At 62.6% G+C, this 55,851-nt stretch carries 58 protein-coding genes (2 of these 58 cut by a window edge); 32 read left to right on the top strand and 26 right to left on the bottom strand.

Annotated features, from left to right (window positions below; genetic code table 11):
- Positions 1-265, top strand: partial view of a 4-(cytidine 5'-diphospho)-2-C-methyl-D-erythritol kinase gene (locus DQW91_RS08950; protein ID WP_112663342.1) — the 3' portion only. Its footprint begins 608 nt before the window's first position; 265 of the gene's 873 nt are visible here — the last part of the coding sequence; its start codon lies off the left edge, out of view; its stop codon occupies positions 263-265.
- Between the two features lie 75 nt (positions 266-340).
- Here the strand turns inward: DQW91_RS08950 and DQW91_RS08945 are convergent, their stop codons facing one another.
- From DQW91_RS08945 to DQW91_RS08930, 4 genes are all read right to left on the bottom strand, one after another.
- Entirely contained in the window at positions 341-1,144 is an 804-nt protein-coding gene (locus tag DQW91_RS08945; protein ID WP_112663244.1) for a MetQ/NlpA family ABC transporter substrate-binding protein, read from the bottom strand.
- 541 nt (positions 1,145-1,685) lie between these two features.
- Positions 1,686-2,451, bottom strand: a protein-coding gene (locus DQW91_RS08940; RefSeq protein WP_112663341.1) for an IS5 family transposase whose coding sequence is annotated in 2 segments (ribosomal slippage) — positions 1,686-2,084 and positions 2,086-2,451 — 765 coding nt in all. Because the reading frame shifts where the segments join, the coding sequence is not laid out codon by codon here.
- A 213-nt stretch (positions 2,452-2,664) separates the two neighbouring features.
- On the bottom strand, positions 2,665-3,300 hold the full coding sequence (locus DQW91_RS08935; protein WP_112663243.1) for a LysE family translocator: 636 nt from the start codon (positions 3,298-3,300) through the stop codon (positions 2,665-2,667).
- Positions 3,301-3,321: 21 nt separating this feature from the next.
- Positions 3,322-3,765 carry a MarR family winged helix-turn-helix transcriptional regulator gene (locus DQW91_RS08930; RefSeq protein WP_245410962.1) on the bottom strand — a complete coding sequence of 148 codons (444 nt, stop codon included), beginning with the start codon at positions 3,763-3,765 and terminating at the stop codon, positions 3,322-3,324.
- 83 nt (positions 3,766-3,848) lie between these two features.
- Between DQW91_RS08930 and DQW91_RS08925 the strand changes: the two genes are divergently transcribed.
- Complete coding sequence (locus DQW91_RS08925; protein ID WP_112663340.1) at positions 3,849-4,721, top strand: PhzF family phenazine biosynthesis protein; 873 nt, start codon at positions 3,849-3,851, stop codon at positions 4,719-4,721.
- Between the two features lie 148 nt (positions 4,722-4,869).
- On the opposite strand, the gene DQW91_RS08920 is transcribed toward DQW91_RS08925, so the two are convergent.
- Positions 4,870-5,889: a polyprenyl synthetase family protein gene (locus tag DQW91_RS08920; RefSeq protein ID WP_112663241.1), complete on the bottom strand. Its 1,020-nt coding sequence runs from the start codon at positions 5,887-5,889 to the stop codon at positions 4,870-4,872.
- A 115-nt stretch (positions 5,890-6,004) separates the two neighbouring features.
- On the opposite strand from DQW91_RS08920, the gene DQW91_RS08915 reads away from it, so the two are divergent.
- Complete coding sequence (locus tag DQW91_RS08915; protein ID WP_112663240.1) at positions 6,005-6,229, top strand: putative signal transducing protein; 225 nt, start codon at positions 6,005-6,007, stop codon at positions 6,227-6,229.
- Positions 6,222-6,962 carry a tRNA1(Val) (adenine(37)-N6)-methyltransferase gene (locus DQW91_RS08910; RefSeq protein WP_112663239.1) on the top strand — a complete coding sequence of 247 codons (741 nt, stop codon included), beginning with the start codon at positions 6,222-6,224 and terminating at the stop codon, positions 6,960-6,962. The genes DQW91_RS08915 and DQW91_RS08910 overlap by 8 nt, the downstream gene beginning before the upstream one ends.
- A gap of 38 nt (positions 6,963-7,000) precedes the next feature.
- On the opposite strand, the gene DQW91_RS08905 is transcribed toward DQW91_RS08910, so the two are convergent.
- Entirely contained in the window at positions 7,001-7,261 is a 261-nt protein-coding gene (locus tag DQW91_RS08905; RefSeq protein ID WP_112663238.1) for a hypothetical protein, read from the bottom strand.
- 228 nt (positions 7,262-7,489) lie between these two features.
- Here DQW91_RS08905 and DQW91_RS08900 point away from each other — a divergent pair, with 228 nt between their 5' ends.
- From DQW91_RS08900 to DQW91_RS08850, 11 genes are all read left to right on the top strand, one after another.
- Complete coding sequence (locus tag DQW91_RS08900) at positions 7,490-8,383, top strand: S49 family peptidase (protein WP_112663237.1); 894 nt, start codon at positions 7,490-7,492, stop codon at positions 8,381-8,383.
- 264 nt (positions 8,384-8,647) lie between these two features.
- Entirely contained in the window at positions 8,648-9,574 is a 927-nt protein-coding gene (locus DQW91_RS08895; protein ID WP_112663339.1) for a glycine--tRNA ligase subunit alpha, read from the top strand.
- A gap of 53 nt (positions 9,575-9,627) precedes the next feature.
- The gene (gene glyS, locus DQW91_RS08890; RefSeq protein ID WP_112663236.1) at positions 9,628-11,865 is read left to right on the top strand and encodes a glycine--tRNA ligase subunit beta; all 2,238 of its coding nucleotides are present in this window, start codon (positions 9,628-9,630) and stop codon (positions 11,863-11,865) included.
- Positions 11,866-11,966: 101 nt separating this feature from the next.
- A complete protein-coding gene (locus tag DQW91_RS08885; RefSeq protein WP_112663235.1) occupies positions 11,967-12,626 on the top strand; it encodes a L,D-transpeptidase in 660 nt (219 codons plus the stop codon).
- A 15-nt stretch (positions 12,627-12,641) separates the two neighbouring features.
- Positions 12,642-12,971 carry a hypothetical protein gene (locus DQW91_RS08880; protein ID WP_112663234.1) on the top strand — a complete coding sequence of 110 codons (330 nt, stop codon included), beginning with the start codon at positions 12,642-12,644 and terminating at the stop codon, positions 12,969-12,971.
- Between the two features lie 15 nt (positions 12,972-12,986).
- Positions 12,987-13,301, top strand: coding sequence for a hypothetical protein (locus DQW91_RS08875; RefSeq protein WP_112663233.1), 315 nt, complete (start codon positions 12,987-12,989; stop codon positions 13,299-13,301).
- Positions 13,302-13,451: 150 nt separating this feature from the next.
- Positions 13,452-16,130 carry a pyruvate, phosphate dikinase gene (gene ppdK / locus DQW91_RS08870; RefSeq protein WP_112663232.1) on the top strand — a complete coding sequence of 893 codons (2,679 nt, stop codon included), beginning with the start codon at positions 13,452-13,454 and terminating at the stop codon, positions 16,128-16,130.
- Between the two features lie 5 nt (positions 16,131-16,135).
- The gene (locus tag DQW91_RS08865) at positions 16,136-16,396 is read left to right on the top strand and encodes a hypothetical protein (protein WP_112663231.1); all 261 of its coding nucleotides are present in this window, start codon (positions 16,136-16,138) and stop codon (positions 16,394-16,396) included.
- An 11-nt stretch (positions 16,397-16,407) separates the two neighbouring features.
- Positions 16,408-16,752: a GFA family protein gene (locus tag DQW91_RS08860; protein WP_112663230.1), complete on the top strand. Its 345-nt coding sequence runs from the start codon at positions 16,408-16,410 to the stop codon at positions 16,750-16,752.
- A 164-nt stretch (positions 16,753-16,916) separates the two neighbouring features.
- Positions 16,917-18,110 (top strand): cell wall hydrolase, encoded by a 1,194-nt coding sequence (locus DQW91_RS08855; RefSeq protein ID WP_112663229.1) that lies wholly within the window; start codon positions 16,917-16,919, stop codon positions 18,108-18,110.
- A 126-nt stretch (positions 18,111-18,236) separates the two neighbouring features.
- Entirely contained in the window at positions 18,237-19,469 is a 1,233-nt protein-coding gene (locus DQW91_RS08850) for an MFS transporter (RefSeq protein WP_112663228.1), read from the top strand.
- Between the two features lie 18 nt (positions 19,470-19,487).
- On the opposite strand, the gene DQW91_RS08845 is transcribed toward DQW91_RS08850, so the two are convergent.
- Positions 19,488-20,396 (bottom strand): LysR family transcriptional regulator, encoded by a 909-nt coding sequence (locus tag DQW91_RS08845; protein WP_112663227.1) that lies wholly within the window; start codon positions 20,394-20,396, stop codon positions 19,488-19,490.
- A gap of 136 nt (positions 20,397-20,532) precedes the next feature.
- Between DQW91_RS08845 and wrbA the strand changes: the two genes are divergently transcribed.
- Positions 20,533-21,132, top strand: coding sequence for an NAD(P)H:quinone oxidoreductase (gene wrbA / locus DQW91_RS08840; protein ID WP_112663226.1), 600 nt, complete (start codon positions 20,533-20,535; stop codon positions 21,130-21,132).
- Between the two features lie 151 nt (positions 21,133-21,283).
- Here wrbA and DQW91_RS08835 read toward each other — a convergent pair whose 3' ends face one another.
- Positions 21,284-22,273, bottom strand: coding sequence for an L-threonylcarbamoyladenylate synthase (locus tag DQW91_RS08835; RefSeq protein ID WP_112663225.1), 990 nt, complete (start codon positions 22,271-22,273; stop codon positions 21,284-21,286).
- A gap of 106 nt (positions 22,274-22,379) precedes the next feature.
- On the opposite strand from DQW91_RS08835, the gene DQW91_RS08830 reads away from it, so the two are divergent.
- Genes DQW91_RS08830 through DQW91_RS08815 form a run of 4 tightly spaced genes read left to right on the top strand, consistent with a single transcriptional unit; the run spans position 22,380 to position 26,798 of the window.
- Complete coding sequence (locus tag DQW91_RS08830) at positions 22,380-24,155, top strand: acyl-CoA dehydrogenase (RefSeq protein ID WP_112663224.1); 1,776 nt, start codon at positions 22,380-22,382, stop codon at positions 24,153-24,155.
- Positions 24,156-24,159: 4 nt separating this feature from the next.
- Positions 24,160-25,011 (top strand): SDR family oxidoreductase, encoded by an 852-nt coding sequence (locus DQW91_RS08825; RefSeq protein ID WP_112663223.1) that lies wholly within the window; start codon positions 24,160-24,162, stop codon positions 25,009-25,011.
- A 40-nt stretch (positions 25,012-25,051) separates the two neighbouring features.
- Positions 25,052-26,047 carry a magnesium transporter CorA family protein gene (locus DQW91_RS08820; RefSeq protein ID WP_112663222.1) on the top strand — a complete coding sequence of 332 codons (996 nt, stop codon included), beginning with the start codon at positions 25,052-25,054 and terminating at the stop codon, positions 26,045-26,047.
- Positions 26,048-26,051: 4 nt separating this feature from the next.
- Positions 26,052-26,798: an SOS response-associated peptidase gene (locus DQW91_RS08815; RefSeq protein ID WP_112663221.1), complete on the top strand. Its 747-nt coding sequence runs from the start codon at positions 26,052-26,054 to the stop codon at positions 26,796-26,798.
- 5 nt (positions 26,799-26,803) lie between these two features.
- Here the strand turns inward: DQW91_RS08815 and DQW91_RS08810 are convergent, their stop codons facing one another.
- The gene (locus DQW91_RS08810; RefSeq protein ID WP_112663220.1) at positions 26,804-28,057 is read right to left on the bottom strand and encodes a class I SAM-dependent RNA methyltransferase; all 1,254 of its coding nucleotides are present in this window, start codon (positions 28,055-28,057) and stop codon (positions 26,804-26,806) included.
- Positions 28,047-28,778, bottom strand: a complete 732-nt coding sequence (locus DQW91_RS08805) for a TlyA family RNA methyltransferase (RefSeq protein WP_112663219.1) — start codon at positions 28,776-28,778, stop codon at positions 28,047-28,049. Before DQW91_RS08805 ends, DQW91_RS08810 begins: the two co-directional genes overlap by 11 nt.
- Positions 28,779-28,865: 87 nt before the next feature.
- Here DQW91_RS08805 and DQW91_RS08800 point away from each other — a divergent pair, with 87 nt between their 5' ends.
- On the top strand, positions 28,866-29,585 hold the full coding sequence (locus DQW91_RS08800; protein WP_112663218.1) for a superoxide dismutase: 720 nt from the start codon (positions 28,866-28,868) through the stop codon (positions 29,583-29,585).
- Between the two features lie 207 nt (positions 29,586-29,792).
- Here the strand turns inward: DQW91_RS08800 and dxs are convergent, their stop codons facing one another.
- From dxs to ygfZ, 8 genes are all read right to left on the bottom strand, one after another.
- Positions 29,793-31,700, bottom strand: a complete 1,908-nt coding sequence (gene dxs / locus DQW91_RS08795; RefSeq protein WP_112663217.1) for a 1-deoxy-D-xylulose-5-phosphate synthase — start codon at positions 31,698-31,700, stop codon at positions 29,793-29,795.
- A gap of 167 nt (positions 31,701-31,867) precedes the next feature.
- Positions 31,868-32,116: an exodeoxyribonuclease VII small subunit gene (locus tag DQW91_RS08790; protein WP_112663216.1), complete on the bottom strand. Its 249-nt coding sequence runs from the start codon at positions 32,114-32,116 to the stop codon at positions 31,868-31,870.
- Positions 32,117-32,214: 98 nt separating this feature from the next.
- Positions 32,215-34,884 carry a DUF2339 domain-containing protein gene (locus DQW91_RS08785; RefSeq protein WP_245410971.1) on the bottom strand — a complete coding sequence of 890 codons (2,670 nt, stop codon included), beginning with the start codon at positions 34,882-34,884 and terminating at the stop codon, positions 32,215-32,217.
- 48 nt (positions 34,885-34,932) lie between these two features.
- Positions 34,933-35,466: a tyrosine phosphatase family protein gene (locus DQW91_RS08780; protein ID WP_112663214.1), complete on the bottom strand. Its 534-nt coding sequence runs from the start codon at positions 35,464-35,466 to the stop codon at positions 34,933-34,935.
- Between the two features lie 34 nt (positions 35,467-35,500).
- Complete coding sequence (locus DQW91_RS08775; RefSeq protein WP_245410961.1) at positions 35,501-36,115, bottom strand: YfbR-like 5'-deoxynucleotidase; 615 nt, start codon at positions 36,113-36,115, stop codon at positions 35,501-35,503.
- Positions 36,115-36,723 (bottom strand): DNA-3-methyladenine glycosylase I, encoded by a 609-nt coding sequence (locus DQW91_RS08770; protein WP_112663213.1) that lies wholly within the window; start codon positions 36,721-36,723, stop codon positions 36,115-36,117. The genes DQW91_RS08775 and DQW91_RS08770 overlap by 1 nt, the downstream gene beginning before the upstream one ends.
- A 40-nt stretch (positions 36,724-36,763) precedes the next feature.
- Complete coding sequence (locus tag DQW91_RS08765; protein ID WP_112663212.1) at positions 36,764-37,405, bottom strand: FMN-binding negative transcriptional regulator; 642 nt, start codon at positions 37,403-37,405, stop codon at positions 36,764-36,766.
- 77 nt (positions 37,406-37,482) lie between these two features.
- Positions 37,483-38,361 (bottom strand): CAF17-like 4Fe-4S cluster assembly/insertion protein YgfZ, encoded by an 879-nt coding sequence (ygfZ, locus tag DQW91_RS08760; protein WP_112663211.1) that lies wholly within the window; start codon positions 38,359-38,361, stop codon positions 37,483-37,485.
- A gap of 75 nt (positions 38,362-38,436) precedes the next feature.
- On the opposite strand from ygfZ, the gene DQW91_RS08755 reads away from it, so the two are divergent.
- The gene (locus DQW91_RS08755) at positions 38,437-39,771 is read left to right on the top strand and encodes a dihydroorotase (RefSeq protein ID WP_112663210.1); all 1,335 of its coding nucleotides are present in this window, start codon (positions 38,437-38,439) and stop codon (positions 39,769-39,771) included.
- A 10-nt stretch (positions 39,772-39,781) separates the two neighbouring features.
- Here DQW91_RS08755 and DQW91_RS08750 read toward each other — a convergent pair whose 3' ends face one another.
- From DQW91_RS08750 to DQW91_RS08730, 5 genes are all read right to left on the bottom strand, one after another.
- Positions 39,782-41,746, bottom strand: a complete 1,965-nt coding sequence (locus DQW91_RS08750) for a PD40 domain-containing protein (protein ID WP_112663209.1) — start codon at positions 41,744-41,746, stop codon at positions 39,782-39,784.
- 390 nt (positions 41,747-42,136) lie between these two features.
- Entirely contained in the window at positions 42,137-42,394 is a 258-nt protein-coding gene (locus DQW91_RS08745; protein WP_112663208.1) for a hypothetical protein, read from the bottom strand.
- A gap of 184 nt (positions 42,395-42,578) precedes the next feature.
- Positions 42,579-43,103: a TIGR02301 family protein gene (locus DQW91_RS08740; protein WP_112663207.1), complete on the bottom strand. Its 525-nt coding sequence runs from the start codon at positions 43,101-43,103 to the stop codon at positions 42,579-42,581.
- The gene (locus tag DQW91_RS08735) at positions 43,100-43,558 is read right to left on the bottom strand and encodes an NUDIX hydrolase (protein WP_112663206.1); all 459 of its coding nucleotides are present in this window, start codon (positions 43,556-43,558) and stop codon (positions 43,100-43,102) included. The genes DQW91_RS08740 and DQW91_RS08735 overlap by 4 nt, the downstream gene beginning before the upstream one ends.
- Positions 43,555-44,685 (bottom strand): citrate synthase, encoded by a 1,131-nt coding sequence (locus tag DQW91_RS08730; RefSeq protein WP_112663205.1) that lies wholly within the window; start codon positions 44,683-44,685, stop codon positions 43,555-43,557. The genes DQW91_RS08735 and DQW91_RS08730 overlap by 4 nt, the downstream gene beginning before the upstream one ends.
- Positions 44,686-44,756: 71 nt before the next feature.
- On the opposite strand from DQW91_RS08730, the gene DQW91_RS08725 reads away from it, so the two are divergent.
- From DQW91_RS08725 to DQW91_RS08715, 3 genes are all read left to right on the top strand, one after another.
- Positions 44,757-45,821: a citrate synthase/methylcitrate synthase gene (locus DQW91_RS08725; protein WP_112663204.1), complete on the top strand. Its 1,065-nt coding sequence runs from the start codon at positions 44,757-44,759 to the stop codon at positions 45,819-45,821.
- A 103-nt stretch (positions 45,822-45,924) separates the two neighbouring features.
- Entirely contained in the window at positions 45,925-47,232 is a 1,308-nt protein-coding gene (locus DQW91_RS08720; RefSeq protein ID WP_112663203.1) for a calcium-binding protein, read from the top strand.
- 175 nt (positions 47,233-47,407) lie between these two features.
- Positions 47,408-48,154, top strand: a complete 747-nt coding sequence (locus tag DQW91_RS08715; RefSeq protein WP_112663202.1) for a DUF5131 family protein — start codon at positions 47,408-47,410, stop codon at positions 48,152-48,154.
- Here DQW91_RS08715 and DQW91_RS08710 read toward each other — a convergent pair.
- From DQW91_RS08710 to pdxH, 3 genes are all read right to left on the bottom strand, one after another.
- Positions 48,109-49,020, bottom strand: a complete 912-nt coding sequence (locus tag DQW91_RS08710; RefSeq protein ID WP_245410960.1) for a three-Cys-motif partner protein TcmP — start codon at positions 49,018-49,020, stop codon at positions 48,109-48,111. The genes DQW91_RS08715 and DQW91_RS08710 overlap by 46 nt on opposite strands.
- A 286-nt stretch (positions 49,021-49,306) precedes the next feature.
- Positions 49,307-50,059, bottom strand: a complete 753-nt coding sequence (locus tag DQW91_RS08705) for an SDR family NAD(P)-dependent oxidoreductase (protein ID WP_245410959.1) — start codon at positions 50,057-50,059, stop codon at positions 49,307-49,309.
- A 37-nt stretch (positions 50,060-50,096) separates the two neighbouring features.
- Entirely contained in the window at positions 50,097-50,738 is a 642-nt protein-coding gene (gene pdxH, locus DQW91_RS08700) for a pyridoxamine 5'-phosphate oxidase (RefSeq protein ID WP_112663200.1), read from the bottom strand.
- Here pdxH and DQW91_RS08695 point away from each other — a divergent pair.
- The 7 genes from DQW91_RS08695 to ribB all read left to right on the top strand — a co-directional run.
- Positions 50,737-51,222 carry an RT0821/Lpp0805 family surface protein gene (locus DQW91_RS08695; protein WP_245410958.1) on the top strand — a complete coding sequence of 162 codons (486 nt, stop codon included), beginning with the start codon at positions 50,737-50,739 and terminating at the stop codon, positions 51,220-51,222. The two genes, pdxH and DQW91_RS08695, sit on opposite strands and share 2 nt — an antisense overlap.
- Before the next feature lie 117 nt (positions 51,223-51,339).
- Entirely contained in the window at positions 51,340-52,263 is a 924-nt protein-coding gene (locus DQW91_RS08690; protein ID WP_112663199.1) for a DnaJ C-terminal domain-containing protein, read from the top strand.
- A gap of 117 nt (positions 52,264-52,380) precedes the next feature.
- Positions 52,381-53,211: an enoyl-ACP reductase FabI gene (gene fabI, locus DQW91_RS08685; RefSeq protein WP_112663198.1), complete on the top strand. Its 831-nt coding sequence runs from the start codon at positions 52,381-52,383 to the stop codon at positions 53,209-53,211.
- Complete coding sequence (locus DQW91_RS08680) at positions 53,208-53,801, top strand: histidine phosphatase family protein (protein ID WP_112663197.1); 594 nt, start codon at positions 53,208-53,210, stop codon at positions 53,799-53,801. Before fabI ends, DQW91_RS08680 begins: the two co-directional genes overlap by 4 nt.
- Before the next feature lie 83 nt (positions 53,802-53,884).
- Complete coding sequence (locus DQW91_RS08675) at positions 53,885-54,286, top strand: hypothetical protein (protein WP_157961383.1); 402 nt, start codon at positions 53,885-53,887, stop codon at positions 54,284-54,286.
- A 105-nt stretch (positions 54,287-54,391) separates the two neighbouring features.
- The gene (gene aroC / locus DQW91_RS08670; RefSeq protein WP_112663195.1) at positions 54,392-55,522 is read left to right on the top strand and encodes a chorismate synthase; all 1,131 of its coding nucleotides are present in this window, start codon (positions 54,392-54,394) and stop codon (positions 55,520-55,522) included.
- A gap of 100 nt (positions 55,523-55,622) precedes the next feature.
- Positions 55,623-55,851, top strand: partial view of a 3,4-dihydroxy-2-butanone-4-phosphate synthase gene (gene ribB / locus DQW91_RS08665; protein WP_112663335.1) — the 5' end (the start) only. 854 nt of this gene lie beyond the right edge of the window; the window shows 229 of its 1,083 coding nt (coding positions 1-229); the start codon lies at positions 55,623-55,625; its stop codon lies beyond the right edge, outside the window.

Genomic DNA, 55,851 nt, shown 5'->3' with positions numbered 1-55,851 from the left:
CGGGAAAACCTCGACAGCATCGCTCGTCGAACGGCTGAAGCAGGCGCGCAACGATCTCGAAGAGGCAGCGTTGCGCGTTCAGCCAGTCATCGCCGATGTGTTGAATCTTGTCGCGGAAACGAAGGACTGCGTGCTGGCGCGCATGTCGGGCTCCGGCGCGACGGTGTTCGGGCTCTATGCGGATCGCGATGCATCGGTTGGTGCAGAAGCGGTACTCAAGAAAGCGCGCCCCGATTGGTGGGTGCAGGCGACAAGCCTTCGCTGATCACTACGCTCGCGTTGAAACGAAAATCCCCGGAGCAAGCTCCGGGGATGATGTGATGCAATTGATCTTGCGATCTTACCACGCGGGAATGATCGCGCCCTTGAAGCGGGTTTCGAGATAGGCCGCGACTTCCGGCGATTCATACGACTGCACGAACGTCTTGATCTCCGCGCGGTTCTCGTCGCCCTGACGGGCGGCGATGAAGTTGGCGTAAGGATTGCCCTCGCGCGCTTCTACCGCAATCGTATCCTTGCGGATGTCGAGCCCCGCATTGATGGCGTGGTCGGTGTTGATGACAGCCGCATCGAGATCAGGCAGGGCGCGCGGCAATTGTGCGGCGTCGAGTTCGGAGAACTTGAAGCCCTTCGGGTTCTCGGCGATGTCGAGCACGCTCGGCGAAAGCGCCTTGCCCGGCGCGATCTTGATGAGGCCTTGCGCGGCGAGAAGATTGAGCGCGCGACCGCTATTGCTCGGATCGTTCGGGATGCCGATCTTGGCGCCCTTCGGCAGATCGGAGATCGCCTTCACTTTTTTCGAATAGAGCCCGATGGGCTGCACGAAGGTGAAACCGACGGGAGCGATCTTGTAGCCGCGCGCCTTGATCTGCGCATCGAGATACGGCTTGTGCTGGAACGCATTGGCGTCGAGATCGCCGCGCGCCAGCGCTTCGTTGACGAGGGCGTAATCGGAGAAGGGAACAAGCGTGACCTCCAGGCCTTTGCCCGCGGCGACCTTTTGCGCGACCTTCGCCACTTCTTCTTCCGCGCCGGCCATGACGCCGACCTTGATGGACTGCTCCGCGTAGGACGGAAGCGTGGCGAAGGCGGTTCCAAGCGCCAGGGTGGCCGAGAACAGGGCGCGACGTGTGAACTTGCTCATGGTGAGACCTCTTTCAGACAAAACTGTACCGTCGGCTGCGAAAGCCGTGCGCGACGGTCGATGATGGGAAGGTGGAAACCGGTTTTAAGCGAAGCGGCGACAACAGCCCGCCATCGCGGCGGCATGTGTCGAAACGGGGATGATGATGCTCGTTTTCATCATGGCCTTTTTTCCTCGTGTTGAACCACGAGGCTTTCGCTCCGTGGCGCTTTAGCTGTTGGTGACGCGGGGCAAGCTGCTCGTCTCAAATCACCGCGGCTTGGGAGAAGGCGAACGCCGTCCGAAGCACTGACAACCTCGCATTGAAGGATCGCGGCGTCAATCAAAATGTTCTTTTAAAAGAACGACACTTGAGGCCCAGTTGTTCTCCGAATGGCCTTGAATGGGGAATTTTGATCCTGGAGCGGAGGAATTGTGCCGCGAATAGAGGGGGGATTGAGGAATTTCACCGGGAATCGATTGAGAGCGCTCTTCGCGTGTTCTGAATACCGGATAAGGCCCCGGGCATGCCGGGCGACTGCGCAAAAGGGCGGCGCGAGAACTAGGTCGTAGACTCATAAGCGCGCAGCCACAGTCGCGTTGACGCGAGCTGGACCATGGCAAGGAAGTTCGCGGCCAGCTTCTCATAGCGGGTGGCGACGCGGCGGAAGTGCTTCAGCTTGGAGAAGAACCGCTCGATTAGGTTACGCTCACGGTACAGCCGCTTGCTGAAGCAAGGCTTCCAGTGCCGGTTGCGCTTGGGCGGGATGTTGGGCGTGGCGCCCTGGGTCTGTATCATCTCGCGGATGCGATCTGCGTCATAAGCTCTGTCCGCCAATACGATGGTGCGCGGACCAAGATGGTTGAGCAACTCGTCGACGATCTGCCCGTCGTGCGCTTGCCCGGCTGTCAGTCCGATTCGGATAGGCAATCCCTGCGCGTTGGCGACGACGTGGATTTTTGGTCGTGAGCCCGCCACGAGAACGGCCGAGGCCGTGATCTATGCCCCCGCCTTTTGTCGTCGCGGCTTGCTGGTGTGCGCGAACGGAGGTGCTATCGATCATCTGGATGCTGCCCTCGCGCGCAGTGATCGCACTCATAAGGCGATCCCACACGCCCGCTCTCTGCCATCGTACAAAGCGATTGTAGCAGGTGGTGCGCGGCCCATAGCGCTCCGGCAGGTCGCGCCACGGCGCACCGGATCGCAGCACCCAAAGGATGCCGTTCAGTACTCGCCGATCATCTACGCGCGGCATGCCCCGAGGCTTGTTCGGTAGAAGAGGCTGGATGATCCGCCATTCGAAGTCAGTCAGGTCATATCGGCTCATGCCCAAACTCCCAATCGGGCGCGGCCAGATATGAAAGCCCCATGCCTTCATCCGACTTTCAGCGGAAGTTCCGAAGATCCCGGATGGGGGCAGACTACAGGCCGTACGCGCAGCCAAAGCCGAATAACAAGGCATTACGCGCTACACGCGCAAGCCAGTACACTGGCGCGCCCAGCGTATCTAAGGGCGAGTGGCGCCTTCGCTAGGCTCGCCTCAGCACCGCTCTTCGAACACCAGGCGCAACGCGAGCCCGAAAAATGTCAGGGCAGCGAGCTTGTTGGCCAGCGTGAGAAACGTCGTGTTCGACTGGACGACCGTTCGGAAACGACCCACAGCGAAAACGATCAGGCCGATCCACAAAACGGCCATGACCCCGAGCGTGACCCCCAAGCCTAGGCTCTGGAGAGCGACCGATCCGGCCTCGGGGTGAACGAACTGCGGGAACAGCGCCAGGAAGAACGCGATCATCTTCGGGTTGGCGAGATTGTTGAACAGACCCTGCATGAAGTAGCGACCCGCGTGTCCCCGACCTCCCGCCATGGAGTGGTCGAGTTCAAGCGTCGGCGTCGCCTTCCACGCCATGACCGCCAGATAGAGCAGATAGAGAATACCGACCCACTTCAATGCGGTGAAAGCGACCGGGAAAAGCAGCACGACAGTCGAGACGCCGACGCCCGCGAGCACCGCATGCACGACGTTTCCAACCTGAGTTCCGACGAGCGTCATCAGCCCCGCGACCGTCCCAGATGCGATCGTACGCGACAGGATCAGCACCGTGTCGGGCCCGGGTGTCACCACTAAGACCGCAGCCGTCGCAAGAAAGAGAGAGTAGGTTTGAAGGTCGAACATCGGGCGATCGCTTGTTGCTGATTAAAGTTCGAGGTTGGTGATACGCGCCATGAGGTGGCGCAACTGGAGGGCGTCTTCGGCGCCGTAGGTTTCCTCGAACCGCTTCTGCGCCGCCTCCCAAAGCGGGTGCGCAACCGCATGTCGCTCCCTCCCATAGTCGGTGAGGGAAACCAGCTTCGCACGTCCATCCTTGAGATCGGCGGATACGACGACGAGACCTTCGCGCTCAAGCAGCTTCATGTTCTGCGAGAGCGCCGATCGATCGATGAGCAACTCGTCGGCGAGCTTTCCCATCGAGATCGGACCAGCCCGATCGATGGTCGCCAGGATCGCCTTTTGCGTACCCCGAAGCCCGCTCGGGGCGATCGCGGCATCGTAGAACTGCGATAGGTAGCGGCTTGCTTTCCGCAAAGCTGTTCCATTGCAGCGCTCGACGGGGCGCTCGTTGTGCTTTCGGGTTTTCACGATGCTTCCCGTTGACAGAGCTGACAGCGACGTTCTACCACAAAATAGTGGCATATGCCACTATTTTTGAAATGGAGCCCTCAATGACCCGTGCCTACAAGGTCGTAGACGCCTTCTCTTCCGACCCGTTCAAAGGGAATCCGGTTGCGGTTGTGCTCGACGGCACGGGGCTCAGCGATTCACAGATGCAGGCCATCGCGGGCTGGACCAATCTCTCGGAGACGACGTTCGTTCTGCCGCCGACGAAGCCGCAAGCGAGCTATCTGCTCCGCATCTTCACTCCCCTCCACGAGCTACCGTTCGCCGGTCATCCGACGCTCGGCAGCGCCCATGCTGTCCTCGAAGCCGGCATCGTGGAGCCGAAGAATGGCAAACTGGTGCAAGAGTGCGGGGCAGGTCTAGTCGACATCGACGTGGAAGGGGCTGGGGCAAATCGATTGCTCACACTCTCGCTGCCCAAAGCGAAGGTTGCGACGTTGCCGGGCCAAGACGTTCGAGAACTGGAGGGCATACTAGGCACTCAGATCGTCTGGGAGGCACAGCCCGCGACCGTAGATGTCGGCCCGCACTGGTTGATCGCCCAAATACCGAGCGTTGAAGGATTGCTCGATCTGAGACCCGATATGGGCCGCCTCTCCGAGTTCAGTCGGCGCCTTTCCATCACGGGTGTGACAGCGTTCGCGTTCGAAAGCGGTGAAAGCCCAAACATCGAAGTCAGGACCTTTGCTCCCGTCGTGACTGTGCCGGAAGACCCCGTTTGCGGGAGCGGCAATGGCAGTGTTGCGGTGTTCCGGGCGCTGCGCGGGCTGATGCCAGAGGGTGGTATAGAATATCAGGCTTCGCAGGGCCGCTGTGTCGGTCGAGACGGGAAAATCGCGGTGAGAATCGATGCCTCTGAAGCGGTTTTCGTTGGTGGCCACTGCGTCACCACAGTCGATGGACAGGTCAAGGTCTGAGACGGGCCTGAAGCGTTTCGCCTGTATTACGCCGATTATGGAAATCGCTGAGCCTCGGCAAGAAGGGCCGGCCGCTTCCGGGCATCAATTGGGCGTCGGCCGTTTATGGGTTCACGACCTAGTTTAGGCTATGAAGAGCGCGCAGCCCTCAATGGGCGCGGGCGATGCAGAACTCGACCGTGTCGAGGAGGGCCTGCTTCATCGGGCTGTTGGGGAACAAAGCCAGCGCGTCCCGCGCCATCGCGCCGTAGTGGCGCGCGCGCTCGATGGTGTCCTCGAGCGCGTTGTGGCGGCGCATGATCGCGACGGCGTGCTCGAGATCGTTGTCCTCGATTTCGCTCTTTTCGAGAACGCGCTTCCAGAACGCGCGCTCTTCCTCGTTGCCGCGCCGGAAGGAGAGCACCACGGGCAGCGTGATCTTTCCTTCGCGCAGATCGTCGCCCACGTTCTTGCCGAGGCTCGCGGCGGTGCCGCCGTAATCGAGCGCGTCGTCAACGAGCTGGAAGGCGATGCCGAGATTCATACCGTAGGAGCGGCAGGCCGCCTGTTCGGCCTTGGGCCGTTCTGCGATCACCGGGCCGACTTCGCAGGCGGCGGCGAAGAGTTCCGCCGTCTTGCCGCGAATGACGGCGAGATATTCGTCTTCCGTCGTCTCGGTGTTCTTGGCGGCAGCGAGCTGCATCACCTCGCCTTCCGCGATCACCGAGGCGGCGGTGGAGAGAATGTCGAGGGCGCGCAAGGAGCCGACCTCGACCATCATCTTGAAGGCCTGGCCGAGCAGAAAATCGCCGACGAGCACGCTCGCCTCGTTGCCCCACTTGATGCGGGCGGCGATCTTGCCGCGCCGCATGTCGCTCTCATCCACCACGTCGTCGTGGAGAAGCGTCGCGGTGTGCATGAACTCGACGCTGGCCGCGAGCTTGATGTGCCCTTCGCCCTTGTATCCCACGAGCCCCGCCGTCGCGAGGGTGAGCATGGGGCGCAGGCGCTTGCCGCCGGAAGAGATGAGGTGAGTCGCCACCTCCGGGATCATCGTGACGTCCGACCCTGTGCGGGACAAAATCATCGCATTGACCCGCTCCATGTCCGCAGACACAAGAGAAACGAGTTTCGCGATATCCGCATTCTTGTCCGAATGCTTTTCCTCGAACGGAACGACGACGCCCACGTCTTCAAACCCGGGTTGCCGACCGCAAGGGTCGGTAGGAATATGGACCACACCGTGGCATGGCGGCCTCCATGCCGCAACGCGAAAGCTTGCCGCAAGGGGGAGTCTGACACCGATGATCGAAATCGTCCGCACCAACGATCTCGTCATGATCGGCTTCCTACAATCCTTGTTGGAGAACGCCAATATCCCTGTGCTGGTGGCAGACCAGCATGTCAGCGCCGTGGAGGGGATGCTGGGAGCCTTCCCACGCCGAATTTTGGTACCCGATGATCGAGCCGCCGAGGCGCGCCGCCTCATTGTCGAGGCTGGGCTGGAGGCCGAGCTGCGCCATGCTTGAAACCACGGACGATTCGCTGCTCGGCGGGCGCGTGCGCCTTCTGCAGCCCGCAAAAGGCCACCGCGCCGGGACGGATGCAGTGCTTCTCGCCGCCATCGCGCCCGTTTCCCCGGGTCATGTGGTGGCGGATGTCGGGGCGGCGACCGGGGCCGTCGGGCTGATGGCGGCGGCGCGGGAGAAGGCGGCGCGGCTCGTCTTCGTCGAGCGGGATCCCGCCCTTGCCGCGCTGTGCCGCCGGAATGCTGATCTCAACAATGTGAACGCCCATGTGGCGGAGGCCGACCTTCTGGACCGCGCCACCTGGGCGAATGCCGGTCTTGAGCCGGAGAGCGCCGATCTCGTGCTGACGAATCCCCCGTTTCTGGAGGAGGGGCGAGTGCGAATCTCCCCGAACGAGCGGCGGGCGGCGGCCCATGCGTTGCCGGAAGGGGGGCTGGAAGCCTGGATCCGCGCCTGCGCTGTGCTGCTCAAGCCCAAGGGCCGCCTTGCCCTCATCCACAGGGCCGACCGCACGGCGGATTGCCTGGCGGCGCTCGGGAAGGGGCTCGGTGGGGTCGAATTGCGCTTCGTCCATCCCAGCGCCGACCAGCCGGCGATTCGGGTGCTGCTCTCAGCCGTGAAGGGGAGCCGCGCGCCGCTCTCCGTCCTGCCACCCGTCATCCTCAACGGAGAGGATGGGCGCTTTACGCCGCAGGCTGAGGCGCTGCACCGGGGCGACGCGGTGCTTTTATGAAAATGGCCGGCTCAAGGCCGGCCATCCGAAAGAAAGCTTTAGCGACAAACGCGCACCGGGCGCTGCACCCACACGAAGCCGTTCCAGTACCGCTCCATGCGCGTCCAGCAACGGGGAACGTAAGGGCGCGGGGCATAGGCCGGGCGGTAGCCGTAACGATAGGGCCGGTAGGGCCGATAGGCGGGGCCATGATGATAACGCGGTCCGTAGCCATAAGGCTGCGCTTCGGCAGGCTGGATCGTCAGGGCGCCGAGGCCGAGCGTGGCCAGGGCCGTGAGGCTGAGCAGAAGCTTGCGCATGATTTTTCATCCCTTTCTTTCCAGGCGTGGCGCTGTTGCGGGGGAGCATCCGCGCCAAAGGTGAACGATTTCCAAAGCAACGGCGAAAATTGCGAACTTTGTTGCAGTGAATCAGTGAAAGGGAGATTAGGCGAGCTTAGCTGAACAGACCCCAACAGGTTCCCTAACGACATGTTCATCTTGGGGGATCGCTCCTGCCGCGCTACATCGTCCGCCATGACACAACAAATGCCACAACCTGCTTCGCCGAAGACCTTTTTCCATACGCTTCCTGAGCCGCTGCAGAAGCTTCTGCCCGGGCGGTTCAGGGCATCCTATTGCGTCGTTCCCGTCGTCCGGCTCTCCGGGCCGATAGGCGCTGTGATGCCGCTCAGGACGGGGATTTCGATTGCGAATGCCGCGCCGCTGCTTGAGCGCGCGTTCGAGATGCGGGGTGCGAGCGCCGTGGCGCTCGTCATCAATTCGCCGGGCGGTTCGGCGGCGCAGTCGCACCTCATCTTCAAGCGCATCCGCGCACTCTCCGAGGAAAAGAAGCTGCCGGTCTACGCCTTCGTGGAGGATGCGGCGGCCTCCGGCGGCTACATGATCGCCTGCGCGGCGGATGAGATTTTCGCCGATCCGACCTCGATCATCGGCTCCATCGGCGTCGTGGCGGCAAGCTTCGGCCTCGACAGGTTCATCGCCCGCTACGGCATCGAGCGGCGGGTCCACACCGCGGGTGAGCACAAGGCGATGCTCGATCCGTTCCAGCCGGAAGACCCGAAAGACGTGGAGCATCTCAAGAACCTGCAGAATCGCATCCACGGCCTGTTTATGGATCTCGTTCGCAGCCGGCGCGGCGAAAAGCTGGCGAAGGACCGGGAAGACCTGTTTTCCGGCGCCTTCTGGGTTGGCGAGGAAGCGCTCGGCCTTGGTCTCATCGACCGCTTCGGGGACATTCGCGCGGTGCTGCGCGAGCGCTTCGGCGACAAGGTGCAGATGAAGCTCGTCGAACCCGCCCGACCGCCGCTGATCGGGCGGCTTTTCGGCAGGGGGACGTCAGGCGGGGCGAGCCTCGTCGATCCGGGCGAGATGCTCGGCGTCCTGGAAGAGCGCGCCGCATGGTCCCGGCTGGGGCTTTAAAATTCTGCCCGTTCCCTCCACCGCCCTCATTCTGAGGAGCGGCGCAGCCGCGTCTCGAAGCCTCATCCTGAGGAGGTCGCGAGAGCGACCGTCTCGAAGGAGGTTCCAGTGCGCGCTGGAGACGCCTCGCCCTTCGAGACGGTGCTGACACACCTCCCCAGGGTGAGGCTCCGGGAATGCGCCTAACGGTCCCGTTGCGCTTGACTTGAAGCGCCCGCCATCCCAAGGGTTCGGGCTGAAATTCTGCAATTATTGGACGCCGACATGACGAGCGAACCCGCGCATATGAATCCCGCGCGCTCCTTCCAGGGCCTCATTCTCACGCTCCAGCGCTATTGGGCGGAGCAGGGCTGCGTCATTCTCCAGCCTTACGACATGGAGGTCGGCGCGGGTACATCCCACCCAGCCACCGCCCTGCGGGCCATCGGCCCCAAGCCCTGGCGCGCGGCCTATGTGCAGCCCTCCCGCCGCCCGAAGGATGGACGCTACGGCGAGAACCCCAACCGGCTCCAGCACTATTACCAGTTCCAGGTCATCCTGAAACCGAACCCGCCGAACCTGCAGGAGCTCTACATCAAGTCGCTCGAGGCTATCGGCATCGACACGGGCGTCCACGACATCCGCTTCGTCGAGGACGATTGGGAAAACCCGACGCTCGGCGCCTGGGGGCTTGGCTGGGAATGCTGGTGTGACGGCATGGAGGTTTCGCAGTTTACCTACTTCCAGCAGGTCGCCGGTATCGAATGCGCGCCGGTCGCGGGCGAGCTGACTTACGGGCTCGAGCGTCTGGCGATGTATCTGCAGGGCGTCGAGTCGATCTACGATCTCAATTTCAACGGCCTCGAAGGCGACAAGAAGGTCACCTATCGCGAGGTGTTCCTGCAAGCGGAGCAGGAATATTCGCGCCATAATTTCGAACATTCGGATACGGAAATGCTCTTCCGGTTGTTCCGTGATGCCGAAGCGGCAAGCAAAAAATATCTCGAAGCCGGCGACGCGGGCGATCGCCACCTCATGGTGCTTCCCGCTTACGATCAGGCTCTCAAGGCCGGCCATGTGTTCAACCTGCTCGATGCGCGCGGCGTGATCTCGGTCACCGAGCGTCAGAGCTACATTCTGCGCGTGCGCGAACTGGTGAAAGCTGTCGGCGCTGCGTGGCTGAAGACGGAAGGGGGAGGCGTCGCCGCCTGAGAAACAACAGGCTGATCGCGTCCTTCCCTCAATTCACGAACAGAACATTTCCAATGCCCGATCTTCTCCTCGAACTCTTTTCCGAAGAAATCCCTGCCCGCATGCAGCGCCGTGCGGCGGAGGATTTGAAGAAGCTTGTCACTGACGCTCTGGTCGAGCGCGGTTTCGTCTATGAGGGCGCCAAAGCCTTCTCGACGCCGCGCAGGCTCGCGCTCAACATCGTCGGCCTGCCTGTGAAGGGGCAGGACGTGCGCGAGGAGCGCAAGGGCCCGCGCGTCGGTGCGCCCGAGGCCGCGTTGCAGGGCTTTCTGAAAAGCGCGGGTCTGAGCAGCATCGACGAAGCGAAGATCGAGAGCGACCCGAAGAAGGGCGAGTTCTACGTCGCGCTCATCGAGAAGCCCGGCCTGCCGACGCAAGAGGTGCTCGCGGAAATTCTGCCGCAGATCATCAAGACGTTTCCGTGGCCGAAATCCATGCGCTGGGGCGCGGCTTCAAAAGAGCCCGGCTCGCTGCGCTGGGTGCGTCCGTTGCACTCCATCGTCTGCACCTTCGGGCCTGAGACGGAAGATCCGGATGTGGTGCGTTTCGAGGTCGACGGCATCGTATCGAGCGATGTCACTTACGGCCACCGCTTCATGGCGCCGGATGCCATCCGCGTGAAGCGCTTCGACGATTACGTGACATCGCTGGAGCGCGCGAAAGTCGTTCTCGATGCCGACCGCCGGAAAGACATCATCCTGCACGATGCGCGGGACCTCGCGTTCGCGCAAGGTTTGCAGCTCGTTGAGGATGAAGGCCTTCTCGAAGAGGTCGCCGGCCTCGTCGAGTGGCCGGTGGTGCTCATGGGTTCGTTCGACGAAAGCTTCCTGGAAATTCCGCCGGAGGTCATCCGCACCACCATCCGCGCAAACCAGAAGTGCTTCGTGCTGTTCGACCCGCGCACCGACAAGCTCGCGAACAAGTTCGTGCTGACATCGAACCTCGTGGCGAAAGACGGCGGCAAGACCATCGTTGCCGGCAACGAGCGCGTGGTGCATGCGCGCCTCTCCGACGCCAAGTTCTTCTGGCAGACGGACCAGAAGACGAAGCTCGAAGACCGCCTCGAAAAGTTGAAGCAGATCGTCTTCCACGAAAAGCTCGGCACGCAGTTCGAGCGCGTGGAGCGCATCGCGGCGCTGGCAAAAGAACTCGCGCCCATCGTTGGTGCGGAGCCCGCGTTGGCGGAGCGCGCAGCGCGTCTCGCCAAGGCCGATCTCGTCACCGAAATGGTCGGCGAGTTTCCGGAATTGCAGGGCCTGATGGGCCGCTACTACGCGGCGCTCGAAGGCGAGAATCCGTCCGTCGCTCTTGCGCTCGAAGAACACTACAAGCCGCTTGGCCCATCTGACCGCGTGCCGACCGATCCGGTGTCGGTTGCGGTGGCGCTCGCCGACAAAATCGACACGCTCGTCGGCTTCTGGGCGATTGACGAAAAGCCGACGGGATCGAAGGACCCTTACGCGCTGCGTCGCGCGGCTTTGGGTGTGATCAGGCTGGTGTTGGAGAATAATCTACGTATCGGGTTGTTTAGAGAAATTTGGAAGCATGCAAGACCGTTCGTTAGCCTGCTTTCAAGGCAGCCGTTGCATGTGACAGGCGAAATTGGTCCTGATTCAATAGATGAATTTATAGAGTTTGCACGCGATCTAAAGGGCGACTTGGAAAGCCGAGAAGGCGCAAAAACAATAGTTATGCTTGCAAATTGCTTTTCCAATCCAGGCAACCTTTCATCCTTCTTCGCCGACCGCTTGAAAGTCTACCTCCGCGATCAGGGCGCACGGCACGATCTCATCGACGCCGTGTTCTCACTCGAAGGCCAGGACGATCTCCTCATGATCGTGCGCCGCGTGGAAGCCCTCGGCGGCTTCCTCGAAACGGAGGATGGCAAGAACCTGCTCGCGGGCTATCGCCGTGCGGCTAATATCCTGCGCATCGAGGAGAAGAAGGACGGCAAGGCTTATGACGGCGCACCGAGCCGCGACCTGATTCACGCGCACGGAGAGACCGAGGAAAAGGTTCTCTTCGAGGTTCTGGAAACCGCCTCGCGCCATGCTCGCGAACATGTGAACCGCGAGGACTTCGCCGGCGCGATGAAGGCTTTGGCCGAGCTTCGGCCCGCTGTTGACGCCTTTTTCGACAAAGTGACCGTCAATGCGGAGGATTCGGCGCTTCGCGAGAACCGTTTGACGCTCCTCAACGCGATTCGCGAGGCGACGTTGACTGTCGCGGACTTCTCGAAAATCGAGGGCTGAGAGGCATATTTCCCGGCCTGTTGCGTGAAGGTCACAGCCATGCCGTCTGCTTCGCGTTAGGCAGGCGGCAACTCCGTTACCTCCCCCTACTGGTTCGACCGATGACTCTTCGCCGCCTCTTCATGCTCGCTCTTCTGGGCGTGCCGCTTGCTGCCTGCCAATCCCTTCAGACCCCGCCGGAAGCCTCGATCGTCAAGGCCGAAGCGGACCCTTATGATGGATGGTATATCGGCTCGATGCCCGACAAGCCGCACGATGTGCCGCTCGTCGACCGCAACAAGATGGAAGCGAAATTCTCGCGCCAGACCGTCGAGTACAAGGGCGGCGAGAAGCCTGGCACCATCGTCGTCGATATCGACGAGCGCTTCCTCTACCTCGTCCAGCCGGACGGCAAGGCTGTGCGCTACGGCGTGGGCGTCGGCAAGCAGGGCTTCTCCTGGAAGGGCGTTGCCTCCGTCGGCCGCAAGGGCGTGTGGCCGTCCTGGATCCCGACCAAGACGATGGTCGGCATCAAGCCGGATCTGCCGCGCTATGTGGAAGCCGGACTCGAGAACCCCCTCGGCGCGCGCGCGCTCTATCTCTACCAGAACGGCCAGGACATCCTGTTCCGCATCCACGGCACCAACGAGCCCTGGAGCATCGGCGAGCAGGTCTCTTCCGGCTGCGTGCGCATGCTCAACGAGGACGTTGTCGACCTCTACGAGCGCGTTCCCACCGGCACGACGGTCTACGTGAAGCGCAACGGGCGCTACCGCGTGTAAGACCCCGAACGAAGGATGGCGACAGTGTTGGGCAATCTTCTCAGAACAGTCTGCGTCATCCTCGTCTATGCAGCGATTACCGGCGCCGCCGCCTGGACCGGCTCCGAAATCGTCCCGCGCGTGATCCGGACCTGCACGGGACCGGGCGTGGATTGCGGCTATTCCGAAGGATTGACCGCAGTTCTGATCTATCATCCGCTTATGTGGTTCGCCGGATTCATGTTTCTCCTCGCGACCCGGAAATGGCGTCTCCTTTCCGTCTTCGAGGGGAGGTGGGTTTATTTGATCGCGCCGGCGATCCTGGCCCTGATCTATGCCGCGTTCTTCATGCTCTTCCTGCTCTGAGCGTTCGAGGACGTGATGATCGGCGAAGTTCTCGGTCTTCTGGCCTTCACGCTCGTAAACGCTCTCGTCAGCGGTCTGGCCGCCTGGAATGGCATGGAGATCCTGATCCGCAGCGCCTTCTTCGGTCGCGATCATGAAGGCGGGAAGGCGTTGGGCGGCATCATCGTCATCTTTCCGGGGCTTTGGTTCTTTCTCTTCCTGCTTCTCTTCGTCGTTCGGGACTGGCCGGGGGCAGGCCTGCTCGATGGCTGGTGGGCCTTTGCCTATGCCATCGGCGCTTTTCTCATCAATTGCACCCTCTTCTTCGCATGGCTGCTGACCCGCCGTTAAGAGCGGCCTGCCACGCTGCATCCTCCTAAAGAACAAGGCTTCTGCGTTGATTTGTAACGAAGGAACCTTGGCCGTTCATGTTGCGTTTTGGTTCCGTATGCTTCAAGCCATCACCTGCGCTGAGGCAGGCACGAGCCAGAAGGTCGAACGATGACACAGTGGGTCTATTCTTTCGGTGATGGGAAGGCTGAGGGCGAGGCGGGGATGAAGAACCTGCTGGGCGGCAAGGGCGCCAACCTCGCCGAAATGTCCAATCTGGGCCTGCCGGTTCCGCCCGGTTTTACGATCACCACGGAAGTCTGCACCTACTATTACGACCACGGCCACAGCTACCCGGCGGAATTGTCCGCGCAGGTTGAAAAGGCGCTCGCTTTCGTGGGGCGGCTGACCGGCCGCACCTTCGGCGATGCGGAGACGCCGCTTCTCGTTTCCGTTCGCTCCGGCGCGCGCGCGTCGATGCCGGGCATGATGGATACGGTACTCAATCTCGGCCTCAACGATCTGACGGTGCAGGCTCTCGCCAAGGGCGCGGGTGATGAGCGCTTCGCCTATGACAGCTACCGCCGCTTCATCACCATGTATTCCAACGTGGTGCTCGATATCGAACATCATTACTTCGAGGAAGCGCTGGAGGAGTACAAGGACCGCAAGGGCTACACTCTCGATACGGACATGACCGCCGACGACTGGAAGGCGCTTCTGCCGCGCTACAAGGCCATCGTCGAAAAGGAATTGGGCAAGCCCTTCCCGCAGGACCCGCAGGAGCAGCTCTGGGGAGCCATCGGCGCGGTGTTCGGCTCGTGGATGAATGCCCGCGCGAAGAAGTATCGCGAGTTGCACGACATTCCGGCGAGCTGGGGCACGGCGGTGAACGTGCAGGCGATGGTGTTCGGCAACATGGGCGAGACCTCGGCGACGGGCGTCGCGTTCACGCGCAACCCTTCGACGGGCGAGAGCGAGCTCTACGGCGAGTTCCTCATCAACGCGCAAGGCGAGGACGTGGTGGCGGGCATCCGCACGCCGCAGGACATCACCGAGAAAGCGCGCATCGGATCGGGCTCCGACAAGCCCTCGATGGAACGCGCCATGCCGGATGCCTACAAGGAACTGGTGCGCATCTACGGCATTCTGGAAAAGCACTACCGTGACATGCAGGACATGGAATTCACGGTGGAGAAGGGCAAGCTCTGGATGCTCCAGACCCGCAACGGCAAGCGCACGGCGAAGGCCGCCTTGCGCATTGCGGTTGAGCTGGCGAATGAGGGCCTGATAACGCAGAACGAAGCGGTGACCCGCGTCGAGCCCGCCGCGCTCGATCAGTTGCTGCATCCCACTATTGATCCGAAGGCTGACCGCAAGATTCTGGCCTCGGGCCTGCCCGCCTCGCCGGGCGCGGCCTGCGGCGAGATCGTGTTTTCTTCCGATGACGCGGAAGCGGCGAAGAAGGCCGACCGCAAGGTCATTCTGGTGCGTGTCGAAACCTCGCCCGAGGACATCCACGGCATGCACGCGGCGGAAGGCATTCTCACCACGCGCGGCGGCATGACCTCGCACGCCGCCGTGGTGGCGCGCGGCATGGGCAAGCCCTGCGTCTCCGGCGCGGGCTCGATCCGCGTCGACTACGCCGCGCAGACCATGAGCATTGCCGGGCAGATTCTCCGCAAAGGCGACATCATCACCATCGACGGCGGCACCGGGCAGGTTCTGCTCGGCCAAGTGAAGATGCTGGAGCCGGAACTCTCCGGCGAGTTCGCGACCCTGATGAGCTGGGCCGACAAGGTGCGCCGCATGAAAGTGCGCGCCAATGCGGAAACGCCGCTCGATGCGCGGACCGCGCGCACCTTCGGCGCGGAAGGCATCGGCCTTTGCCGCACGGAGCATATGTTCTTCGAAGGCGACCGCATCGTCGCGGTGCGTGAGATGATCCTCTCCGACGATGAAGCGGGCCGCCGCGCGGCGCTTGCAAAGCTGTTGCCGATGCAGCGCGCCGACTTCGTGGAACTCTTCACCATCATGAGCGGGCTTCCTGTCACGATCCGCCTGCTCGATCCGCCGCTGCACGAATTCCTGCCGCACACGGAGGAAGAGGTGCAGGAGGTCGCAAAAGCGATGGGCGCTTCCGCCGAAAAGCTGAAGAGCCGCGCGACGGAGCTGCACGAGTTCAACCCGATGCTCGGCTTCCGCGGCGTGCGTCTTGCCATCGCCTATCCCGAGATTGCCGAAATGCAGGCACGCGCGATCTTCGAGGCGGCTGCCGATGCCGCGAAGGCGACAGGCAAGGCCGTCGTTCCGGAGGTCATGGTGCCGCTCGTCATGACGAAGGCGGAGCTCGATCTCGTGAAGGCGCGCATCGACGCGATGGCACAAGCCGTGGCGAAGGAGCGTGGCGTCAAGATCGACTACCAGGTCGGCACGATGATCGAGTTGCCGCGCGCGGCCTTGCGTGCGGGCGACATCGCCCAGAGCGCCGAGTTCTTCTCGTTCGGCACCAACGATCTGACGCAGACGGCGCTCGGCATCTCGCGCGACGACGCGGCTTCGTTCCTCGGCACCTACACGCAGAAGGGCATTCTCGCGCACGACCCGTTCGTGACCATCGATCAGGAAGGCGTCGGCGAACTCATCAAGCTCGCCGCCGAGCGCGGAAAGACGACGCGCGGCAACATCAAGCTCGGCATCTGCGGCGAGCATGGCGGCGATCCGGCGTCGATCCACTTCTGTGAGGGCGCGCAGCTCGACTACGTGTCGTGCTCGCCTTATCGCGTTCCGATCGCGCGTCTTGCCGCTGCGCAGGCCGCGCTCGGCAACAAGGCGGCGAGCCAGGCGTGAACCATATGAATCTGTCGCGCACCGGGCTCGTCTATATCCTCACGATGATCGTGTCAGGTTTCCTGATCGCGGCGATCCTCGTGGCTCGTCCTTCGTGGCAGGATGCGTTCCTGCCACCGGTGGCCTGGCCCTTTGCGGTGTCCTTCGTCTTCGAGCTTGTGCTCAACGTTGGAGGGCGCGGCAGGTTTGAACCTTTGGCAATGGGGGAACGGCTTGCCGGTATTCTCCCATCATGCCTCATCGTCATTGCCAGGCACGTCATCTAGAGGAGTTCGGGATGCATAAGGGGTCTTGTCATTGCGGGAAGGTGGCCTTCGAGGTCGAGACCGATATGGAACAGATCATCGAGTGCAATTGCTCGATCTGTTCCCGCAAGGGTTACCTTCTGACCTTCGTGCCGCGCTCGGCGCTTAATGTGGTGCGCGGCGAGGACGACCTCGCGACGTACACGTTCAACTCCCACACGATCCGCCACCGCTTCTGCAAGACCTGCGGTTGTGCGCCGTTTGGTGAGGGGAAGGCACCGACCGGCGAGGAGATGGCGGCGATCAATGTGCGCTGCCTTGAAGAGTTCGACCGTGCGACAATCAACAGCGTGCCTATCGACGGCAAGAGCCGTTGAGAAATTACCCGTCTGACAGCAGCACGGGGCCTGGTCCGTGCCGCTTTAATCCTCCGTCAACCATGCTGAGCGATAACTTGACCTAAGCGGAGCTCCCCGAAAGGGAGATCCAGGGCTTTGTGTGTTGGGTGTGTCGCGTGCGTCTTCGGTATCGTCGATCGCGAATGAGATGGATCGTCGCAACGGTTGCCCCCTGGGCGCTGGCTGCGGGCCTCCTCGTGTCGTTCACGGCGTCCGCCAGCAACGATGCCCGTTCCGGCATCAGCGCCGCGAACCGCAGCGCGGTGGCTTATCTGACCGAAGCAAACAATCTCGTCCCGCTCGCGGGCACCGCCTCCGATGTTGGCCGCTGGAACTTGAGCAACGCGATCCTGCGCAACATTCCGCGCTACGACCTTCCGGATGAAAGCCGGCTGGCGAATGTTCCGCCGCGCCATGTGCTGAAGACGGGCGCCGGCGCTTATCCAACCGTCGAGCGCAAGGCCAAGGGAAATCCCGCCGTCGCGCAGGGGCCGAACCTGTCGCGGCAGGCGAAGACCGGCCTTGCGGAATTCGGCACGGCGGGCACCCGCGTCTTTTTCAGCCGTGATGAGCGTCTCTTGCCGCCGACGGTTCTCATGACGGGCAAGCTCGAAGCGCCGTCGCTCGAAGGTGAGCGTTTCGAGCCCTGGCAGGCGCCGGAACTCACGACGACCCGTCAGGCGACATCGATCCAGTCTCCCGCCGCTGCCGCTGCCGGTTCCACTGGCGCTGCGGCCAGCACGAAAACGCCGAAAGTCTCTCGCGCCGTGGCGCTCTCATCCACGACGCCTGCGCTCTCCGATGCCACGCCGATGGAGATCGCCGCCGCTCCGGTGTCCAAGCTCGACCGCCACGGCGCGGATACGTCCATCGTCAACAAGAATGATGACGAGCGTCCGCGCTATGCGGAGCTGATCGATCCGGACAATCTCAGCAAGGAACAGCGCTGCCTCGCAGAGGCGGTCTATTTCGAGGCTCGCAGCGAACCCGAGACCGGGCAGGCCGCCGTTGCGCAAGTGGTGCTGAATCGCGTGAAGAGCGGGCTCTATCCCGCCTCGATCTGCGGCGTGGTCTATCAGAACCGCCACCGCCATCTCGCCTGCCAGTTCACCTTCGCCTGCGAGGGCAAGGCGCTTCGCATCACCGAGCCGGAGTCCTGGGAAAGCGCCAAGCGCGTGGCGGGCGCGGTGCTCGACGGGCGCACCTATCTCGCCGAGGTCGGCGGCTCGACGCACTATCACGCGGATTACGTGAAGCCCTATTGGGCCCGCCGTTTGAAAAAGATGGACGTGATCGGGCGGCATATCTTCTACAAGCTCAAGCCGGGACAGACGTGAAGCGCGGTCATGGCGTGGCTATGAGGCCGCTCGACATAACAAGATATGATGATGTCCATTAGAGATGCGCGTTTTGTTCTCTTGAGAGAATGAACTAGTCTGGCGCCCGATCAGAGATTTGACCCCATGACCGCTTCGCGCCGCATCTCGCCTCAACTCACAGTCCTTGCCGGGTGCCTCATCGCGCTCATCACGTTCGGGCCGCGCGCCTCGGCGGGGTTGTTCCAAATCCCGATGACGGCGGAATTCGGATGGGGCCGCGATGTGTTCAGCCTGGCCATCGCCGTCCAGAATCTGCTGTGGGGCGTCGGCCAGCCTTTCGCGGGCGCGATTGCCGACCGTTTCGGGTCGCTGCGCGTGTTGTGCGTCGGGGCTCTTCTTTATGCGCTCGGCCTCGTCGTCATGGCCTATGCCACGACCCCCGGCGTTCTGAACCTTGGCGCGGGCGTGCTGATCGGGTTCGGCCTGTCGGGCTGTTCGTTCAACCTTGTCCTCGGCGCGTTCAGCAAGCTCCTGCCGGAACAATGGCGGCCGATGGCCTTCGGTGCAGGAACGGCGGCTGGCTCCTTCGGCCAGTTTCTTTTCCCGCCCATCGGCAATGTGCTCATCGATACGCTCGGCTGGCACCAGACCTTGGTTGTTTTCGCCGCGAGCGTGCTGCTCGTCATGCCGCTTTCGTTGGCCGTCGCGACACGGTCCATCGCCGGCAAGACGGAAGGCGCAGCCGCTGCGGTGCCGGGCCAGTCGATCACGCAGGCCTTGTCGGAGGCCTTCCGCCATCGCTCTTACGTGCTGCTGGTGCTCGGCTTCTTCACCTGCGGCTTCCAGCTCGCTTTCATCACGGCGCATCTACCGGCCTATATCCGCGATGCGGGCCTGTCCGCCTCCATCGGTGGGTGGACACTGGCGGTGATCGGTCTTGCGAACGCCTTTGGTTCGCTCTCCTCAGGCTGGCTTTCGACACGCATGTCGAAGCGCTGGCTGCTTGCCTGGATCTATCTTGGCCGGTCGGTCGCCATCGCGGCTTTCATCCTGCTGCCGGCTTCGCCTCTCACGTCGATCGCGTTCGGCGTGTCCATCGGCCTGCTCTGGCTTTCGACCGTACCGCCCACATCGTCCCTCGTCATGCTGATGTTCGGCACGCGTTACATGGCGATGCTCTATGGCTTCGCCTTCTTCTCGCACCAGGTCGGCGGCTTCCTCGGCGTGCTGCTCGGCGGCATGTTCTATGAGGCCTATGGCAGCTACACTCTGGTGTGGTGGCTCTCCATCGCGCTTGGAATCATCTCCGCGCTTATCAACCTGCCGATCAAGGAAAAGCCGGTCGAGCGTGCGCCAGCTCTCCAGCCTGCGGAATAGGGATTTTGCGAAGAGCGGTCAGGCCGCGCCTTCGATGGCGCGGCGCTGCTTGCTGATTTCCGCCGCCATGAAGTCCATGAACACGCGCACCCGCGCGGACTGGCGCAGGTCCGGATGCGTCAGCAGCCAGAGGCCTGCGGAGAATTCGGGGTCCGTTGGTGTGAGGCGCACGAGGTCCGGACTGGCATTTGCAATGAAGCAGGGCAGGGGGCCGATGCCGATGCCGGTTTCAACCGCCTCGGAGAGGCCGAGCACGGTGTTGACCTTATAGACGATCTTCTCCGGCACGACATGATCGCGCACGTAACGCGCGGCCTTGAGGTTCGCGAGATTGTCGCCGAGCGTGATCCAGTTTCTGTCGTAGAGCATCGCGGGGTCGACGCGCTCCGGATGGGGAAAGTCGACCTTGCGCCCATAGACCGCCCACGCGATGGTCGCGACCCGGCGTCCGACAAGCGTCTCCGGTGGCGTGTCGGTCGCGCGGATGGCGACATCCGCATCACGCTTCGACAGGTTGAGCGCCTGATTGGCGAGAACGATATCGAGCCGCAGGTCCGGATAGGTTTTCGTGAAGCGTGCGAAGAGCGGCGTCAGCAAATGAATGAGCAGGCTGTCATTCGTCGTCACCCGCAACTCGCCGGCGGGCGCCACAGCCTGGCCCGCGAGCTTGCGCGCGAAGGTGGCGACGTTCTCTTCCATCTGCTCTGCCAGGGCGACCATTTCCTCCCCGGCGGGAGTCAGCACGTAGCCGGTGCGGTAGCGCTCGAAGAGCTTGACGCCAAGCCCTTCCTCCATCTGGCCGAGGCGGCGGAAAATGGTGGAATGATTGACGCCCAGTCGCTCCGCGGCGCCGGTCAGGCCATTGGCCTCGGCGATCACTTTGACAAGCCGGAAGTCGTCCCAGGCGAGATGGGGGAACCGGTTCATTCTTGCATCCGTGCAAATATATTACTGCAAGACTAGCATTCAATTTGCAGAAGGGAAAGCTTACCGTTGCGGCCTCAACTTGAAACGTCAAGCGGCCCCAACGCATGGGGAGGCGCATGGCATGACTGGAGATCACATGGCTAAGGTTCTTGTCCTTTATTACTCCTCCTGGGGTCACATCGAGCAGATGGCTTACGCTGCCGCCGAAGGCGCGCGCGAGGCCGGAGCCGAGGTCGTCGTGAAGCGCGTTCCCGAACTGGTGCCTGAGGAAGTTGCGAAGAACTTCCACTACAAGCTCGACCAGAAGGCGCCCATTGCGACCGTTGAAGAGCTGCCCGAGTACGACGCGATCATCTTCGGCACGCCGACCCGCTACGGCAACATGACCGCGCAGATGAAGAACTTCCTCGACCAGACCGGCGGCCTGTGGGCCAACGGAAGCCTCGTCGGCAAGGTCGGCTCGGTCTTCACCTCGTCGGCCACGCAGCACGGCGGTCAGGAATCGACCATTCTCACCTCCATCCCCGTTCTGCTCCACCACGGCATGGTGATTGTCGGTCTGCCTTACGCCTTCCAGGGTCAGATGGGCGTGAGCGAAGTCATGGGCAACTCGCCCTACGGCGCTTCGACCATCGCCTCCGGCGACGGCTCTCGCCAGCCGAGCAAGGTCGAGCTCGACGGCGCTCGCTACCAGGGTAAGCACGTCGCTGAGATTGCCGCCAAGCTCGCGAAGTAAGAGATTGGGCACAAGGCCGCGTCGGCAAGGCGCGGCCTTTTCTTTTGCCTTCGAGCATGATCAGGACAAGTGGAAACCGGTTGTCCGTCCAGATCATGCTGCAGTCAAAGAAACTGAAGCTGATCGTGGCTCAAAGAGACGCGCTCAGCCTTTAGCGCTCCGCTGCGGCGCGGCGGAGACGGTCGTTGATGGCCTCTCCCAGCCCTTCATGCGGAATGGAGGACACGGCGATCATCGCCGCTCCTGCATCGTCGAGGCGGCGCAGATAAGAGAACAGATTCGCGGCGGCCTCCTTGAGGTCGCCGCTTTCGCTTAAGTTCAAGGATGCGCGTGCGGCATCCACGCCGCGCGGGTGTTGAGCACCGAAAAGAAGCGCGGCCTCGCCTAGATCGATCTCCTGCGCATTCAATCGCACCCGCGCGCGTGGTGCGTAGTGCGATGTCAGCATGCCAGGTGCGAGGGGCGCGGCGCTGTCCTCCTCGGCCGGAGCCGATAACGGCCCCACCAGCTTCTCGATCTCCTCGCGCGGCACGCCTCCCGGGCGCAGCAGCCGCACGGTGTCGTCGAGGCAGGAGACGATGGTCGATTCCACGCCAACCTCGGTCGGGCCACCATCGAGAACGGCATCGATGCGCCCATTGAGATCCTCCAGCACATGCTGTGCGGATGTCGGGCTGATCCGCCCCGAGCGGTTGGCGGAAGGAGCGGCGACCGGGCGGCCGACCTGCTTCAGCAAGGCACGCGCCACGGGGTGAGAGGGAAGCCGCAGGCCGAGGCTGTCGAGCCCGGCGCGGGCAAGGTCGGAAACCGTGCAGGTGGGAGCGACGGGCAGCACGAGAGTGAGCGGCCCCGGCCAGAAATTCTTCGCCAGAAGTGCGGCGGCCTCATTGAAGACACCCTGTTCGCGCGCTGCCGCCTCATCGGCCACATGCGCGATGAGCGGATTGAACTCGGGGCGCTCCTTCGCGGCATAGATGCCCGCGACGGCCTCCGGGTTCGTCGCATCAGCGCCGATGCCGTAGACGGTCTCCGTCGGAAAGGCGACGAGCCCGCCCTCGCGCAGGATCGTCGCGGCGCGCCCAATGCCGGCCTCGTTGGCTTCAAGGCGCTCCGTATAAACCATTGACCCTTGATCGTTCACGCCTAAACTATCCTCGCTCGCCGGCAGCCGGACATTGCCGAGCCGGGTTTAACCGCGCGCCGCCGCGCGTCAACGATGAAAAATCCCCTGATTCCGGGAGGGATCGATGAGCTATCGCGCTCCAGTCTCCGACATTCTCTTTATCATGCGGCATGTGGCGGGTCTCGACCACGCAGCCGAGGAAGGGCTTTACGGTGATCTGACCCCCGATCTCGCGACAGCTGTGATCGAGGAGGCGGGGCGCTTCGGCAGCGACATTATCGCTCCCCTCAACCGGGTCGGCGATGCGAAAGGGGCGACGCTCAACGACGGGGTGGTCACCACGGCGCCCGGCTGGAAGGAGACCTACAAGGCTTGGACAGAGGTGGGGTGGAACTCACTCAGCGGCCCGACGGAATATGGCGGGCAGGGGCTGCCGACGCTGCTCAATTCCGGCTGCGTGGAGATCTGGAATTCCGCCTGCGCGGCTTTCGGCATCGGCCCCGTCCTCACCATGGGTGGCATCGAAGCGCTTGTCGCCCACGGCTCGGAGGAGTTGAAGGCGCGCTATCTCGAAAAGCTCGTCTCCGGCGAATGGACCGCGACGATGAATCTCACCGAGCCGCAGGCGGGCTCCGATCTCGCTGCGTTACGCGCCCGCGCCGAGCGCGCGGGCGACGGCACCTACAGGATCACGGGCCAGAAGATCTTCATTACTTACGGCGAGCACGACCTGACGGACAATATCCTGCATCTCGTTCTCGCGCGCCTGCCCGATGCGCCAGCCGGAACGCGCGGCATCTCGCTCTTCCTCGTGCCGAAGATCCTGCCCGATGGAACGCGCAACGATGTGCGTTGCAGCGGCCTCGAGCACAAGCTCGGCATCCACGCTTCTCCCACCTGCACGATGATCTTCGGCGATCACGGCGGCGCGGTCGGCTGGCTTGTCGGTGAAGAGAACCGCGGCCTCAATTGCATGTTCACGATGATGAACAACGCGCGCCTCGCCGTCGGCCTTCAAGGTGTTGCCGTTGCCGAGCGCGCTTATCAGCAGGCGCTCGCTTATGCGCGCGAGCGCCGCCAGGGGCGCGCCGTCGGTGCGACGGAGTCGAGTCCGATCATCGATCACCCGGATGTGCAGCGCAATCTTCTCACCATGAAGGCGCTGACAGCGGCATCGCGTTCGATCTGCCTTTTGACGGCGGCGGCCATCGACCGTTCGCACCATGCGAAGGGTGACGCGGAGCGCAAGAAAGCGTACGAGCAGGCGTCGCTTCTGACGCCCGTGGCGAAAGCCTTCTCCACCGACACCGCTGTCGATGCCGCATCGCTTGGCGTGCAGGTGCATGGCGGCATGGGTTTCATCGAGGAGACAGGCGCGGCGCAGCATTTGCGCGATGCGCGCATTCTACCGATCTATGAGGGCACGAACGGCATTCAGGCCATCGACCTTGTAATGCGCAAGCTCCCGCTTTCCGGCGGCGAAACGGTGCATGCGCAGATCGCCTCCATGCGTGGCACGGTTGTGCGCTTGTTGAAGGAAGCGACGCCCGCTTTCGGCACATCGACAGCGCGCCTGCGCGATGCCATCGACAGTCTCGACCGAGCGACGAGCTATCTCCTGAAGGCAGGCTCCGCCAACGCACCCAACGATGCGCTTGCCGGCGCGACGCCGTACTTGCGTTTGTTCGGCCTGGCGCAGGGCGGCGTGGCGCTTGCCGATGCCGCGCTCGCCTCCGCACAGATGCTGAAGGATGGTAATGAGAACCCGGCGCACCATGCGCGCATCGCGTTGTGCCGGTTCTTCGCGGAGAACCTCGCTGTGGAAGCAAAAGGCCTCGAAGAGAAGGTGCTTGGCGGATCGGGATTTGTGAACGACGCCTCTCTGGCGCTTGCGAGCTGACGCCATGACCCTGCAAGGAAAGACACTTTTCATCACCGGCGCTTCACGCGGCATCGGTCTCGCCATCGGCCTTCGTGCGGCGAGGGACGGCGCGAATGTGGTGATTGCGGCGAAGACAGCCGAGCCGCACCCCAAGCTTCCGGGGACGATCTACACGGCAGCGAAAGAGATCGAGGCGGCAGGCGGCAACGCACTTCCACTCCTTGTCGACGTGCGCGACGAGGAGGCGGTGAAGGGCGCCATCGCGGCTGCGGTTGAAAAATTCGGCGGGCTCGACATCGTCGTGAACAATGCCAGCGCCATCAGCCTGACGAACACGCCGCAGACCGAGATGAAGCGCTTCGATCTGATGCACCAGATCAATACGCGCGGCACCTACATGGTTTCGAAATATGCGATCCCGCATCTGGAGAAGGCCGAGAACCCGCACATCCTGATGCTCTCGCCGCCTCTCGACATCAAGGAGAAATGGTTCGCGCCGCATCTGGCCTATTCGCTGGCGAAATACGGCATGAGCCTGTGCGTGCTGGGGCTTGCGGGCGAATTGCGGGCGAAGGGCATTGCCGTCAACGCGCTCTGGCCGCGCACGACCATCGCCACAAGCGCCGTTCAGAACCTTCTGGGCGGTGACAGCATCGTGCAGGCCAGCCGGACGCCTGAGATCCTGGCCGATGCGGCTTATGCCGTGTTTGCGAAGCCGTCGCGGGCATTCACGGGCCATTTCCTGATTGACGATACCTTCCTCGCGGGCGAAGGGGTGACGGACTTCGAGAGATACCGGGTTGATCCGTCCGTCCCGCTCATGCCGGACTTCTTCGTGCCGGATGATTCAACGCCACCCTCTCAAACGTCATAAGTTTTGAGATAAAAGCCTCTCCGAGTAGGTGGAGATTGCCATGATCCTGATTCACAAGCCGGCGGAAGGCGCAGGGGCGGCGGAGGATACGCTCGACCGCCACATCTGGCGCGAGGGGGAAGATATCCCTCAGGACGCCCTGTGGATCGACCTCATCGAGCCGACGCTCGCCGAGGAACGGCTGGTCGAGCACCATCTCGGCATCCAGATTCCGACCCGGGAAGAGATGGCCGATATCGAGCCTTCGGAAATTCTCTATCATGAGAAGGGCGTCCATTACATGACCGCCCGCGTTCTCTGCAGCTCCGATACCGATCAGCCGCGCCTTGCGGACGTATCTTTCATCCTCACGGAAAAGGCGCTGATCACGGTGCGCTACGACGAGCCGCGCTCCTTCGCCATGTTCATGGCCAGAGCCGCGCGGCCGGGCGGGTGCAGCCATCAACCGGAGGCGGTTCTCGACGGCCTCATCGAGACCATCATCGACCGTGCGGCGGAAATTCTCGCTATCATCGGCAAGCGTATCGACCGCCTGTCTCGCTCCATCTTCGAGAACGAGCGTCAGGGCATGCGCCGCACCGCCACGTTCCGCGCTGCGCTCAAATCCATCGGGCGCAAAGGGGATGTGATTTCGAACGTCCGCGAGAGCATGGCTTCCGTCGAGCGGATGTTGCTTTTCCTCTCGTCGAGCATGCCGCGCCCGCAGCGCCCGCACAGCTATCGAGCCGAGTGGCGCACGGCGGTGCGCGATGTGCAATCCATCGAGGAGCATGCCACCTTCCTCTCCAACAAGGTGCAGTTCCTGCTCGATGCGACGCTCGGCCTCGTCTCCATCGAGCAGAACGACATCATCAAGCTGTTCTCGGTGATGGCGGTCATCTTCCTGCCGCCGACGCTCGTCGCTTCGATTTATGGCATGAACTTCCAGGTCATGCCCGAGTTGCAGTGGGAGTTCGGCTATCCGCTGGCCATCGGCCTGATGATCCTCGCGGCGGTGCTGCCCTACCTGTTCTTCCGCTGGAAGCGCTGGCTCTGACGCGATGTGCGGACGCTACGCGATTACCCTACCGCCCGAGGCTTACCGGGCGCTCTTCGATTATGTCGACCAGCCGAACTTTCCGGCGCGCTACAACGTGGCTCCCACGCAGCCGGTGCCGATTGTTTACGAAGAGAAGGGGCGGCGGCATTTCAGGCTTGTACGCTGGGGCTTTCTGCCCTCGTGGACGAAAGACCCTAAGGCCTTTCCTCTCGTCATCAATGCGCGCGGTGAGACGCTTCTCGAAAAACCGACCTTCAAGGCCGCGCTGACGCGGCGGCGCTGCATCTTTCTCGCGGACGGCTTTTACGAATGGCGGCGCACGGGCAGCGGAAAGCAGCCTTTTCTGACGCGCATGAAATCGCGCCAACCCATGCCGCTCGCCGGTTTATGGGAAACCTATTGCGATCCCGACGGTGGCGAAATCGACACCGCCGCCATCGTCACGACGGATGCGAACGGCGTGATGGCCGCGGTTCATGACCGTATGCCGGTCATTCTCTCGCCGGACGATCTGAAGGCGTGGCTTGATTCCGATGCCACCGATGCGAAAGGTGCGCTGCGCTTCGTGCGTCCCTGCCCGGACGAGTGGCTCGACATGGCTCCCGTGAGTACCCGCGTCAACAAGGTCGAGAACGACGACGCGGGCTTGCTTGAGTCGGCAGCGGAGCTTGAAATACAAGCCTCCGAGCCAAAGCGTAAAGCGGCAAAGCGCAAGATCGAGGATGATGCGCAGGGGCAGCTTTTTTAAGCCCCTTACCGCCGCTTCTTCTTCGCGACATCCTTTCGCAAAATGCCCACGACCTCGATATGGGCGCTGTACTTGAACTGGTCGACGGGGATGATGCGCTCCAGGCGGTAGCCGCCCGCGATCAGGATCGCGGCATCGCGCGCGAATGTCGCCGGATCGCATGAGATGCTGACGATTAGCGGCACTTTCGAGGACGCCAGCTGCTTCACCTGAGCCTCCGCGCCGGCGCGCGGCGGGTCCATCACCACCGCATCGAGGCTGTTCAACTCCGGGAGCAGGAGAGGACGGCGGAAAAGGTCGCGCGCTTCCGTCGTGATGCGCCGCAGATTGGGCGTTGCGCGCGCGGCCCTGTCGAGCGCCATCATCGCGGCCTTGTCACTCTCGACAGCGTGAACTTCGGCCTTCTCCGCAAGCCGCAAGGCGAAAGCGCCGCAACCGGCAAAGAGATCCGCCACGCGCTTCGCACCGCGGCATGCCTCGATGGCGAAGGAGGCCAGCGTCTCCTCGCCAAGTTTTGTCGCCTGAAGGAAGGAACCCGCAGGCAGCACGACGGATGAGCGATGGATCGCGATGACAGGCGGGCGGCGTTCGACGATAACATCGCCGTGGATCGAGAGGCGTGCGAGATCGAGCGTGTTGGCGAGCTCGATCAAGTCGAGGCGCTTGCGGCCATTGAGCGGGCCGTGCCCGCGCACGTCCACGTCAAACCCGGCGTCCGTTGCGGTGATCTGAATGTCGAGCGGCTTGCGCGCCGCTTTCAACGCTTCACCGATCGCGCGCGCGACGGCGGGCGCGTGGCGTTGGAGAGCGGGCACGAGAATGGGGCAATGGTCGATCTCGATCACATGGTGGCTGCGCGCCGCCATGAAGCCGACGCTCATCCCGCGTTCCGGAAAGCGGACGTGCAGCGTCACGCGTCTGCGTCCTTCGCCATGCGCATCAATGAGCGCTTGCGTCTCCTGCTCGAGCCGCGCGTGGCGCAGGGTGGTGTTGAGGATGTCCTGCTTCCAGCTGCGATAGAAGTCCTCGCGCATGTGCTGCGTCGCGCAGCCGCCGCATTCTCCGAAATAGGGGCAGAAGGGAGCGATACGCTCGGGCGATGGCGTCTTGATTTCGAGAACGCGGCCGCGGTTGCCATCGCGTTCAATCGTGACCGTCTCGCCGGGTAGCGCGAAGGGAACGAAGACTTGTCCTTCTGGCGTCTCCGCAATGCCGTCGCCTTTCGCACCGAGGCGGTTGATCGTTACTTCATCGCTCACGGCGCGCTCCCAACAAAAATTCACGATTGCCGTCACCGCCTTCAATGGGCGAGGGCACGATGCCGATGGGCGCAAAGCCCAGCGACGAGACAAAGTTTGTCAGACCCTCGCACACCGCGCGATGCACGGCCTCATCGCGCACGATGCCTTTTTTCACATGATCGCGCCCGGCCTCGAACTGCGGCTTCACGAGAACAGCGAGGGTGGAGCGCGGCTTCAGAAGGGCGACGGCTGCAGGCAGAACGAGCTTGAGCGAGATGAAGCTGACATCCGCAACGAGAAGGTCGATGGATTCGGGGATGAGTGTCGTATCCAGCGCGCGCGCATCCGTGCTTTCCAAACTCGTGACGCGTGGATCGCTCGCGACCTTGGGGTGCAACTGGCTGTGGCCCACGTCCACCGCATAGACATGCGATGCGCCGCGCAGCAACAGCACTTCCGTGAAACCGCCTGTTGAAGAACCGATATCGAGGCAGGTGCAAGCCTTCGGATCGATGGCGAAAGCATCGAGCGCGGCGGCGAGCTTCACGCCCCCGCGCGAGACATAAGGGTGGGGCGCCTGCGCGACGATTTCAGCGCCTTCCGGCACGCCGTCGGACGCCTTGCGGACAGGCTGGCCGTTGACGGTCACGAGGCCTGCCGCAATAGCCTCCTGCGCTCGCGCGCGGCTTTCGAAAAAGCCGCCCTCGACGAGAGCGATGTCTGCGCGCTTGCGGCTCATGGTGGTTCCGGGTCTCCCAAATCTCAGGCTGTCGCGGCTGATGCCACGCCCTATCTCGTTACATCATGACGAGCAAAGGTGGAAACAATGCACAGTCTCAGCCGTCGGCAACTCCTTGCGGGAGCCACCGTCCTCAGCGCCAGCGCTGCCATCCCCCGCGCCTTTGCGCAAGCCCCGTCAGGTCCGTTCACGCTGCCGCCTTTGCCTTATGCGCCGTCCAAGAACGAGCCACACATCGACACGCAGACGATGGAACTGCACCACGATAAGCATCATGCCGCCTACGTGACTAACCTCAATACGGCGCTCGCACAGCATGCGGAAGCGGCGAAGATGCCGCTCCAGGAGCTTCTCGCCAATCTCGGCAAGCTGCCGGATTCGGTCCGCACCGCCATCCGCAACAATGGCGGCGGCCACGCCAATCACACCATGTTCTGGCAGATCATGGGCGGCTCCGGCGGCGAGCCAAGCGGTGAATTGAAGGCCGCCATCGAACGCGATCTCGGCGGCTTCCAGAAATTCCAGACGGATTTCAACACGGTGGGCCTTGGTCAGTTCGGCTCCGGCTGGGTCTTCGTGACCGTGACGCCGGAGGGCAAGCTCGGCCTTGTGGCGAAACCCAATCAGGATACGCCGTTGATGGATGGCGGGCGCGTCCTGATGGGCAACGACGTGTGGGAGCACGCCTATTACCTCAAGTACCAGAACCGCCGCGCGGATTATCTCAAGGCGTGGTGGAACGTGCTCGACTGGAACAAAATCGCCGAACGTTACGCCGCGGCGAAAGCGGGCAAGCTGACGATCTGACGTTTGCCGTCATCCCGGACGCCGCGAGGCGATCCGGGATCGCGTGCCCTATCAGCCACCTCATCCTGAGGAGCAGCCAAAAGCTGCGTCTCGAAGGAGGTTCCAGCGCCCACTGGAGACGCCTCGCCCTTCGAGACGGCGCTGGCGCGCCTCCTCAGGGTGAGGCTCGCGGGTTGGTGAGGCTGTGATTTGCAAGCGGATGGGGTTTTAGGCCCGCGCCTTCTGCTCCGCGCTGGTTCCGAGCGCCTCGAACACCTTCGCGACGATACCAGCCGCATCGAGCCCGGCCTCGGCATACATGCGCTCGGGCTTGTCGTGATCGATATAGGTATCCGGCAGCACCATTGTGCGCACCTTCAAGGTGCTGCGGTCGAGCGCGCCCTTGTCGGAGAGAAGCTGCAGCACGTAAGCGCCGAAGCCGCCCATCGAGCCTTCCTCGATGGTGATGAGCACTTCATGCTCGCGAGCAAGCTTCAGGATCAGCTCTTCGTCGATGGGCTTGGCGAAGCGCGCATCCGCGACAGTGGTCGAGAGGCCGCGTGCCTCCAGCTCTTCCGCAGCTTTGAGCGATTCAGAAAGGCGCGTGCCGAGGGAGAGGATCGCGATGCGGTTGCCTTCGCGCACAATGCGTCCCTTGCCGATGGCGAGCGGCACGCCCTGTTCCGGCATGTCGACGCCGACGCCTTCGCCGCGCGGGTAGCGGAATGCGATGGGGCCTGAATCGTGTGCGGCGGCGGTGGCGACCATGTGGACGAGTTCGGCTTCGTCGGCTGCCGCCATCACCACCATGTTCGGCAGGCAGCCGAGGAAGGCAATGTCGAAAGAGCCTGCATGGGTCGGCCCGTCGGAACCGACGAGCCCCGCACGGTCGAGGGCGAAGCGAACCGGCAGGTTCTGGAGCGCCACGTCGTGCACCAGCTGATCGTAGGCGCGCTGCAGGAAGGTGGAATAGATCGCGCAGAAGGGCTTGTAGCCTTCCGTCGCCATGCCCGCCGCGAAGGTTACCGCGTGCTGCTCGGCAATGCCGACATCGAAGGTGCGGGCCGGGAATTCCTTGTTGAAGAGATCAATACCCGTGCCGGAGGGCATCGCGGCGGTGATCGCGACGATCTTGTCATCCTCACGCGCGTGCTTGATGAGGCTCTCGCCAAACACCTTGGTGTAAGAGGGCGCATTGGCCTTCGGTTTCGCCTGCGCGCCCGTCACCACGTCGAAGGTGACGACGCCGTGATACTTGTCGGCGGAGGCTTCCGCCGGCGCGTAACCCTTGCCTTTCTGCGTCACGACGTGAACGAGAATGGGGCCCGTTTCCGAGTCCCGCACGTTCTTCAAAATCGGCAGGAGATGGTCGAGATTGTGGCCGTCGATGGGGCCGACGTAATAGAAGCCGAGCTCCTCGAACATCGTGCCGCCGGTCCAGAATCCGCGCGCGAATTCCTCCGCCTTGGCGGCCTTGTTGTAGAAGAACTTCGGCAGCTTCTTCGCCAGTTGCTTCGCCGTTTCGCGCAGGCCCCGATAGGTGCCGCCGGAGACGAGCCGGGCGAGGTAGGACGACATCGCGCCGACGGGGGGCGCGATGGACATGTCGTTGTCGTTGAGAATGACGATGAGGCGCGAGTGCATCGCGCCGGCGTTGTTCATGGCCTCATAGGCCATGCCCGCCGACATCGCGCCGTCGCCGATCACGGCGATGACGTTGTTCTTCTCCCCCGAAAGATCCCGCGCCACGGCCATGCCGAGGCCCGCCGAGATCGAGGTGGAGGAATGCGCCGCGCCGAAGGGGTCGTACTCACTCTCCGCGCGCTTGGTGAAGCCGGAAAGCCCGCCCGCCTGACGCAGGGTGCGGATGCGGTCGCGGCGGCCGGTGAGGATCTTGTGCGGATAGGCCTGGTGGCCGACATCCCAGATCAGCCGGTCACGCGGTGTGTCGAACACGTAGTGCAGGGCAACTGTCAGCTCGACGACGCCGAGGCCTGCGCCCAGATGTCCGCCGGTGACGGAAACGGCGCTGATCGTCTCTTCCCGCAGCTCGTCGGCAACCTGCCGCAGCCGATCCTCCGGAAGAGCGCGGAGGTCGTCCGGGGTCTTGATGGTATCGAGAAGGGGTGTCGACAACGGTTTTCTCGTCAAGCTTCTTTGAATTCACACGGTCTTCGGAGAAATCGGGGCTCCGATTGTCCGGACCGTGCGCGCTGGCCAGCATACAGCAATGAGATAGGATTTCACGAAGGCTCGGTCAAACGCAGAAGAACCGCTTTTCCGGCAAGAGTAAGGCGATAGGACTATTCGTCCACATCGAGCGGGGTCGTGCCCGCCGCCTGCCCGTCCGCCCCGATGGTAATCTTCTCGATGCGGGCCTCGGCCTTCTTGAGCAGCGCTTCGCAATGCTTCTTCAAAGCTTCGCCGCGCTCGTAGATGGCGATGGAATCCTCCAGCGGCACGTCGCCGCGTTCGAGCCGGCGCACGATGTCCTCGAGCTCGGCCAGGGCCTTTTCGAAGGGAAGAGCCTCAAGGGAGGGGGTATCGGTCATTCCTGTCCGCCAAGTTTAGAGCATGATCAGAACAAGTGGGAACCGGTTGTTCGCCCGGATCATGCGGTAAATAAGAGAATCTGGAGACTGATCACGTTTCAGTCTCCAAGGGGTCGTTGCGCAAGCAGCTTCTGGTAGACCAATCCGATGCCGATGAGAACAAGGCCGAGCCCAATGAAGGACAAGGCCCGCATCACGCCTTCCATATTGGCAAGGTCGATGATGAAGACCTTGAAGACCGCCAGAAGAAGATACACGGCGGAGGCCATACGGGCAAAGCGGATGTCCTTCAAGAGTCCGAGGGCGAGAAGGACCATGCCGCAGCCGAGGAGGGCGATGGAATAGGCCCATTGCTCGCTCTGCCCGGTTCCGCGCCAATGGGCGATGTAGGGGCCCTGGAAGGCGCAGCGGATCTCCAGCATCAGAAAGGCCGAGAACAGCGCGAGCCCGAGAACGGCGGAGATCAGGGCATAGACCGGCGGTCGGGTGCCCTTTTCCTGCCGGGCGAGGAGGAGAGCGAGAATCGCGGGCAGGAGATAGGCGGGGATGAGGGTGTTGAAGAATGCGCCTCCCGCAATCGCCTCATTGGTCAAAAGCGGGTTCTGGCCGATCAGAAGGCCGCCGATAGCGATGGCGAGGGAGATCGCCTTGAAGGCGAGCGCGCCATAGCGGTAGACCGCGTCCGGCCGAGCGGCGTCGGTGCGCGCCAGAAGCAGCGAGAAGGCAAAGCTCGATGTGGCGAGAAGGCCGAGTTCGAGAAAGCCGGTCGCCGGTTTCAGGATATCGCCGCTCTGAACCGCATGGCGGATCTCGAAGAACACGAGAAAAGCCGCGAAGACGATGGCGAGGCTCTCGATGAACCGCACGATCCTGCCGCGCCCGCCCTGCCGCTCCAGAAGGCGGCTCGCCTGGAAAAAGGCGAGGGCCGGCACGCCATAGCCGACGAGAAGCCAGTTGAAGATGATTGTGCCTCCCACCGCGCCGCCGACGATGGTCGGGTCCCAGGCGAGCCGCCCGAGCACAACCACGCCGATGGCGGCGATGGCGTAACGCAGGGCGGGAATGCCGGCCCGCACGGCGACGATGGCCGCGCCAAGCGCCGAGAGGGCAAAGGCGACGGTGAGCATGCCCTTGTCGAGGGCGAAGATAAGCCCGAGGGAGAGCGCAGCGAGCGCCGCTGAGGCGACGGCTCCGACGCCGAGGCGGATGTCGTCCGCATCATCGGCCTCACGCTTGCGCAGCCACACGGTGGCGACAACGAACAGGCAGGCCAAGAGACCAGCGGCGAGAGTGAAGGACAGGCTGCGCTCCAGCGCCGCCACCCGCCACCAGGCGACGGCGAGGACAAGCAGCGGCCCGACGCTCGCCGCGCCCGCATGCCAGGCGGCGATGGGGGCGGACATGCGAGCGCGCGCCACGCGCCACAGGCAGGCTCCGGCAAGACCTAAGGAAAACACCGCCGCGACAGTGAGATAATGCACCAGTGCGTCCGGGCGCATGGCGAAGAGGTCGAAGTCGCCATAGTAGAAGACGCTTTGCGGATCGGCGGAGATTTCCCGCCGGATCGGCCAGACAGTCAGAATGCCCACGATTGCAAAGGCCGCAGAGGCTACAGCGGGCGCAGCGGGTGAGTAGCGCAGGCCGAGCGCGGCGAGCATGAGGACAACGAGCCCGGCGAAAACGATGCGCCCGTCGCCCGCATGCACCGAGCCTGAAACAAGCACGCTCGCCAGCGCGAAGGCGAAGAGTACCACGCTCGCGAAACGGTCGATGATCGTCCGCTCCGGATCTGCACGATGCGCGTCCGCGACGAGAAAGAGCCCCGCAAGGCCGATCTGAAGAACGAGATGCGCCATCGCGGGGATGATTTCGCCGTGCTTCATGAAGAAGATCGGCAACGTCCAGACGAGCGCGCCGACGGCTCCCGAAAGCGCAAGCCAGCGCCAGAGACGCAGGCGCGCCACGCCATAGGCCGCGACGACGGCGAATGCGAGATAGATCACGAGCGCCCAAGGCTGCGGCGCGTCGGACGAAACAAGGAGCGGCGCGCCAAGTGCCGCCACGAGCCCGAGCGCCGCGAGTGCCGGTCCGTGCAGAAGGGCGGCAAGCATCGTCAGAGCAGCGACGAGGCCGAGAACGACGAAGGCGGTAGCCGGGCTGATGAGATCGTAAAGGCCATAGGCCGCATAAGTGGTCGCGAAGGCCGTCGAGGTTCCCGCTGCAGTGAGAATGGCGGGGACGTTCGCCGTGTCGAAGCCGGGGAGAGAGAGGGGCTTTTCCCGCCGCCGCAACCATTCGCCCGCCCCGAGGAGCAGGGCCGCGAAGAGAAGGCCCGAGGCAGTCCGTGCTTTGGGGCCGAGAAGATCCTGCTCGATGGAATACCGCACGAGAAAGATCCCGCCCAGCGCCAGCGCCACGCCGCCGACCCACACGGCCCAGCGGGAACCGATGCGCTCCTCGATATCCACCTTCGCCGTGGCGGTTGCTGTCGAGCGAGGAGCCGCGGCGACCAGGGGAACGCTTGGTTTGGAGGGGAGCGGCGTGGAACCAGGGGCTGCGACTGGCGCTTCCGGAGCCGGCTTCTGCGGTGCAGGTTCAGGCGCTGGAGCAGGTTGCGGCGCGGGCGATTTCGCCAGCAGCGATTCGAGCATTGTCACGCGTTGCTGCAAAAAATCGAGGCGCTTGCGCTGCGAGAGCGCGATGACGAGGCCTCCTACCGCGCAGATCGGAATGGCAAGCACTAGGAGCGCCACGAAAAGGAACGTCACAGAATCCAAAGCGCCGCTCCTTGACGTGCAAGACGGCGGGCGCGCGTTTTACGCCAGCGCCCGCGTGATAGTGCTAAGCTGTAACGTAAACGGCACCCCTTCGAAAGCCTCTTCCCCTCGCCCGATACGTTCGATGGCCTGTACCATGCGGCCCTGCCGGGAGAGCACATGATCGGCAATCGCCACGAGGTGTCGGTTCGGCGTCGCGCTGGGGGATGCTACACGCAAGGCCAGGGCGATTTCCGCCTCGTCACGTGTGGGTGTCAGCGCGCAGGCGGTGATGAAGGCGGCTGCCGTGGAGCGGCTGATTCCGGCCCAGCAATGGAAAACCAGCGGGCTCTCGCGCTCCCATGCCGTCACGAAGGCAAGTAGCGATTCCACATGCTCGGCCCCGGCCAGCACATGGCCTTCTAGCGGCTCCACGATGTCGCTGATGCGAAGATCGAGATGGCGCTCCACCGGGATCGAGGCGGGACGCTCCACCACCGCGCCGTGGTTGATGAGTGTCACCACATGGCTGGCGCGGGTTTCCTCGACGGTTTGATGCAGGCGGGAGAGCGGGCAGACGTGAAGGGTCGGCATGGTTCAAACTCGCACTGACGACAACACCATTCTATCAGATCGTTCGTCGTTGTGATGACAACGCAGATATGAGCGTTGTGACTTCCCGGCGATAGCGCTCCTCTGCCACATGGATCGGCCACGGTTCGAGCATAGCATCGATGGTGCGGGGCAGGGGTTCGGGGCGGCCGAAATATTTCAGCGCCTCCTCGCGGGAGAAGCCTGCAAGCCGCGTCGCTTCGAGAAAGGCCGCCTGCCGGTCAGCCTTCTTGATCGCGCGCTTGGCCGCGGCGCTCAAGTCCGCAGGCAGGCCGAAGTGAATATGGATCGCCGCCAGAAGTCGCGCTTCGATGGCCTTGTAGGCATCGCCGATCACTGTCTTGAACGGCGAGATGATGTCGCCGATCACATATTCCGGCGCATCGTGCAGAAGCGTCGCGAGATGGTGCGAGGGCGTGATCTCGGGCTCGAGATGAACCGCGATGGCCGCCACCAGCAGGCTGTGCTGCGCGACGGAGAAAATGTGCGCGCCTTCGGTCTGGCCGTTCCAGCGCGCCACGCGGGCAAGGCCGTGCGCGATATCCTCAAGCTCCACGTCGAGCGGGGAGGGGTCGATGAGATCGAGCCTGCGGCCCGACAGCATCCGTTGCCAGACGCGCGGTTCCCTCATCACAGCTTCTCGGCGATGGCCGCGCATTCCGCGTGGCGGTAGCAGCCGGTGAGATGGTCGTTGGCCATGCCGACCGCCTGCATGAAAGCGTAGACGATGGTGGGGCCAACGAAGTTGAACCCTTCCGCCTTCAAGGCCTTCGAGATCTTGCGCGAAACGTCCGTCTCGGCCTGGATTTGCGACCGGCTCTTCAGGTTGTTCTGGATCGGCCGCCCGTCGATGAAATTCCAGAGGAACTCAGAGAAGCCGCCGCGCTCCTGAATGTTCAGCCATGCGCGGGAGCCCGCAATCGTCGCTTCGATCTTGGCTCGGTTGCGCACGATGCCGGTATCGAGCATCAGCGCCTCGACCTTGGCCTGATTGAAGCGGACGATCTTTTCCGGCTCGAAACCCACGAAGGCTTTCCGGAAGTTGTCGCGCTTGCGCAGGATGGTGATCCACGACAAGCCCGCCTGAAAACCGTCGAGAATCAGCTTCTCGAACAGGGCACGGTCGTCGAATTCGGGAACGCCCCATTCCGTGTCGTGATAGGCGACATAGAACGGGTCCGTGCCGGGCCACCAGCAGCGGGTCTTGTTGTCGGGGTGAAGGATCAATCCGTCTGTCATGCAGACGGTGTAACGGTCTTGCGGCGAAACGGGAAGGGGCTCAGCCCTTCATGCCGTAGGTTTCAACCAGATCCGCCATGCGCTGCGCCGCTTCGCCCTCCGTTGCGCGCAACCCTTCGGCGACGCCAGCGATGTCGGCCTGCGGTCTGTTCTGGCTCACCTTCCACTTACCTTCGATCCGGCTGATCTCGATCTCGATGCCGACGATGCCCTTCATGTGAGCCGCAATATAGGAGGCGGGCGCGTCGCTGGCCGCCCAAGGCTGAGGTTGCGAGGCCTCGTGCTGAGCCGTCAACGCCTCGGTCTGGCGCGTCAGCCATTCGAGATCGTCCATGACCTTCATCGTGCCATAGGCCTGCACGATGGCGTAGTTCCAGGTCGGCACCACCTTGCCGGTTTCGCGCTTGGTCTCGTACCAGGACGGCGTGATGTAGCTGTCCGCGCCCTGAAAGATCACCAGAGCCTCGCGGGCCGCATCGAAATCGCGCCATTGCGGATTGGCGCGCGAGAGGTGCGCGCGAAGCGTGCCCTTTTCAGAGGCCGAGGCATCGAGAATGAACGGCACCGGATTGGCGACGAGCCCCTCGCTGCCGAGCGTTACCAGCATCCCGAAGGGATGAGCGCGCATGAGGGCATGCTGAACGTCGAGACGGTCTTCACGAAAGTGGGGCGGCTGGTACATGACAGTCCTCAGTATAGGCTGCCAACCCTAGGCTCCTCTGCCAAGCGCTGACCAATCAAAAGTTTTGCGCCGAAAGATCACGCCGGCGTAGTTTCCCTAGGAAACTCGAACTGGGCCCAATCGGGCTTGGCCAACGTGACGGGAATGCCCCCAGCGCGGATCGTCTCTCCGGCGGCGAGGGCGTCCGAGGCGCGGTCGAGGCGGATCATCAGGAGGCCGCGCCCTTGCGCGCCCGTGCCGGCCTTGCCTAGCACCTTCTCGCCCGCCGTTACATCGGCTCCAACCTCGGCGGCGAAGCCCCCTTCATAGGTCGCGGGCAGGAAGCGCGTGCGCGCCGTGCCGCGGTGCTGCATCCGGGAAACGACTTCCTGGCCGATATAGCAGCCCTTATCGAAATCCACCCCGTGAAGCTGGTCCATCAACGCTTCGTGCGGGAAGGCTTCGCCGAAGAGGAAATCGCGCCCGCCTTCCGGAATGCCGAGCGCGATGCGGTGAGCATGATAGGTTTCGGCCTCTGCCGAGGAAAACTCGGCAGCGTCTTCCGCCGCCACGACGGCGCGCCAGCCGAGCGCGGGAAGGCGCGGATCTTCTGCGACGAGCCCGGCGTCGTCCTGCGGTTTCGGCGTGTCGCCCCAGCCCGCGACCACCGCCAGCTTGTCCGAAAGGTCCTCGATCACCACCTTCGCCCTGAGTTTGTAGAAATTCAGGCGCTTGGCGAGATCGGGCGCGAAGCCCTTGAGCGTATCGAGATAATATCCACCGCCGATTTCGGCAGGAGCCTCGAAGACGATGAAATCGAAGAGAATCTTGCCCTGCGGCGTCAGGAGCGCGCTGAGCCGCGCCGCCTGTGGGGAGACCCTCTCGAGTTCGCAGGTAATCAGCCCTTCGAGGAGCTTTTTCGCCTCCTCGCCGGAAACCTTCACCACGCCGCGATCGTTCAAGTGCGCTGCTGGCATGCAACCCCCTCCAGTTGCCCTTCGACCCACCGTGACATATGCCCACCCTGTTGCGGCCTCAAGAGCGAGTTCATCATGTCCCAGACCTTCGACCTGATCCTCAAGGGTGGCATCGTCGTCAATCAGGACGGGCGGGCCGAGCGGGACGTGGGCATTCTCAACGGACGGATCGCCTATATCGGCGACTTGTCCCGCGCCTCGGCAGGGCGGGAGATCGACTGCCGCGGGCTGCACATCCTGCCCGGCGTGATCGATACACAGGTGCATTTCCGCGAGCCGGGGCTCGATCATAAGGAAGATCTCGAATCAGGCTCCCGCGCCGCCGTCATGGGCGGCGTGACAGCGGTGTTCGAGATGCCCAACACCAATCCGCAGACGACCACGCCCGAGACGCTGGCCGACAAGGTGCGGCGCGGCCATCACCGCATGCATTGCGATTTCGCCTTCTGGGTCGGCGGCACCGCCGAGAACACGAAGGACGTGGCGGAGCTGGAGCGCCTGCCGGGTGCGGCAGGTATCAAGGTGTTCATGGGCTCCTCCACCGGCTCGCTGCTCGTGGAGGATGACAAGGGCGTCGCGGAGATCTTGCGCCGCACGCGCCGCCGCGCGGCGTTCCATTCGGAAGACGAGGCGATGCTGCGCGAGCGCAAGCATCTGCGCGTCACGGGTGATCCGTCCTCGCACCCCGTCTGGCGTTCGGCGGAAGTGGCGCTTGCCTGCACGGAGCGTCTCGTGCGCATCGCGCGCGAGACCGGCGCGCGCATCCATGTGCTGCATGTCTCGACCGCCGAGGAGATGGAGTTCCTGCGCGGTTACAAGGATGTCGCAACCGTCGAGGTGACGCCGCATCACCTGACGCTCGCGGCGCCGGAAGCTTATGAGCGCCTTGGCACCTACGTTCAGATGAACCCGCCCGTGCGCGATGAGCATCATCGTCAGGCGATCTGGGAGGGCGTGGACGAAGGCGTCGCCGACATTCTCGGTTCCGACCACGCGCCGCATACGCGTGAGGAGAAGGACAAGGTCTATCCCGACACGCCCTCCGGCATGACCGGCGTGCAGACGCTTGTGCCGATCATGCTCGATCATGTGAATGCGAGCCGCATGACCCTCGAGCGTTTCGTCGACATGACGAGCGCGGGGCCCAAACGCCTTTTCGGAATTGCCCGCAAAGGGCGTATCGCCGTCGGCTACGATGCGGATTTCACCATCGTCGATCTCAAGCACCGCGAAACCATCACCAACGCCTGGATCGCCTCGAAATGTGGCTGGACGCCTTATGACGGCAAGACCGTTACCGGCTGGCCCATCGGCACCATCGTGCGCGGCAACGTGGTGATGTGGGAGGGCGAATTGCAGTCGCCCTCGCAAGGTGAGGCGGTTCTTTTCGAAGAAGCGCTGAAGCCCTGAGCGGCGGGCTTCAGATCACGTAGAAATCGTTGTCGGTCAGGGCGAGGTTTTTCTTGAGGATCGCGATCTTGATGGCGGCCTTCGCTCCGGTGCCGTCGGCATCGTAATAGAGCGCACCGGTCTTCTTGTTGTAGATGATGCGATCGTCCGCATCGTGTGCGCTTGAGCCGCTCCAGAACATGCTCGCGTCGAGCTTCGCGGGCTTCTTGAGCGAGCCCTTTTTGCCGAGAGCCCTGAAGATCGCGTTCTCGAGCCAGATCGTATCGTCCCTCACCGAGAAGTCGGTGATGGTGTCGATGTTGGCGTTCTTCGTTTTGGCGACAGCCGTGTCGAAGACGAAGTAATCCTTGCCCGTTCCGCCCGTAAGGACATCCTTGCCGAGGCCGCCATAGATCTTGTCCTTGCCGGCCGCGCCCTTGACGATATTGGCATAGGCATCGCCCTTGAGAAGATCGTTGCCTGCGCTCCCTTCGAGGGTGTCGACGAGAGTGACGTCCCGGACCATCTGCGTCGTCGCGAGATCGACCCGGTGCGGGACGATCCACGTCTGCCCGTCCTGCCGGAGGGTGACGGTCGCCGCCTTGACGCCGCTCGTGGCGTAGGCATGCGAGAAGGAGGCGATGCCGTTGACCGGGTTGCTCCAATCAATCGCACCATCGCCCCAGGCAAGGCTGACGCTTGAAGCCGATCCGACATCGAGCTTGGTTTCGACGTAGCGGCCTTCACGGATCGCGGCGGCATTTTTCATCAACGAGGTATCGATGCGGAAAAGATCGTTCGCGGCATTTCCATCGCCTTGAACGAGGTTCGGGGAGCCACTTGAAAAGAATACGAAGCGGCCATCCTGGGTGATAGAGGTCTCACCGTCCCCCCAAGTTCCTGGAACGCCATCGCGGTTGACCGAAAGGCGAATGAGCTCACCGGACAGAACGTCCTTCATATAGGCCACGGTGAAATCGCCCGAGCTGTCTCCAAGGTTGGAAGCATCGCTTCGGAAGGTTACATATCGCCCATCGCCGCTAACGGCTGACCCAAAACTACCATCATCAGCTTGCCCTCCTGTGGAGGAGGTGGAGACGCGAATGATATCTCCGGTCACCATGTCTTTGCGGAAAATATCGATCGACTCGTTCGTATCGTTGACAACCAGGTCGGAGGCATCGCTCGCGAAGACAACGTAACGGTTGTCCGCACTGATTACCGGGGCTTCATTCGAGCCGTGGCTTTGGCCTCCAGTTGCTGTAGTCGAGACACGTTCAGTTGTCTTGTTCACAATGTCGTAGCGGAACACATCTGTTGTCCCGTTCGTATCGCCCGGAACGAGATTGCTCGCCGCACTGAGAAAGACCACATAACGCCCGTCAGCACTGATGTGGGGAGTCAAACTGGATCCGTTCGGCGCGGCCTTGTTAAGGCCCATGACCTGGACGATTCCTCCGGCTTCCAGATCCTTGATGAAGATATGCTTAACGATTCCATCGCCACTACCAAGATTGTTCGCATTGCTCGAAAATGCGACGTACCGCCCGTCTGCGCTGATTGTTGCGTCGGTGCTTTCGTCGTTTGCCGGTTCTCCAGCTGCAGAAGTTGAAACCTTCAGGATCTCTCCAGAGATCACATCCTTTCTGAAGACAGCAATCTGGACAGTATTGTCGGACGTTAGATTTGTCGCAAAACTCGTGAAAACGACGTATCGGCCGTCGGCACTTAAATGTGGATCATACGAGTTGCCGTTGCCTGGACCGTTCATGCCTGATGAAACGGGCGTCAGGCGACCCGTGTTCAGATCTTTGTGATAGATCTGGTGGATTTCGGTGGTTGATCCGACGACAAAGGCAACGGCTTGCCCGTCTGCGGAACTCCGCGCGGAATCGGTGATATTGGTGAATTGGCTGCCGTCCTGCATTTTGGAGACAAGCTCGATGAAGGACTTGTTGATGCGCTGGAACGATCTGATGCCTAGCGTGAAGGCCATTTGAGTGCCCCTTATGCAATTTGAAATAGAGAGTCGAAGATTTAGGGGGCTCCCCGCTCAGATGACGAAGCGGGCGAGGCATGACTGCCTCCTCGTCCGGACTGACTGTTTCGCCGGTGTGAGCTGTCGATCCGAGCCATTCTGGATCGAAGCGCGTCCAAACACTGAATGCCGAGTCTGAAGACCATCGGGATGCCGCCGTCCGTGTACAGGGAGGGCTCGGATCGCGCGACGCGCGGGCGCGCTTAGAGCCGTTCCTGCAAGGCTACCCAAAGGTCAAGAATACGCCCCATGTAAACACACGGGGCGGCCGCGCCGTTCGCGCTGCCCGCGGTTGCAGGCCGAGATAGATCGTCTTGAAAATTCCGCTTTTGGCGGATCGCGGTGAGCTTAATGCTTCAGCGCGGTCGAGAAGCCGCCGCCGCGGATGCGCTCGGGCAGGCTTGCCGCGTATTGCGCCACGGCTTCCTCGCCATAAGTGGCGACGAGTTCCATGAAGGCGGTGAACAACGCGGCTTGCGCCATGCAATCGGGATCGAGCCCATCGAGCTCGGCTTCCGCGAAAGCCTCGCTCACATAGGTCAGCGCCGCCTGTTTGATGGCGCTCAGGTCTTCGAGTTCGACGAGTTGGACGTTGTTGTCGTTCATGATCGAGGCCCCTGACAGGGGCGGTACGCGGATTCGGTTCGCCAGAACCTAGTCGGCGTAACGCTCCACCGCCAGCATCTCCTTGCAAGGAGGTTAACGCGAGGGGGAGCGGCACAAACCGTGTGGATAAGCCCATTGAGGAGGGCGGATGCCGTCGGGGGAGGCGGATTTTAGGCTTTTTTCCTTATCCGCCATAGCGTCCGGCGATGTTCCGGCTGAGTTGGTTGCCCTCTTTCAGATAGCGATTCGAGGCCTCGATCGCCGAGGGTGTGCAGATCCGATAGGTGAGGGAGAAGGCCTGGTAGCCCTTGTTGTAGGCTCCCGCGAGCCGCTCCTTCCGGCCCGGCGAGGTGCCCTCGTTCTCCATGATGGCCTGCATGCGCTTCGGCCATTCCGGAGCATCGGGCGCGGAGCAGAGCGGGCGGAGGAAGGCGAGAGAGCCGAGGATTTCCGATAGCCGCAGCAGGTCCTTCTCGTAAGGCGCGGGCGGCGGCTCGACAGGGGCGGCGGGGGCCGCTTCCTGCTTCGGGGCTGTCGGCGGCGGGGTTGTGCGCCGGGGCTGCGGGCGCGGCTGATATTGAGGCAGAGGGGGTGGGGCGGGTTGCGGCGTGATGCCGAAGAGGCGTTCGAAGAAGTTCTGCGCAAGGGCAGGCTCGCCGGCGAGCAGCAGCGCGATGCCGGCAAGGACGACGCGCACGGCGGGCTTCATGATCGGTCGTCCGGCGCGGCATTCCGCATCAGCGCGAAGGCGCGCTTGAGAATATCCGGAAGGTCCGCCGTCATCGGGAGCTCGCCGATGTCCTGTTCCTCGATCCACCGGATCTCCTTCGCTTCCGGGCCCGTCTGCGGTTCGCCGGAAACCCAGTGCGCGGCGTGGGCGGCGATGACCACATGATGTTTTATACGGCCCGTCTCGTCCCTTTCAATGAATTCGACCGGCGCGATAAGGCCGATCAGCCTCGCTTCAACGGCGACCTCTTCGCGAAGTTCCCGCAACGCCGCTTCCTCCAACGTCTCGCCGATCTCGACCTGGCCGCCCGGCAGCGAGAACAGGCCCTCGCCCGGCGGCTTACCCCGGGCGGCGAGAAGCACGCGCCCTTCGCGAAACACCGCGACGGAGGCCGCAAGCACGGGGCGGGAGGGAAAGAAGCGATCCGAACTCATGCTGTCTCCGAAAGAACGTATTGTGCGCGCGGGCGGATGAGCGTGCCTTGCGCTCGCTGCTCGATGGCGTGGGCAAGCCAGCCCGCCGTGCGGCCTGTGCCGAACAGAACGAAGGCGGCGCCTTTGGGAAGTGAGAACGCGCGTTCCACCATGACAAGCGCCACGTCGATGGTCGGCTGCCCGCCAGAAGCCTTCGCAATCCGATCCATGATGGCGCGGTCGCCTTCGCGAAGCGGCAGGCCGTCGATCAAGGCTGCGCCGCGTGGATCGCCCTCTGGATAAAGCGGATGGTGAAAGCCTGCGGCGGACTTGATCCGTGCGGTGTCGATGGACTTGCCGCGTTCGCATTCCTCGAAGAACGCGCGGACGATCTCGGTCGCGCCGCCGTGAAGCGGCCCGCTCAACGCCGCAAGCCCCGCGATCATGCTGTTGCGCAAGGTTGCGCCCGTCGAGGCGGCGACGCGCACCGCAAAGGCCGAGGCGCTGAGTTCATGATCAGCGCAAAGCACGAGCGCGCGGCGGATCGCTTCGCCTGCCGCAGGCGCGACCTTCCATGCGGATCGGAAGTGCTCATGAAGCGGTCGGCTCTTCGGCACGGAACCTGTGCTCGCCGCCGCGACGAGGCGCAGGATGGCGCTTGTTTCGCACGCCAGCGTTTCACTCTTTGACGCGGGCGTGGAGAGAAGCCGGATCGCGTTTCCGATGAAGTCGCGCGGATTGTTCGTGTCGGGGGCGGGGAAGCGGTGCGAGCTAGGCTGCAGCGTAAAGCCCAGCAGCAGGCCCGCCACATCTTCCAGCGTTGCATGGGCGGCGAGGGAGGCGGCATCCACGCCGCGATAGAACAACTGCCCGTCCTTGATTTGCGTGATGCTGGTTTGCAGAACCGGCAGGCCCCAATCGAGCGCTGTTGCCGCCGCGACGGTTGGACGGCGCATGCGCGTGCGGCGCTTGACGAGCGCGTCCACATCCTCCGCCGCATAAAGGCGCTGCCTCGGGTCGTGCGGCGAGGCGAAGGAGCGCACGAGGCCGCGGCTGACATAGGCGTAAAGGCTCGCCGGGCTTATGCCGAGCCGGTGCGAAGCTTCGGGAGCCGAGATGAGATCGAGTGGGGCGGCTGTGGTTCTCATACATTGATATGTTGATTCAAGATTGACGCTTGCGCAAGGGGGGCCGAAGCTCCTTGAAAAAGGAGAAAGCCATGTCGACTGGAATTGATGGCGTCATCGCTGCCGAAACCGTGCTGAGCCATGTGGATGGCGAGGCCGGGCGTCTCATCATTCGGGGGCACGATCTGGAAACGCTCGCTGGCCGCGTCTCGTTCGAGGAGGCAGTTGCCATTCTGTGGAGCGGCTTTGTGCCGACGGACGATCTCAAGAGCCGGCTCGGCGAAGCACGCCGCAGGGCTTATGCGCGTTTCGCGCCGCTCGGCTCGCAGCTCAACAACCTCACACCCATCGAGGGCATGCGGCTTCTGATGGCGGCATTGCCGGATAGCGAGGAAGAGCACGCTACTCTCGCCGTCGGCGGTGCAGCAGTGGCGGCTGAGATGGCGATCCGCGCATCGCGTGGGCAAACGCCGGTTGCGCCGGATCCCTCGCTCAGTCATGCCGCCGATCTGTTGCGCATGATGCGCGGTGTTGAAGGCGATGCCGATGAGGTTGCCGCTCTTGAAACCTATCTCGTCACCATCATCGATCATGGCCTGAACGCTTCCACTTTCACGGCGCGCGTGGTGGCATCCACTGAAGCGGGTGTTCTCTCCGCTGTCGTTGCGGGGCTTTGCGCCTTGAAAGGACCTCTGCACGGAGGCGCGCCGGGGCCTGTGCTCGATATGCTCGATCAAATTGGAGATGCCACGCATGCGGAAACATGGCTCGACGCAGCTTTGCAGAAAGGCGAGCGGCTCATGGGCTTCGGGCATCGCATTTACAAAGTGCGCGACCCGCGCGCCGATGTGCTGAAAGCGGCCATGCGCCGGTTGAAGAGGCGCGACAATCGTATCGCGCTGGCCGAGGCGGTGGAAGCGGCGGCGTTGAATGTGCTGGCGCGGCACAAGCCCGGACGTAAGCTTGAAACCAACGTGGAATTCTACACCGCGCTCCTGCTCGATGCGATCGGCGTTCCCCGCGAGGGCTTCACGCCTCTCTTCGGCGCAGGCCGCACGGCGGGCTGGGTGGCGCATGCGCGCGAACAGGAAAAGGCGGGCCGCATCATCCGCCCGCAATCGCGCTATGTCGGGCCATGGCCCGCCGAGGCGGCGTGAAAGTGATCGGGATAACTCCGGTCAGAGACGCGCTTGTTGTTCGCACGGACACTGTGCCCTAACTGAACCTTGCATCGCTCGCTAAAAAGGGAACGGTGCATCCATGACCACGAACAACAAGAGTTACCTGATCGGGGTTTCCCAACGAGACGAGCTTTTCGACCTCAACCTGAACACCTTCACCGAGATCTACGGAATGGCCGGCGACGATGCCATCGGCATCACGGCCCCAGGAACGACCTACACCGCCTTTTACGGGGTTCTCCTTAAGGGTGGACCCGGTTCCGACGTCATCGACTACAGCAGTGTTACAGCCAACCAATCCGCCACGATCTATGGGGACGATAATCCGGATTTGATCACGGCAACCTTCGGAGCGGGGCGCGATCATATTCTCGGCCTCGCCTCGGGAGACCAGATTTTTGCGGGCGGCGATGCAGACTACGTCAACGCCACCGGCGGAAGTGACGTCGTCTACGGCGGGGAGGGCAACGACACATTGTTTGGCGGCACGGGAGGCGATGTTCTTTATGGCAATACCGGCAATGATTTTCTTCATGGTGGAACGCCCGCTGTCATCAGCGGTCCATTCCTGAGCATTACCGTAAATTTCAACGGCGCTACCGATGCCGCTCTTGGATCATCTCAAACTGTGACGGGGCTCGCGGGTCCTTTGGCTTTCAGTGATCCGTCGAGAGACTTTCTCGATGGCGGGGAGGGCAACGACACCATCGACGGAGGTCGGGGCGCCGACGTCATGGTGGGGGGCGCGGGCGATGATGTGTTTTACGTCGATCAGGCTGGAGACAGCGTCGCCGAAAGCATCGGCGAGGGTTTTGACAAAGTCATCGCCAGCGCAAGCTATGCGTTGTCCGCGAATACGGAAATCGAAGTCCTGCAGGGCGAAGGAGCGGCGCTGTCCCTTAACCTCATCGGCAATGCTTTCAAGAACACGATCATCGGCACAAGCGGTGCAAACAGGCTCTTCGGTCTCGATGGCAAGGATGTGTTGAAGGGCGAGGCTGGAAACGACGTGCTCGATGGCGGCCTTCTCGCCGATACTCTCACCGGCGGTTCGGGCCGGGACGTCTTCGTCTTCTCCGCGAAACCCGGAAAGACCAACGTCGACAAGATCACGGACTACAATGTGAGGGACGATTCCGTCTGGTTGGAGAACGCGATCTTCAAGGCTCTGGGCAAGAAAGGAACGGTGGCGTCACCGGCCGCTCTCAAGAGCGATTACTTTTATGTCGGCGCAGCCGCGCATGATGCTGACGACCGCATCATTTACAACAAGGGCACGGGTGCGCTCTATTATGATGCAGATGGTGCAGGTGGTGTTGCTCAGGTTCAGATCGCGATCCTCTCCAAAAAACCTGCGCTGACCTACAAGGACTTTTTTGTCATCTGAGGGGATGGTAGCGGAGGTCCGGTTCTAATTCTTGCGAAGGGTTGCCTTGGCACCTCAACCTTTTCAGCTCGTGGCTTGAGAACTCGCTTGCGTGGCCTTTAGGCACCCTATCTTCACCTTACCAGTTTGTTTACTATCCCGGCGTGAGAATGCCTAAGACAAGAGGCACCGCGCAATGGCTGAAACAACAATCGAATGGACCGACGCGACTTGGAACCCAGTCGCGGGATGCTCCATCATGTCAGCGGGTTGCACCAACTGCTACGCCATGCGGATGGCTGCTCGTCTCGACGCGATGGGACTGGAGAAGTACGCCGGCCTGACCCGCAAGAGCGGCGGACGAACGAAATGGACCGGCAAGGTCTTTCTCGATCAAAAGTCGCTAAGCCTGCCAAAACGTTGGACAAAGCCCCGTCGCGTCTTCGTCAATTCGATGTCCGACCTGTTCCACCCTGCCGTGCCTGCTGAATTCATCGCACAGGTATGGCAAGCCATGGAGCAGACGCCGCGACACACCTTTCAGATTTTGACCAAGCGGCCAGACCGCATGTTGGAGATTGTCCCGCGCCTCCCCAGGCTTCCGAACGTGTGGCTTGGAACGAGCGTCGAAGATGGTCGCGTCCTCCACAGGATCGATGAACTACGGCAGGTGCCGACAGCAGTGCGATTCATTTCCTTCGAGCCACTAATCGGTAGCGTCGCCGACGCTGATCTCAGCTGCATACAGTGGGCGATTGTCGGCGGAGAGAGCGGGCCAAAGGCGCGACCCCTCGATCCAACGTGGGTTGATGAGATACACGATCTGTGTGCCGAAGCTGGAACTGCCTTTTTCTTCAAGCAGTGGGGCGGCAAGAACAAAAAGGCGGCTGGTCGGGTTTATCGTGGACGTCTTTGGAATGATCTGCCTGAATTAAGGATATGAGAGGCGATTTCTGTCGCTAGGCGGACTGCTTGCGGGCTATCATTCGAGACGGCGAAGAAGAGCGATGCCATTGGCGCGCCATTCTTGTGATGTAGGCGGATCGGGTCAAGGACAGCACCCTTGAAGACTGTCTCAAGTCTCTCCTTAACGTAGGCCTCGATTGCAGCGATATCCGTGCGGCGTGTAGCCTGCGCCTCTGTCTCAAACATGTCAGCTGGCAGCATCGTATGCTCATACCAACGCTGCCGCCAATCGGTAGCACCGAGAACACGATCGAGTGCCGCTTCCTTGTGCGCATCCAGTTTTGTGGGATCATGCGGAGCGTTGCGATAGAGGCCTGATAGCGGGAAAAAGTACCAACAATCGAGTGCTTTGGTCGCCGCAATAGCCTCGACGGTGCTCCAATCAACCTCCATCCCATATGGGTCCAGGAAGATCACGCCCCGCGTGCCTCGTCGCCCGCCACGTTGCTTACGCCACTGGGCCCCGGTACAGAGCTTCCTTACAAGCGGATTGGCATCGCCCTTTCGAAGTACGATCCGCCTTGATGGATTTGCTGCAACGAGTTTCTCAAGCTCTGCAAATCTCGTATCATCCTGCTCTATTAGAACAATTACGTCGAGGGGTGGATCGGTGGCGATAGCAATCGAGGCTGAGCCCGGACTTGTGACCTCGATCGCATCCGCGCCGCTCTCGAACAGTGGTAGAGCAGCCCTGACTTCGGTTCGGGTGCCTGAACCTGCGAAGGCATCGATGTAGACGCAGGCGAAGCTCTGGTTGCGCAAGGCCGTAGCGAAAGCGCGAAGATAGGCGCTTAGACAGCCGAGTTTCCGGTTCGTATCTGGTCCACCAAAGACATGAGCCACGCCTACGCACGCTCCTACTATATTGCTAAGCCATGAGGATAGACAGTAACATCTCTAGATTGCAAGCCAAGCTGACCCAAGCAGTAACGGTGAAGCTTAAACCAGTGTCGGATAGCAAACGAGGTATAACTATTTCGCCATTTGCAGCTCCTTCGGCCCAGTGCGGCCAACAAGGGAGCCAAATGCGAGCAAGCCGGGAAAACGTCGCCAAAGATTTGCGAATAAAAAGGAATTTATTTTCAAATAACTTAATTTATTTGTGGTAGCGGACGTCCGCTCCCACATCTCAAACGTGCTGGCCGCCGTTGATGTGCAGCTCCGCGCCGTTCACGTAGGAGCTGGCGTCGGTGCACAGGAAGTAGATCGCCTTGGCGACCTCGTCCGGCGTACCGAGACGGCGCTGCGGAATTTGCTCGATCATCTTTTCCGTGCCGGGGGAGAGAATCGAGGTGTCGATCTCGCCCGGCGAGATAGCGTTGACGCGCACGCCGAGCGGACCGAAGTCGGAGGCCATCTCGCGCGTCAGCGCCGCGAGCGCCGCCTTCGACGTGGCATAGGCCGCGCCCGCGAAGGGGTGCACGCGCGAACCGGCGATGGAGGTGACGTTGACGACGGAGCCTTTCGCGCTCGTCAGTTCATCGACAAGCCCGCGTGCCAGCATGATCGTGGAGAAGAAGTTCACCTGAAAGACGCGCAGCCAATCCGCATATTCGGTGTTGAGCGCATTAAGGCGCGAGCCGCCGGGGCCTTTGGGCGAAATGCCCGCATTGTTGACGAGCGCATGCAGCACGCCGCCTTCCGCTTTCAACCTCTCCTTCACGTCGGCGATGGCGCGTAGCGTATCCTCGGGGCTCGCGAGATCGACCTGAAGATGATCCTCCGGCCCCATCTCCCACGGGCAGTTTTCGGGGAAGGCGTGACGCGAACAGGTGATGACGCGCCATCCCGCCGCCGAGAAGCGTTTGACCGTGGCGTGCCCGATGCCACGGCTGGCGCCTGTCAGCAGCATGATCCGGCGGGAGGTGTTGGAGGTGGTCATCGCGTGTCCTGCGAAAGAGAAGAGTATTTGTCAGCGTTTATGGATAAAGGCGCGTCTTGCGCCAGCCGCTGCCGTCGCGGGTGAAGACCACGCGGTCATGCAGGCGGAAGGGCTGGTCCTTCCAGAATTCGATGGAGACCGGCACGATGCGAAAGCCCGTCCAATAGGGCGGGCGCGGAATCTCGCCGATGGCGTATTTCGCGGTGTTGACCGCAACCGCCTTCTCCAGCGCGAACCGACTTTCCAGCGGGCGCGATTGCTGGCTCGCCCAGGCGCCGATGCGGCTGTCGCGCGGGCGGCTCTGGAAATAGGCGTCCGCTTCCGCCTCGCTGACCCGGACGATGTCCCCCCGCACACGCACCTGGCGGCGCAGGCTCTTCCAGTGCAGCACGATGGCCGCCTTCGGGTTGGCGGTCAGCTCGCGGCCCTTGTTCGATTCCGTGTTGGTGTAGAACACGAACCCGTTCTCGTCCGCGCCCTTCAGAAGCACCATCCGCACATTGGGCAGCCCGTCCGCATCGACGGTCGCGAGCGCCATGGCGTTCGGATCGTTGATTTCCGAGCGTTCCGCATCGGTGAGCCAGGTCTGAAACAGACCGAAAGGCTCCCCGGCCTCGGTGAAGTCACCGCTTGTTAACGGGTTCTGGTTTTTAACTTCGGGTGTGTCTTTAGAGTTCATGGAGAGCGGCAGCGTGTGTCTTGAGGGTGAGCGCCGTTATAGATCAGACGCTCGTCGTGGCGAAGCTCTGCGGATTCTCGCCGCAGGCCTGATCGCTCTTACCACCAGCGCCTGCAGCTTGTCCTACTCATTCGCGTCTCTCGATATCGAGGAACCGGAAACCACGGCCTCCATCACGCCCAAGATCGCCACCGTCCTGTCGGCGGACCTCAACGAGGAGGACTGGCGGCGCGCCAAGGCGGCGCTCGCCGTCGCGCTCGATCCGCAAGGGGCGGGAACGGTCGTCGCCTGGGAGAACCCCGAGACGACCATGAAGGGCTCTTTCACACCCTCCGCTCCCCCCTTCGTGAAAAACGACGAGATCTGCCGTGCCTTCACGGCGCAGATTGCGGGGCCGGCTTCCCATTCCCTGGCGGGTACCGCCTGCCGCCCGTCCGGCGGCGAATGGGCGATCAAGGACATCGGTCCCCTCAAGAAAAGCTGACGTTTCAAGCTTTGCTCTAGACCGAGAAGGGCGTTGCAAGCAGGCAACACTTTGCCCATATGGGACATTGAAGCCGACAGGCTGCCCGTCTAAAATTCCCGCCCAACGGAAACGATCATGCGCAACCCCTACGACATTCTCGGCGTGCCGCGGACCGCGAGCGAGGCGGAGGTCAAGAAGGCGTTCCGCAAGCTCGCGAAGGCCTACCATCCCGACCGCAACGCCGACGACCCGAAGGCCAAGGACAAGTTCGCCGAGGCGAATGCCGCCTATGAGATTCTTGGCGACAAGGACAAGCGCGCCCAGTTCGACCGGGGCGAAATCGATGCCGAAGGAAAACCCCGCTTTCAGGGCTTCGAAGGTTTTGGCGGGGGCGGAGCCCGTGCCGAGGATTTCGCGGGTTTCGGCGGCGGCGGTTCGCCTTTCGGCCGAGGGCGGCGCGCCCGGGGGGCTGAGCCAAACGACGACATTTTTTCCCAGATCTTCGGTGAGGCGTTCCGCTCCGCCGGGGAAACCCAGCGCAAAGCCCGTCCCCGCAAAGGCGAGGATGTCGCTGCGGCCCTGACCGTCACTCTCGAAGAGGTTGCCAGCGAAGCGAAAAAGCGCATCACGCTTCCCACCGGCCGTGACGTGGATGTGGTGATCCCCAAGGGCGTGACGGACGGCCAGGTGATCCGCCTGCGCGGTCTCGGCTCTGCCGTCTACAACGGCGAGCCGGGGGATGCGTTGCTGACGATCCACATCGCGCCGCATAGCCGCTTCACGGTGGAAGGGGCGGACCTGCGCCTGCGGCTGCCGCTCGAGATCGAGGAGGCGGTGCTCGGCGGGCCGGTCCGCGTGCCGACCCTGACGGGCGCGGTGGACATGAAGATCCCGCCCATGACCAATGCGGGCCGCACCTTCCGCCTGCGCGGTAAGGGCCTGCCGGGCAAGGCTGGTCCCGGGGACCTGCTCGTGACCGCTGAGATCAAGCTTCCCGAAGTCGTCGGGGAGGATCTCATGGAATACGCCCGCAAGCGCCGCTCGGAGAAAGCCGAGTAGGATTTCATTGTTTCCTTTGGAGGAAACCGTGAGAAGGCAGGGGAGTCTCTTCCCCCTGGCCGTCACCTCGGCTAAAGAAGCCCTCTTTCGACGGCTTCTAGACGATTTAGGTGACACATGGCGGAGACTAAGGCCCCCGGAATTCTGGCCGGCAAACGCGGCTTGATCATGGGCGTTGCTAACAACCGCTCCATCGCCTGGGGTATCGCCCAGGCGGCTCGCAACCACGGAGCGGAACTCGCCTTCACCTATCAGGGCGATGCGCTGAAGAAGCGTGTCGAGCCCCTCGCGAAGGAGCTGGACGCTCTCGTCGTCGGCCACTGTGACGTTACGGACGGCGCGACCATCGACGCTGTGTTCGACGAGTTGAAGAAGCAGTGGGGCACCATTGATTTCGTGGTGCACTGCATCGCCTTCTCGGACAAGGACGAGCTGACGGGCCGTTACGTCGAGACGTCCGAAGCCAACTTCAACCGCTCGCTCAACATCTCCTGCTATTCCTTCACGGCCATCGCGCAGCGCGCGGAAAAGTTGATGCCGAATGGCGGCTCGCTTCTCACGCTCACCTATTACGGTGCGGAGAAGTGGATGCCGCATTACAACGTTATGGGCGTTGCGAAGGCAGCTCTTGAGGCTTCCGTCCGCTACATGGCGGCGGATCTCGGCCCCAATAAAATTCGCGTCAACGCCATTTCGGCAGGCCCGATCAAGACGCTTGCCGCCTCCGGCATCGGCGATTTCCGCTACATCCTCAAGTGGAACGAGTACAACTCGCCGCTGCGCCGCACGGTCACCATCGAGGAAGTTGGCGAGACCGCTGCCTACCTCGTCTCCGACATGTCGAGCGGCATGACCGGCGAAATCCTCCATGTGGATGCCGGCTACCATGTCGTCGGCATGAAGAACCCCGAGGCTCCGGATCTCTCCCTGGATAAAGAAGGCGCGTGAGCAGCCTTCGCCCGACAATCTACTTCCTCCGCCACGGCGAAACGGACTGGAACCTGGAGGGTCGCCTCCAGGGGCAGAAGGATATTCCGCTCAACGATTTCGGGCGCGTTCAGGCTGAGGAGGCCGGGCGTCGCCTGCAGGCGTTGACGGCCCATCCGGAAGACCTCGACTACGTTTCCAGCCCGATGCTGCGCACCCGCGAGACGATGGAGCTGATGCGCGGAGCCATCGGCCTGCATCCGACCGCTTACAGGCTGGACGATCGGCTCGTGGAACTCACCTTCGGCGAGTGGGAAGGCATGACCTGGAAGGAAGTGCGGGCCGCCGCTCCGCAGGGAGCCCACCTGCGGGAGCGGGACAAGTGGGGCTTTGCCCCGCCCGGCGGCGGCGAGAGCTACGCCATGCTCGCCGAGCGCATCGGCCCGGTTCTCGAAGACATCACCCGTGAGACCGTAATCGTCGCCCATGGCGGCGTTGCCCGGGCATTCCTCGTCCTTGCCTGCGGCGTCAACAAGCGCGACGCGGCCAATCTCGATATCTGGCAGGGCAAGGTCCTCGTGATCGAGGGACGCAAGCACTACTGGGCGTAAAATATTCTTGCACCCAGTGATTGAATTTATTGGGGCAACATGCTTATTCGCCACAACGTTACATGTGCGCGAAAGGCTTTTTCATGCGTCGTACAGCTATCCTGTTATCCCTGTTGTCGGGTCTCGGCCTCTTGGCTGCTCCTGCAGCCGCCGAGACCTTCGAGCGGACGGTCAAGATGAACACCCCTTCCGCCATCGGCGGTTTTCTGGGGTATGAGGTCGACACCTGCTACGCCGCGGCCATTCCCGATGTGAAGGTGCGGCAGGAGCCGAGCAATGGCAGTTTCCGGGTCATCCCGCACGAGCAGGCGCTCAGCAAGGATACCCGTTGTGCGGGCAAGAAGGTCCGCGGGCTGGCCTATGTCTACACGCCCAAGAAGGGCTTCAAGGGCCTCGACGAGGTTCAGATCGACGTGCCTTGGCATACGACGGATAGCGGCCCTCAGACGGTCTGGACCTACACCTTCCGCATCCGGGTCGAATAACAGCGCCTTCATGGGATAGCCTGGCGGGCGGGTGTCTTGAGCGTCAACGGACGTGACACCCGCCTCCATTCAACGTAAGACGCGCTAAACCTCGAACGTAGCGCTATGTCCCACAACACTTTCGGCCACCTTTTCCGCGTCACGACCTTTGGCGAGAGCCACGGGCCCGCCCTCGGCTGCGTTATTGACGGCTGCCCGCCCTTGATCCCGCTGGAGGCGTCCGAGATCCAGGCCGAGCTCGACCGGCGACGTCCGGGCCAGTCCCGATTCACCACGCAGCGCCGCGAGCCGGATGAGGTCAAGATTCTGTCCGGCGTGTTCGTCGACGAGCGCACGGGGCGGCAGGTGACCACGGGCACCCCCATCGCGCTGATGATCGAGAATGTCGATCAGCGCTCGAAGGACTATTCCGAGATCAAGGATTCCTACCGGCCCGGCCATGCCGACTTCACCTATGACGTGAAATACGGCATCCGGGATTATCGGGGTGGAGGCCGTTCCTCAGCGCGGGAGACGGCGGCGCGTGTCGCTGCCGGTGCGGTTGCCCGCAAGGTGATCGGCGGCGTTTCCATTCGTGGCGCGCTCGTGCAGATGGGGCCGCACGCGATCAACCGGAACTTGTGGAACTGGGACGAGATCTCCAACAACGCGTTCTTCTGCCCGGATCCGGAGGCCGCGGCCTTCTATGAGGGCTATCTCGACGAACTGCGCAAAGAGGGCTCCTCCATCGGCGCAGTACTCGAAGTCGTGGCGGAGGGCGTGCCGGCAGGCCTCGGCGCGCCGATCTACGGCAAGCTCGATGCCGACCTTGCCGCCGCTCTGATGTCGATCAACGCCGTCAAAGGCGTCGAGATCGGCGACGGCTTTGCTGCGGCAACCTTGCAAGGTGAGGAAAACGCCGACGAAATGCGCCCCGGAAACGAGGGCGCGCCTGTTTTCCGTAGCAATCATGCGGGCGGTATTCTCGGCGGCATCTCGACCGGCCAGCCCGTCATCTGCCGCTTCGCGGTCAAGCCGACCTCGTCCATCCTGACGCCGCGCGCCAGTGTGACGCGGCACGGCGAAGCCGCCGATGTCATGACCAAAGGGCGGCACGACCCTTGCGTTGGCATCCGGGCTGTTCCTGTCGGCGAGGCGATGGTTGCTTGCGTCCTTGCGGACCATTTTTTGCGCCATCGCGGACAGGTTGGAAACGGGCCGGTTTGGCCCTTCGAGAAGAGCTTCCCCTCTGACTAGAGGGGGTGCTATAGGCGCGTGATATAGCAAACACGCACTTGCGCCACGCTTTCGATATTTTTCAAAGACATACCGTGCCCCGCCTTAGGGGGAGGATATGATGAGTCACAGCGTCACCGAAGCCATCGAAGCTTTCGCCCGGGGCGAGATTGTCATCGTCACGGATGATGACGATCGCGAAAACGAGGGTGACCTCATCGTCGCCGCATCGCTCTGCACGCCGGAAAAGATGGCCTTCATCATCCGCAACACCTGCGGCATCGTCTGCGCGCCCCTGACCGTTGCCGAGGCCAGGCGCTTGCGCCTCGATCCGATGGTCCCCTCGAACG

The organism is Microvirga flavescens, from assembly GCF_003290125.1.
In the GTDB taxonomy this organism is placed as follows: Bacteria; Pseudomonadota; Alphaproteobacteria; order Rhizobiales; family Beijerinckiaceae; genus Microvirga; species Microvirga flavescens.
The sequence above is the reverse complement of the archived record's forward strand: the minus strand, read 5'-3'. Positions and strand labels throughout refer to the sequence as shown.

Coding starts and splice junctions, on each gene's coding strand:
- DQW91_RS08945 (WP_112663244.1), bottom strand. CDS start 1,144: ATGAGCAAGTTCACACGTCGCGCCCTGTTCTCGGCCACCCTGGCGCTT.
- DQW91_RS08935 (WP_112663243.1), bottom strand. CDS start 3,300: ATGTTCGACCTTCAAACCTACTCTCTCTTTCTTGCGACGGCTGCGGTC.
- DQW91_RS08925 (WP_112663340.1), top strand. CDS start 3,849: ATGACCCGTGCCTACAAGGTCGTAGACGCCTTCTCTTCCGACCCGTTC.
- DQW91_RS08915 (WP_112663240.1), top strand. CDS start 6,005: ATGATCGAAATCGTCCGCACCAACGATCTCGTCATGATCGGCTTCCTA.
- DQW91_RS08910 (WP_112663239.1), top strand. CDS start 6,222: ATGCTTGAAACCACGGACGATTCGCTGCTCGGCGGGCGCGTGCGCCTT.
- DQW91_RS08905 (WP_112663238.1), bottom strand. CDS start 7,261: ATGCGCAAGCTTCTGCTCAGCCTCACGGCCCTGGCCACGCTCGGCCTC.
- DQW91_RS08900 (WP_112663237.1), top strand. CDS start 7,490: ATGCCACAACCTGCTTCGCCGAAGACCTTTTTCCATACGCTTCCTGAG.
- DQW91_RS08895 (WP_112663339.1), top strand. CDS start 8,648: ATGACGAGCGAACCCGCGCATATGAATCCCGCGCGCTCCTTCCAGGGC.
- glyS (WP_112663236.1), top strand. CDS start 9,628: ATGCCCGATCTTCTCCTCGAACTCTTTTCCGAAGAAATCCCTGCCCGC.
- DQW91_RS08885 (WP_112663235.1), top strand. CDS start 11,967: ATGACTCTTCGCCGCCTCTTCATGCTCGCTCTTCTGGGCGTGCCGCTT.
- DQW91_RS08880 (WP_112663234.1), top strand. CDS start 12,642: ATGGCGACAGTGTTGGGCAATCTTCTCAGAACAGTCTGCGTCATCCTC.
- DQW91_RS08875 (WP_112663233.1), top strand. CDS start 12,987: ATGATCGGCGAAGTTCTCGGTCTTCTGGCCTTCACGCTCGTAAACGCT.
- ppdK (WP_112663232.1), top strand. CDS start 13,452: ATGACACAGTGGGTCTATTCTTTCGGTGATGGGAAGGCTGAGGGCGAG.
- DQW91_RS08865 (WP_112663231.1), top strand. CDS start 16,136: ATGAATCTGTCGCGCACCGGGCTCGTCTATATCCTCACGATGATCGTG.
- DQW91_RS08860 (WP_112663230.1), top strand. CDS start 16,408: ATGCATAAGGGGTCTTGTCATTGCGGGAAGGTGGCCTTCGAGGTCGAG.
- DQW91_RS08855 (WP_112663229.1), top strand. CDS start 16,917: ATGAGATGGATCGTCGCAACGGTTGCCCCCTGGGCGCTGGCTGCGGGC.
- DQW91_RS08850 (WP_112663228.1), top strand. CDS start 18,237: ATGACCGCTTCGCGCCGCATCTCGCCTCAACTCACAGTCCTTGCCGGG.
- DQW91_RS08845 (WP_112663227.1), bottom strand. CDS start 20,396: ATGAACCGGTTCCCCCATCTCGCCTGGGACGACTTCCGGCTTGTCAAA.
- wrbA (WP_112663226.1), top strand. CDS start 20,533: ATGGCTAAGGTTCTTGTCCTTTATTACTCCTCCTGGGGTCACATCGAG.
- DQW91_RS08830 (WP_112663224.1), top strand. CDS start 22,380: ATGAGCTATCGCGCTCCAGTCTCCGACATTCTCTTTATCATGCGGCAT.
- DQW91_RS08825 (WP_112663223.1), top strand. CDS start 24,160: ATGACCCTGCAAGGAAAGACACTTTTCATCACCGGCGCTTCACGCGGC.
- DQW91_RS08820 (WP_112663222.1), top strand. CDS start 25,052: ATGATCCTGATTCACAAGCCGGCGGAAGGCGCAGGGGCGGCGGAGGAT.
- DQW91_RS08815 (WP_112663221.1), top strand. CDS start 26,052: ATGTGCGGACGCTACGCGATTACCCTACCGCCCGAGGCTTACCGGGCG.
- DQW91_RS08805 (WP_112663219.1), bottom strand. CDS start 28,778: ATGAGCCGCAAGCGCGCAGACATCGCTCTCGTCGAGGGCGGCTTTTTC.
- DQW91_RS08800 (WP_112663218.1), top strand. CDS start 28,866: ATGCACAGTCTCAGCCGTCGGCAACTCCTTGCGGGAGCCACCGTCCTC.
- DQW91_RS08790 (WP_112663216.1), bottom strand. CDS start 32,116: ATGACCGATACCCCCTCCCTTGAGGCTCTTCCCTTCGAAAAGGCCCTG.
- DQW91_RS08780 (WP_112663214.1), bottom strand. CDS start 35,466: ATGCCGACCCTTCACGTCTGCCCGCTCTCCCGCCTGCATCAAACCGTC.
- DQW91_RS08775 (WP_245410961.1), bottom strand. CDS start 36,115: ATGAGGGAACCGCGCGTCTGGCAACGGATGCTGTCGGGCCGCAGGCTC.
- DQW91_RS08770 (WP_112663213.1), bottom strand. CDS start 36,723: ATGACAGACGGATTGATCCTTCACCCCGACAACAAGACCCGCTGCTGG.
- DQW91_RS08765 (WP_112663212.1), bottom strand. CDS start 37,405: ATGTACCAGCCGCCCCACTTTCGTGAAGACCGTCTCGACGTTCAGCAT.
- ygfZ (WP_112663211.1), bottom strand. CDS start 38,361: ATGCCAGCAGCGCACTTGAACGATCGCGGCGTGGTGAAGGTTTCCGGC.
- DQW91_RS08755 (WP_112663210.1), top strand. CDS start 38,437: ATGTCCCAGACCTTCGACCTGATCCTCAAGGGTGGCATCGTCGTCAAT.
- DQW91_RS08750 (WP_112663209.1), bottom strand. CDS start 41,746: ATGGCCTTCACGCTAGGCATCAGATCGTTCCAGCGCATCAACAAGTCC.
- DQW91_RS08745 (WP_112663208.1), bottom strand. CDS start 42,394: ATGAACGACAACAACGTCCAACTCGTCGAACTCGAAGACCTGAGCGCC.
- DQW91_RS08740 (WP_112663207.1), bottom strand. CDS start 43,103: ATGAAGCCCGCCGTGCGCGTCGTCCTTGCCGGCATCGCGCTGCTGCTC.
- DQW91_RS08735 (WP_112663206.1), bottom strand. CDS start 43,558: ATGAGTTCGGATCGCTTCTTTCCCTCCCGCCCCGTGCTTGCGGCCTCC.
- DQW91_RS08730 (WP_112663205.1), bottom strand. CDS start 44,685: ATGAGAACCACAGCCGCCCCACTCGATCTCATCTCGGCTCCCGAAGCT.
- DQW91_RS08725 (WP_112663204.1), top strand. CDS start 44,757: ATGTCGACTGGAATTGATGGCGTCATCGCTGCCGAAACCGTGCTGAGC.
- DQW91_RS08720 (WP_112663203.1), top strand. CDS start 45,925: ATGACCACGAACAACAAGAGTTACCTGATCGGGGTTTCCCAACGAGAC.
- DQW91_RS08715 (WP_112663202.1), top strand. CDS start 47,408: ATGGCTGAAACAACAATCGAATGGACCGACGCGACTTGGAACCCAGTC.
- DQW91_RS08705 (WP_245410959.1), bottom strand. CDS start 50,059: ATGACCACCTCCAACACCTCCCGCCGGATCATGCTGCTGACAGGCGCC.
- DQW91_RS08695 (WP_245410958.1), top strand. CDS start 50,737: ATGGAGAGCGGCAGCGTGTGTCTTGAGGGTGAGCGCCGTTATAGATCA.
- pdxH (WP_112663200.1), bottom strand. CDS start 50,738: ATGAACTCTAAAGACACACCCGAAGTTAAAAACCAGAACCCGTTAACA.
- DQW91_RS08690 (WP_112663199.1), top strand. CDS start 51,340: ATGCGCAACCCCTACGACATTCTCGGCGTGCCGCGGACCGCGAGCGAG.
- fabI (WP_112663198.1), top strand. CDS start 52,381: ATGGCGGAGACTAAGGCCCCCGGAATTCTGGCCGGCAAACGCGGCTTG.
- DQW91_RS08675 (WP_157961383.1), top strand. CDS start 53,885: ATGCGTCGTACAGCTATCCTGTTATCCCTGTTGTCGGGTCTCGGCCTC.
- aroC (WP_112663195.1), top strand. CDS start 54,392: ATGTCCCACAACACTTTCGGCCACCTTTTCCGCGTCACGACCTTTGGC.